The organism is Fusicatenibacter saccharivorans (assembly GCF_027667425.1).
Taxonomy (GTDB): domain Bacteria; phylum Bacillota; class Clostridia; order Lachnospirales; family Lachnospiraceae; genus Fusicatenibacter; species Fusicatenibacter saccharivorans.
On record NZ_JAQEGR010000010.1, the window covers coordinates 1 to 57671 of the forward strand.

The following is a 57671-nucleotide window of genomic DNA, read 5'->3' on the forward strand; positions in this document are numbered from 1 at the left end:
CAGATTTTTGATGATGGATACCATCTGTCTGCAACCCGAAGCTCAATACCATTTTCCCTGCTTTTCGCCTTAAGCTTTATTCTGAATTCGTAAAACTTCTGCGAAGCAACTGCTCTTGAAAGATGTTTGTTCTTCATCATTCCCGATACGTTTAAGTCTTCAATCGTTATATAAGATGGTTTGGTTTTTACGATCTCTGCGATTGTCTTATTGATGTAATCCGTACGGATATTGTCTATTTTATGATGAAGTTTTTGTACCTTAAGTTTTTGTTTTTGTATATTCGCTCTTTGAGTGGACTCTCCTTTCTTTAGATTTTCATACTTTCGGGAGAGACATCTCTGTTCCCGAACGAGTCGTTTTTCTAATTTCTTTAATCTTGCTGATTTGTTGATATTCTTATATGTCTTACCATTTGAAACAATGGCAAAATCCTTTAACCCCAGGTCGATGCCGATTCCTTCGTTAGAAAGATCAGCAGTTTTATTATCAGGAATTTCTATAAGAGCCGAAACATAATATCTGCCCGCTTTCATGGAAACATGGCCGCTTTTTATGATATATCCTTCTTTCGTCGTAGGAATGTATCCTTTTTCTTTGATACGAACCCATCCAAGTGATGGAATGTTAACTCGGTGTCTCTCGCAGCGACAATCTTTCGGATTATTCTTTACGAAATACATCTTCACATCTGATCTGCCTTTCTTTTTGAACTTCGGAAAAGCACTTTCATGATTAAAGAATTTTTTAAATGCAGTCTGTCCATGATTTACTGCCTGGGTCACCGCTTTTGAGTATGCTTCCTTAATCCATAAATATTCTGGATGTTGTGGAAGGTATTCATGATTCAGCCAGACTCTGAATTTACTGCTGCTCATGAATTTTTCGCCATTTTGATAAAGTTCCTTGTTATGGGCCAGATAGAAATTGTAAATAAATCTACAAGTTCCTATTGTTTTATGAATCCTGACTTTCTGCTCTTCTGTCGGATGGATTTCCGTCTTGAAGCTCTTTAGCAATTTCCTCGTCCCTCTCTATTTGTTTTTTATACTTACGAAGTCCATACAGCCTGCAGGAGAACACATGAAGTATGGAAACAATATCCTGTACAAGTTCTTCCTGTGGTGATAATTCTTCGTTGTTTACCACCACGATCGTTGTGTTGCATTTCATACAGAATTTTTCAAACCAATCATAACCGAATCGGATAAATCTGTCTTTGTGGGTTATGATGATCGTTTTTACTTTCTGTTCCATTACTTCATCTAATAATTTATTCCACTTTTTGCGGTTGTAATTAAGACCACTTCCATACTCTTCGATACATTGGTCTACAATGATTCCTCTGGCATTACAAAACTGTCGCAAAAATGCGACCTGGTTTTGCAAATCGTCTTTTTGATTTTTTGTAGATACTCTGGCATAAATAACTGCCTGACGTTTATCATTTTCGATATTTATGCCTTTGAATTGAAGATATTGGTCATACGTATAATAACGCCTGTCAGTTGGAGTTCGATTTGCTTTTAAAATCCCTTCTCTGTCCCAACGCTGTAGCGTTTTAACAGATATCCCTAACAATTCAGCAAAATCCTTCGGCTTGTAGTTTGTGATATTTGATGTGTTCATAATATGATTCTCCTTTTGTATGTTTAAACACATTATATCACATTTGACAATATATTTAGTTACTTATATTTTCCTCCTTTTGCTGTTTTTCGGAGTCCATTTTACCATACCCCGGCATGATTTTCAACGCGCCGAAATAATCCCTTTTACCCCAAAAATCCCCTTTTCCCAACAACTTTTCTGTCGTCAGAAAAAGAGGATCGTTTTTTCACTCACGGATAACCTGAAACGTTTTCCACTTGCCCTGTTTGAATCTCCACCAGAAGATGATGCCGCGCACGGACCAGTCGAGGCACATCGCAAGAGCGATTCCCATAACGCCCATGTTCATCCAGATTGCAAAAATCACAGAGAAAATCAGGCGGACGCCGATGGTCGTGAAGAGGGAAATTCCCATTGTGAATTTTACATCTCCTGTCGCACGAAGGCCGCTTCCAAGCGGTCCGGCGTAGCAGAGTGCAATACCGTTGAAAATATTATGCAGCAGTACCAGCCAGAGTGTCAGCCGCTTCGTCTCCTCGGACACCGCATAGAAGGAAAGGACAAACGGTGTGACTGCAAAGACAAGCGCATTCCATGCCACTCCAATGATCAGTGTGATTTTTATCAGCTTGCGGAAATAATACTCCGCCTGATCAGTATCTCCCGCGCCCATGCACTGTCCGATGACGGTGATGAATACTGGGGAAAGTGCACTGCTTGTGAGTGCCGCCATGGACCATATACTCTGGGCAATGCCGTTTGCGGCAATCTGGTAGGTACCAAACAGTGCTACCACACTGGAAAGTGCTACTTTGACGAGCTGGAAAATACCGCTCTCGATACCGTTCGGAACTGCGATACTGAGGATCGTTTTCTGGAAGCTCAAGTCTACTTTAAAAATCCACTCTTTCAGATACTGCACCGGATTTCGCTTTGAGAAGCAGAGAACCGTGATAACAGCTGCGGAAAAGATACGCGCAATCAGCGACGGAACCGCAACGCCAGGCACACCTGTATGCAAAGCAAAGACGCCGATACAGTTTCCGACTACGTTGATCACATTCGATGCAATCGAAAGGTACATCGTCGTGCTGGTTTTTCCAAAACTGCGGTACAAAGCCGCTCCCGCATTGTAAATCGCCATTGCCGGATAGGAATATGCCGAGATACGCAGATACGTCACGCATGCCGCCATGACATCATCCTCAACCTTGCCGAACATCAAACGCATCAGCTGTTCGTTGGCAACCAGTACCACTACAGAAATAACAACCGACAGCAATACCGATGCCGTCAGAAGCTGGGAAGCTGCCGCTCCCGCCTGCTCCTTGTCCTTCTTTCCGATATACTGGCTGATGACCACCGCACCGCCGGATGCCAGCGCTGTGAACAGATTGATAAAGATCATATTAAACGCATTGACCAGTGACACACCGGAAACCGCCGCCTCTCCGACAAATCCGATAACAAACACGTCCGCAATTCCGACCAGAGCCACCAGAAGCTGCTCTAGGAAAAGCGGAATAATCAGCTTTTTCAAATCCTGATTTGTAAACATAAAACCCCTCCTGCCATTTTTCTTTCTGTCTCTATTTTAGACATCTAACAGCTCATTTGTCTAATGCTTATTCTAAATGGCAGTTCATACGCGGATTGCATATTACACTTCACAGAAATCTCTTTTCACTTTCTCACACAGCTTGCCATACACACGCTCCACAAACCATGGCTCTGTCGATTTTTCTGCGATCTGCTCCACCGGAATCCAGCCGACTGCGCTGTTTTCATCCGGCTTGCAGCGGATTTCCTGTACCGGGTCTGCTTCCATGAGATATGTCACATTCAGATGGAGATGTGTCGTCACGTACTTTCCGCGCTTCACATGGCCGTCCACCGACAGGATTTCGAGCGAGAATGGCTGATCCGATAAGAGCTTCACCTCTTCAATCCCGGATTCCTCCTTCACTTCTCTTACCGCCACGCTGCAAAGATCCGCATCTCCGTCCGCGTGGCCGCCGAGCCATGCCCAGGAATGGTAAATATTGTGATACGCCATCAGCACCTGCTTCCGATCCGGGCTTACGACCCAGGCGGAGGCAGTCAGATGTGCGGTCTCATTTTCCCGCGTCAAAATATCGCATCCGCTCTCCATCCATTTCAGCAGAATCGCCCGATCCCGCTCTTCCTGCTCATTGTACGGACGGTATTCCCGGATCTGCCGCAGCAGGTTTTCTTTGGCTGTTTCATTCTGCATCCGTTTTCCCTCCCACTTTGATTTTAAACGATTGATAAAAAAGACCCCGGCGCCTGTATTTCTACAGACCGCCGGGGTCTCCTTACGTTTGAACACAAATCATGCTATTGCATGAAAATCCTGATTCGGACAGATTCTGCTTAAATTAAGCGTTCTTCTGAGCGATAGCTGCCTGAGCTGCTGCCAGACGGGCGATCGGCACACGGAACGGTGAGCAGGAAACATAGTCCAGACCCAGTTTGTTGCAGAACTCTACGGAGCTCGGATCTCCACCGTGCTCACCGCAGATACCTACGTGCAGAGAAGAGTTAACCGGTCTTCCAAGATCGATAGCCATCTTCATCAGCTTGCCAACGCCGTCCTGATCGAGTTTTGCGAATGGATCGTTCTCGAAGATCTTAGCGTCATAGTAAGCGTTCAGGAATTTACCAGCATCGTCACGGGAGAATCCGTAAGTCATCTGAGTAAGGTCGTTGGTTCCAAAGCAGAAGAAGTCTGCCTCTTTTGCGATCTCATCTGCAGTCAGAGCTGCTCTCGGGATCTCGATCATGGTACCAACTTCGTATTCAAGGTCGCTGCCTGCAGCTGCGATTTCAGCGTCAGCGGTCTCTACTACGAATTTCTTAACGTATTTCAGCTCTTTGATATCGCCAACAAGCGGGATCATGATTTCCGGTTTAACATTCCAATCCGGATGAGCTTTCTTCACGTTGATGGCTGCGCGGATTACTGCGCTTGTCTGCATCTTAGCGATTTCCGGATAAGTTACAGCAAGACGGCATCCACGATGACCCATCATCGGGTTGAACTCATGCAGACCAGCGATGATTGCTTTGATCTGCTCAACAGATTTGCCCTGTGCGTCAGCCAGTTTCTTGATGTCCTCTTCCTCAGTCGGAACGAACTCATGAAGCGGCGGATCCAGGAAACGGATGGTAACCGGGTTGCCTTCCAGAGCTTCATACAGCTTCTCGAAGTCTCCCTGCTGCTCCGGAAGGATCTTAGCAAGTGCTGCTTCTCTCTCTTCTACGGTTTCAGCGCAGATCATCTCACGGAATGCATCGATTCTGTTGCCTTCGAAGAACATATGCTCTGTACGGCAAAGACCAATACCTTCTGCGCCAAGCTCACGAGCTTTTTTAGCGTCTGCCGGAGTATCAGCGTTTGTACGAACTTTCATGGTTCTGTATTTATCTGCCCAGCCCATGATTCTTCCGAACTCGCCAGCGATGGTAGCGTCTACGGTCGGGATCAGTCCGTCATAGATGCATCCTGTAGAACCATCCAGAGAGATGCAGTCTCCCTCGTGGAACTCTTTGCCAGCCAGTGTGAATTTCTTGTTTGCCTCGTCCATTACGATATCACCGCAACCGGATACACAGCAGGTTCCCATACCACGGGCAACTACGGCTGCGTGGGAAGTCATACCACCACGAACAGTCAGGATACCCTGTGCAGATTTCATACCTGTGATATCTTCTGGGGATGTCTCAAGACGAACCAGAACAACTTTTTCTCCTCTTTCAGCCCATGCAACAGCGTCATCAGCTGTGAAGACGATTTTACCGCAAGCAGCTCCCGGAGATGCTCCCAGTGCTTTTGCCATTGGAGTAGCCTCTTTCAGTGCTTTTGCATCGAACTGCGGATGAAGCAGAGAGTCAAGGTTACGAGGATCGATCATTGCAACTGCCTCTTCCTCTGTTCTCATTCCCTCATCTACAAGGTCGCAGGCGATTTTCAGAGCAGCTTTTGCTGTTCTCTTACCGTTACGTGTCTGCAGCATGTACAGTTTACCGTGCTCTACAGTGAACTCCATGTCCTGCATATCTCTGTAGTGTGTTTCCAGAGTTTTGCAAACTTCTTTGAACTGTTTGAAAGCTTCCGGGAATTTCTCTTCCATCTCGGAAATGTGCATAGGTGTACGAACACCGGCAACTACGTCCTCGCCCTGTGCGTTGGTAAGGAACTCACCGAACAGTCCGTTTTCTCCTGTAGCAGGGTCACGGGTGAAGGCAACACCTGTACCACAGTCATCTCCCATGTTTCCGAATGCCATCATCTGTACGTTAACAGCGGTACCCCAGGAATACGGGATGTCGTTGTCACGACGATAAACGTTTGCTCTCGGGTTGTCCCAGGAACGGAATACGGCTTTAACAGCCTCCATCAGCTGTACCTTAGGATCGGTCGGGAAATCCTCACCGATTTTAGCTTTGTACTCAGCTTTGAACTGCTCAGCCAGTTTTTTGAGGTCATCTGCGTCAAGATCTACGTCCTGTTTTACGCCTTTCTCCTCTTTCATCTTGTCGATCAGCTCTTCGAAGTATTTTTTACCAACTTCCATAACTACGTCAGAGAACATCTGAATGAATCTTCTGTAGCAGTCCCAAGCCCAACGTGGGTTGCCGGAAGCCTGTGACAGAGTTTCAACAACCTCTTCGTTCAGACCAAGGTTCAGGATGGTATCCATCATACCTGGCATGGAAGCTCTTGCTCCGGAACGTACAGAAACGAGCAGCGGATTCTTAGCGTCTCCGAATTTCTTTCCTGTGATTCCTTCCATTTTATCGATTGCTTCCATGATCTGACCCATGATCTCGTCGTTGATCTGTCTGCCATCCTCATAGTACTGTGTACAAGCCTCGGTTGTTACCGTGAATCCCTGTGGTACAGGAAGTCCCAGGTTTGTCATCTCAGCCAGGTTTGCGCCTTTTCCACCGAGAAGGTTACGCATGTCTGCATTACCTTCAGTGAACATGTAAACCCATTTTGCCATTGTTACTTTTCCTCCTACTTGTAATTTTGATAGGTTATAGTAAAGTATTTCCAGATTGCCCTGGATGATACGTTCACCCTATACTGATTGCACCGAAAAGAAAGATATTCTCGGGCGCACACATTTATTTTACCATAAGAATATCTTTAGTCAATAAAAATATGGCAAATTTTCGGTATTTTTTTTAATTTACAGTTCACTCGTGTGTTCTGGCGGGCAAATTTCATGCTTGCATGAAAATTTGTTTGCAAGAACACACGAAGGGAGCGCCGAGAAATGAGCAAAAGGAGCTGCGCAGCAGCGGAAAGCGCTGAAAGCGCAGTTTTGCGAATGGCGCGGGTGAACTGTATCGTCTGTGCCCCTGTTATGTCCTATTATATCAGCTTTTGGTTACTTTTTACAGGGTTTTTTGTAATTTTCGCGTAAAAAAAGAAGTATCGCACAATTTTTTTTCATTTTACGATACTTCTTCTTCTATTTTCCCCGGTAAATTTTCGGAATTGTTCGATTTTATGCTTTCAGAATTACGGTTTTGATTACGAAATACAGCAGCACAATCACACCGAGTACGATACGGTACCAGCCGAAGGCTTTGAAATCGTGCTTCTTGATGTACTGCATCAGAAATTTGATGGCAAAAATCGATACCGCAAATGCCACCAGCATGCCGACGATCATGATCGCCACCTCAACACCGGTAAAGGCAAAGCCGTGTTTTACCAGTTTTAAAAGGCTCGCGCCAAACATAACCGGAACGGCAAGGAAAAACGTGTACTCCGATGCCAGCTCTCTCGAGCATCCCAGCAGGATACCGCCGATGATGGTTGCTCCCGAACGGGAAGTTCCCGGTACGATGGAAAGGAGCTGGAAAACACCGATATACAGCGCATTTTTCCAGGTAATCTCTTTGATTTTTGTTGCAGACAGTGTTCTCGTCTTGTTGTAATTCTCAATGATGATGAAGAGGACACCATAGATGATCAGCATCAGTGCTACGATCACGTAATTCATCAGATGGGCCTCGATCCAGTCGTTGAATGCCAGTCCGATCACGGCTGCCGGCAGACACGATACGACAATCTTGAACCACATGATAATTTTGTCCAGATAACAGTAATTGTCTACAAAGTTCTGAATCCCTGCAAAGACCTTGTTGTCGCTTGGATTGGCAAAATAGCTCTTGCTTTTCGCTTTGCTTTTGCCATGAAACGGCCAGAGATCCCAGAAATAGATGACGACAACCGCAAGGATTGCACCGAGCTGGATGACAACTTCAAAAACATTCTTGAAATCAGCTGTCACATTCAGCTTAATAAACTCATCTACCAGAATCATGTGGCCGGTGCTGCTGATCGGAAGCCACTCGGTAATGCCCTCTACGATACCCAGCAGGATAACCTTTAACCACTCAATGATGTTCATACGATATGTACCTTTCTCTTTTTGAATTGGATGCCCTTTTCTGGCATTCTATTAAAAATCTATCATACTTATGCCAAAAACACAAGCGCGTCACGTTTTCTTTTTTGTAAAATCCATAACCCACATTCGGCCAAAAAAGCTCTCTGCCGCTTTGTTTCTGCAGCAGAGAGCTTTTCTTTGCTTTATGCTTCTATCATGCTTATCTCTTGTCGATCGTTGCGATATCAATCAGGGTCAGCTTCTTCACATCTGTATTTTCCAGACTGGTTACGAGTGCGGTTGCGGTATCCAGAGAGGTCAGTACGTTGACACCTGTCTCGATCGCGTTCCGGCGGATGACGAATCCGTCTTTGGAGTGCTCAACACCCTGGGACGGAGTATCGATGACGAGGTCGATCTTGTGGCCGAGGATCAGGTCCATCAGGTTCGGGGACGGCTGCTCGATCTTGTTGGTGCGGATCGCATTGACGCCGTTCTCGTTCAGGGCTTTCGCGGTATTTCTCGTCGCATAGATCTTGTAGCCGAGAGCCTGGAATCTCTGTGCGATCGGAACGATATCCTCTTTATCCTCATCCTTTACGGTGATGATCATGTTTTTGTATTTCGGCAGGTTGATTCCGGCGCCGAGGAATGCTTTGTAAAGAGCCTCATTGAAGGTCTTTGCAATACCAAGGCACTCACCGGTGGATTTCATCTCCGGTCCAAGGGCGATATCTGCGCCGCGGATCTTCTCGAAGGAGAATACCGGCATCTTGATGGCAATGTAATCTGCCTCTCTCTGCAGACCCGGCTCGTAGCCAAGCTCGCGGATCGTGTGGCCAAGGATGACTTTCGTTGCCAGCGGCACGATCGGGATTCCGGTTACCTTGCTGATGTACGGCACGGTACGAGAAGAACGCGGGTTGACCTCGATGACGTAAACATCCTCACCGCATACGATGAACTGGATGTTGATCATACCGATGACATGCAGGGATCTTGCCAGACGTTTCGTATACTCTACGATGGTGTCTTTTGCATGCTGGCTGATGCTCTGTGCCGGATAAACGGAGATACTGTCTCCGGAGTGAACGCCGGCGCGCTCGATGTGCTCCATGATACCAGGAATCAGGATATCGGTGCCGTCGCAGACTGCATCAACCTCGATCTCCTTGCCCTGCAGATATTTATCAACCAGGATCGGATGCTCCTGTGCGATCCGGTTGATGATGCCGATAAATTCATCGACGTCCTCATCGCTGATGGCGATCTGCATACCCTGTCCTCCAAGGACGTAGGACGGGCGGACGAGTACCGGATAGCCGAGCTCGTTGGCTGCTTTTTTCGCCTCTTCTGCAGTGAATACGGTGTGTCCCTTCGGACGCGGGATTTCACACTGCTCCAGGATCTCATCGAACAGCTCACGGTCCTCTGCGGCATCTACGTTCTCTGCAGATGTTCCAAGGATCGGCACACCCATTTTCAGGAGTGCTTCGGTCAGCTTAATCGCAGTCTGGCCGCCGAACTGTACAACGGCTCCGTCCGGATGCTCGATGTTGACGATATTTTCTACATCTTCCGGTGTCAGCGGCTCGAAATACAGTTTATCTGCGATATCGAAGTCGGTGCTGACGGTCTCCGGGTTGTTGTTGATGATGATGGTCTCATAGCCCTCTTTCTTGAATGCCCAGGTACAATGTACGGAGCAGAAGTCAAACTCGATACCCTGTCCGATACGGATCGGGCCGGAACCAAGGACGAGGACTTTCTTTCTGTCGTTTGTCTCGACAGCTTCGTTTTCGCCGCCGTATACGGAATAGTAATACGGTGTGGTTGCTGCGAACTCAGCGGCACAGGTATCTACCATCTTGTAAGCTGCGGTGATATCATACTGTTTTCTTAACGCTTTTACTTCTTCTTCGGTCTTTCCTGCCAGTTTTGCCACCAGGTAATCCGGGAACTCAAGGCGTTTTGCTTCGCGCAGCAGATCCTCATCCAGCTCTTTGGCCTGTAATGCCTGCTCCATCTCAACGAGGATAGCCAGCTTATCGATGAACCATACATCGATTTTGGTGATCTCGTGGATCTCGTCGTAGGAGATGCCCTGACGGATCGCCTCTGCGATTCTCCAGATTCTCATATCGTCTACGATGTGAAGCTCTTCGATCAGCTCGTCTTTGGACAAGTGGCTGAAGTCATAGGACATCAGGGAATCTACGTGCTGTTCCAGGGAACGGATGGCTTTCATCAGCGCGCCCTCGAAGTTGTTGCAGATACTCATAACCTCACCGGTTGCCTTCATCTGTGTGGTCAGGGTACGTTTTGCACTGATAAACTTATCGAACGGCAGACGCGGGATTTTTACAACACAGTAATCCAGCATCGGCTCGAAGCTTGCGTAGGTTTTTCCGGTAATGGCGTTCGGGATCTCATCCAGAGTGTAGCCAAGTGCGATCTTTGCAGCAACCTTTGCAATCGGATAACCGGTCGCTTTGGAAGCCAGTGCGGAAGAACGGCTGACACGCGGATTTACCTCGATAACACAGTACTCGAAGCTGTCCGGATTCAACGCATACTGTACGTTGCATCCGCCGGTGATGCCAAGCTCGGTGATGATGTTGAGTGCAGAAGTACGCAGCATCTGATACTCTTTATCTCCCAGGGTCTGGGATGGTGCTACGACAATACTGTCTCCGGTGTGAACGCCGACCGGGTCGATGTTCTCCATGTTGCAGACGGTGATGCAGTTTCCTACGCTGTCCCGCATTACCTCGTACTCGATCTCTTTCCATCCGGCGATACATCTTTCAACGAGTACTTCGCCGACACGGGAAAGACGGAGTCCGTTCGAGAGGATCTCGATCAGCTCTTCTTCGTTGTAAGCGATACCGCCGCCGCTTCCGCCGAGGGTGTAAGCCGGACGCAGTACAACCGGATAACCGATCTTGTTGGTGAAATCGATACCAGCCTGTACATCATGGACAACCAGGGATGCCGCTACCGGCTCGCCGATTTTTTCCATGGTATCTTTGAATTCCTGACGGTCCTCTGCTTTTTTGATGGTCTGTGCTGTGGTACCGATCAGGCGTACGTTGTTTTCTTTTAAGAAGCCTTTTTCTTCGAGTTCCATCGCAAGGTTCAGTCCTGCCTGGCCTCCCAGAGTCGGAAGAACGCTGTCCGGTTTTTCCTTCTGGATGAGCTGCTCTACCACTTCTACGGTCAGCGGCTCGATGTAAACGCGGTCTGCGATATCTTTATCGGTCATGATGGTTGCCGGGTTGGAGTTCAGAAGAACAACTTCCATTCCCTCTTCTTTCAGGGAACGGCACGCCTGTGTTCCTGCGTAGTCGAACTCTGCTGCCTGTCCGATGACGATCGGACCGGAACCGATAACCAGAACTTTTTTAATATTCGGATTCTTTGGCATTATTTGTTACCTCCCATCATCTCAAGGAATCGATCAAACAGGTATCCGGAATCCTGCGGGCCAGGGCATGCCTCCGGATGGAACTGTACGGTAAAGATGTTTTTGCCGACGTATTTGAGTCCCTCGTTGGTGCCGTCGTTGACGTTCACAAAGGCCGGAACTGCCACATTCGGATCCAGGGTATCGGTATCTACGACGTAGCCGTGGTTCTGGGAAGAAATGTAAACTCTTCCGGTTGCCAGATCCTTGACCGGGTGGTTTCCGCCGCGGTGGCCGTATTTCATCTTGTGGGTATCTGCGCCGGTAGCCAGTGCCATCAGCTGATGTCCAAGACAGATTGCAAAGATCGGTACATTGGAATCGTACAGTTTTTTAATCTCTTTGATAATGGATACGCACTCTTTCGGATCTCCAGGGCCGTTGGACAGCATGATTCCGTCCGGATTTGCGGTGAGGATCTCTTCTGCTGTAGTAAGCGCCGGATAAATGGTCACTTCGCATCCGCGCTCATTTAAGGAACGTGCGATGTTGTTCTTTGCGCCAAGATCCAGAAGTGCAACTTTAAAGCCTTCTCCTTTTAAAACTGATTTTTCAGAGCAGGTTACCTTTTCTACAACTTTTCCGGTATTATACGCTTTTAATTTTGGAATAATTTCATCGAGGTGATAATTTTCGTTGGTCGTGATCATACCGTTCATGGTACCTTTTTCACGAAGAATTTTGGTGAGAGCACGAGTATCGATTCCGGCGATTCCGGGAATATCGAACTTTTTCAGGAAATTCTGAATGGTGTCCTGGCAACGGAAGTTGCTGGGGAGACGGGATAATTCTCTTACAATATAGCCATCCGGCCAGGGTCTTAAGGACTCCTGATCATCATAACAAATTCCATAGTTTCCAATAAGAGGATACGTCATACATACTGCCTGTCCCGCATAGGATGGGTCAGTCAGCACTTCGAGATATCCAGTCATGGATGTATTAAATACGATTTCACTGATCACTTCTTTTTGTGAACCAATGCTGGTTCCGGTAAAGACATGCCCGTCTTCTAAGATTAGAAAAGCTTTCATCATTCCACCGTTTTCCTTTCTTTTTCGTTCGGTTTTGAGTTTGTATGAAATATGCATCTCATACTTTAATCTTTCAGATTCTATCACAACCAGGGAAACATTTCAACTATTTTTGTCGAATTACGGAAATTTCTTTTCTGGAATACTTTTGAAGTGTGTATTGGGCATAAAATGTCCTGTCGGAATTATTTTCTTTTCTGGAAAAATAAAAATACCCTGACGGAAAGTTTTCACACTTCCCATCAGGGCAATCCGAATTGGTCCACCGGACCAATTCTTGATACGCAAAGCGAAAAAATAATGCAGGAGATGGGACTTGAACCCACACGATCTTGCGACCACAGGCACCTGAAGCCTGCGCGTCTGCCAATTCCGCCACTCCTGCATTTCTTAGTTGTCTTAGCGGTTGTCCGCTTGACAAGATAGATAATAACAGCTTTCTAAAGAAAAGTCAACACTTTTTTTGAAAAAATTTTAATTTTTTTGATTTTATGAAAAATATGGATAATAGTGATAATTTTAAACAATTTTACACTGTCTGAGATTCGTCTGTTTTTCTTTCCCCGTCTGCACATCTTCTCCGCACAGAAATAAAAAGACCCTGCCGGGAAGTTTCTGCATCATTCCAGGCAGGGTAAAAAATAATGCAGGAGATGGGACTTGAACCCACACGATCTTGCGACCACAGGCACCTGAAGCCTGCGCGTCTGCCAATTCCGCCACTCCTGCATTTCTTGTCTTGCGGCTCTCATGTGCCGTTCAACAAAACATATATTACCAGATGATTCCGAATCTGTCAACAGCTTTTTTCAAATTTTTTCAAAAAATTTCAAATTTTCTTTTTTGCCCCGAAAAGCCCGCCATCCGCAGGGCTTTTCGGGAGATCCTGCATCACCTGGACTCCCGGCAGGAAATTGCCGTCAGCAGCGCAAGTCCGAAGAAAATACAGAAATCAGAAACATTGAACACAAGTCTGCGGAACTTCTCCGGTCCAAACCGGAAGCTGACATAGTCGGTCACGTAACCTCTCTTATGCCGGTCATACCAGTTCGACATGCCGCCGCCAATCGTAAGCGCAAGCCCAAGCTTCTTCGCCTTACACTTACGTCTGCCCGCCAGCGCTCCGAGACGCGCCCACAGTCCGGACAGCAAAAAGAAGGTGAGAATTTCCACCTTCTTCGTGCTGTCCGCGAAGCCGCCGCCCGCTACGCCGCGGTTATGACATTTCCGCAGGACAATATGTCCTTTGCAGACCGGGATCTGCTCATTTTCCTTTAACTCCTCTTCTGCCTTCTTTTTCAGGCATCCGTCTGCAAGGAAAACCGCTCCCGGCAGCAGGGTCCAGATCATTCCTCTTCCGGTACCTCTGCTTCTTTTTCAGGCTCTTCTTCCGGCGCTGCTGCTTCGGTTTCTTCTGCTTTTTCTTCCGGTTCTACGTGTACAAACTCGGCATCCTCCGGCTCTTCTTCCTTCTCCGGCATAGCAGCACCGCAGCGCATGCAGAAAGCTGCATCTTTCGGAACACTTGCGCCGCAGGCCGGGCATACGATGCGGCCTCTCTTGTTTGCCACGTCTTCCCTGCAGTCTGCAATCTCTTTTTCCAGATCGGTGATATCTTTGCAGATGCCGGCAAGATTCTCGTCGAATGCTTCGCCGTTCAGATAGCGGTTGTAGATGATCTGTCCGATATCCTGGTAATTCTTCTCAATCTGATCCTCAAGCGCATGCTGACGGGTGCGGATCTTCTGAATTTCTACGAATTCATCTGTTTTCTTTCCCACAGTATCCACTGTTTTTTTCAGTGTTTTACTTAAATTTCCAAAAAAATCCTCTGCCATAGTTAAAACCCTCTCTTTCTTATCTCTTATTTCAAGAAAACGCCAGTTTCACGTCTGCTCCGCTGTGTTTTCCAGTTACCTTATTTCTGCTCTAACTTTGGAACTTCCTGACCGCGCAGGAGAATCGTCGGCCCGCCGGTCTTTTCAATATAGTCTTTTGTGATGATAACCTCTCCGATGCTGCTGTCCTTTGGAATCTCATACATGATATCCAGCATGAAATCCTCGATGATCGAACGGAGTGCTCTCGCACCGGTATCTTTTTCCAGCGCTTTTCTTGCAATAGAGCGAAGTGCATCATCATCAAATTCCAGTTTCACCTCGTCGAGTTCGAGCAGTCTCTTATACTGCTTCAGGATCGCATTTTTCGGTTCTTTTAAGATCTCGACCAGCATATCCTCATTGAGACTCTCCAGCGTAAATACGATCGGCAGACGGCCAAGGAACTCCGGCACCATACCGAAAGTCCGAAGGTCTTCTAAGGTCACCTGTGACAGCAGGTTCTTATCCCCATCATACTTGTCCTTCAGATCCGCCTGGAAGCCAATGGAAGCTGTCTTGTTCAGACGCTCCTTGATGATGTCCGTCAGATCCGGGAAGGCACCGCCGCAGATAAAGAGAATGTTTCTGGTATTGACGGTCTCGAGCGGAACCATCGCATTTTTGCTGTTGGCTCCCACCGGAACTTCGATGTCGCTGCCCTCGAGGAGCTTCAGCATTCCCTGCTGTACGGCTTCTCCGCTGACGTCTCTCTGGTTTGTATTTTTCTTTTTCGCAATCTTGTCGATCTCGTCAATGAAGATGATACCGTGCTCCGCGCGCTCCACATCGTTGTCTGCGGCCGCTAAAAGCTTAGATACCACGCTTTCAATATCATCACCGATATAACCCGCTTCGGTAAGGGATGTGGCGTCCGTGATGGCAAGCGGCACATCTAAGAGGCGTGCCAGTGTCTGCACCAGATACGTTTTTCCGGAACCGGTCGGTCCGATCATCAGCATGTTGGATTTTTCGATCTCGATATTTCCGTCCTGCGGTGCAAAGACACGTTTGTAATGGTTGTAAACGGCAACCGACATGACTTTCTTTGCACGGTCCTGGCCGATAACGTATTCGTCAAGCATCGCCTTGATCCGGTGCGGCGGCGGAATGTCCTTGATGGAAAATTCTTTTGTTTTCTTCTTTTCTTCTTTTTTCTTTACCCGCTGCCGGTTCGGGATCTGGTTGGAAAGCCCGGAGAGATCGAGCATGCCGATATTCGGCATGTTGTTCATATTATTCATCATCTCATTGATCTGGCCCGGGTTCTGGTTCATGGTATCAAAGCTCTTCTGCATGCAGTCCGGGCAGATATTGATGTTTCCCGGAAGGGTAATCATCTTTCCGGCTTTGCTCTCCGGTCTGCGGCACATGAAGCAGACTTTTTCATAGGTATCTTCTGTATGATGGTCAGAGCTTTTTGTTTCCGCCTTAGTTTCGTCCGCGGTACCGTCCACTCTGTCTTTCTCTTCTGACATGATTTTTCAAATTCCTTTCTGTAATAGATCGCTTGGTCTAGCTTGATTATAGCCCAAAAGCCATAGGGTCACAAGTAAAAACTTTCTTAAAAATTACCAACTTTTTTAAGAATTTTACAAATTCAAAAAATTATATCAAAAAATGCAAAAAAAGGCGGACAGCCAGGCGTTCATATTCCTGTGCTGTCCGTCTTTTTTCTCTTAGGAAATAGTTATTTCGAGTTTTTATCTGTTGCCAAACGGATTCTGAATACCCTGGTCATTCTGATCGGAGCTTCCGGTTCCATCGTTTGTGGTTCCGTTGCTGCTTCCGCTCGTCTGCGGCATATCTGCTGCAGAGCCAAGGGTCAGCGTCAGTGTTACTTCTTTGTACTCACCGTTGTCCGCACGCTGTACGGTGACATCTACGGTCTCGCCTGCCGCATAATAGGTCAGTGTCTCTTTTAAGCCTTTGGCGTTCGAGATGCTTCTTCCATCAAACGTGGTGATAACATCGCCTTTCTTGAAGCCCGCATCGGCTGCCGGGCTGCCGTCCACAACGCTCATGATGCAGACACCGGTCGGAATACCGTAGTTCTGGGAAACATCTGCGCTGACATCCGCCATGTTGATTCCGATATAAGCGGCCTTATCATCGCTGACTTTGTATCTTGTTGTCAGGTTCATCAGGTTCTGCAGAATCGGCTCCGCTTTCGAAATCGGGATCGCAAAGCCCATGCCCTCGACCTGTGTGGAGCTGTATTTTGCTTCGTTAATGCCGATCAGCTCACCGTTCATGTTCAGAAGGGCGCCGCCGCTGTTTCCAGGGTTGATGGCTGCATCGGTCTGGATCAGTCCCTCAGAAGTAATCGTCTCGCCGGTACTCTCATCCTGACTGGAGATCGTACGGTCTTTTGCACTGATATATCCGCTCGTCAGGGACTGGCCGGTTCCCAGTGCATTTCCGATTGCCACAACCTGATCACCGACCTCAAGGTCATCGGAATTTCCCATCACGGCAATTTTGATCTGGCTCTTTGTCTCGTCCTTGATGTCGGAAAGTTTTACTGCAACAACAGCAAGGTCATTGTCCGCATCGGTACCTTTGATCTGGCCTTCTACCGTCTCATCGTCGATAAAGCTGACGGAAAGAGACGTCGCACCGCTGACAACGTGGTTGTTTGTCGCAATCAGGAGCTCATCGTCGTTCTGTCCGACAATAACTCCGGTTCCGCTTGCAGGAACTTCCTGGCTTGTGGTTCCGAAGAATGTCTCAACTTCTTCCACCGTTGTCGTAGAAATTGCTACCAGAGACGGCATCGCACTCGATGCAACATCTTTCACGGACATCTCGCCGGTTGCTTTTACGGTATCGGAGGTATCACTGCTGTCTGCTGCCGTTGTTGTGGTGGTCGTCGGAATTGTAACTTCCTGCTTCTGCTCTGTTGCTGTACCGATCACTTTCGTACCGACTGCTGCAGTCCCAATGAAAACACCGCCTGCCACGAGTCCGAAGCACGCTGCCATGGCAAGTGTCATGCCCCATTTTTTTGCGGCTGACATTGGTTTTTTCGCTTTCTTTTTGTGATCCTGCGGCTGCGGAACGGCAGAAAACTGTGGTTTTTCCTGCTTCGGAGCACTCTGTGTCTGTGACTGGTACTGATAATGTTCTGTCTTTGCAGAAGATGTCCGCTCTGCCTTTGCCTCCGACGGGTCCGGTTCTCCGGTGTAGGAAGCGCTGTTATTCTCCTCGCCGGTCTTTCCGCTGATTTTCGGATTCACCCAGCTGTAGGTTGTCGTTTTCTTTTCTTCCGCCTTCGGCGCTTCTGCGGTTTCCTGCGGTTTTTCCGTCTCTGCTGCACTCTGCTCTGCTGTCGTTTCTGCTTTTACTTCTTCTGTATGCTCTGCAGCTTTGGTTTTCTCTGCTGCCTCACCATTTATTTCTTCTTTTTTGAATTCTTCACTCATGGCTGATCCCTCTTTCTCTTTTCTATCTCAGGCACCAATACACAGTGCTCTTATTTCTTTCTTCATTTTCTACTGCCTATTGTACGTTAGAATTGTGTTGAAACTGTGATAATTTTGAAAAAAGAGGAATTTTATGCTGCGGTTTTTATTCTACCGTAACCGATTTCGCCAAGTTTCTCGGTTTATCCACATCGAGGCCTCTGCCGATCGATACGTAGTAGCCAAAGAGCTGCAGCGGAATGATCGCCAGGGAGTTTGCAAAAATCGGATTTGTCTCCGGCAGGCAAACTACGTAGTCGGCTACTTTTTCCACTTCTGTATTGCCAACGGTCGTTACCGCCATGACAAACGCGCCTCGTGTCTTCACTTCCTGAATATTGCTGATCGTTTTCTTGTAGAGCTCCGGCTGGGTCAGCACGGCTACGACAAGGCGTCCGTCCTCAATCAGGGAAATGGTTCCGTGTTTCAGCTCACCGGCTGCATACGCCTCGGAGTGGATGTAGGAAATCTCTTTCAGCTTCAGGGAGCCCTCCATCGAGATTGCATAGTCGATGCCGCGTCCGATGAAAAAGACGTGTTCTGCCGCAAGATAACGGTTGGCAAAACGCTGTACGTTCTCCTTGTGGGACAGCAGCAGGGAAATCTGCTCCGGCAGGCGCTCAAGGCTCTGGATCATCGCATCGAAGTCATTCTGTGAAACGGTTCCGCGTACTTTGGCAAACTTCATCGCCAGAAGGTACTGCGCGATAAGCTGTGTGCTGTACGCTTTCGTTGTCGCAACAGCGATCTCCGGACCGGCCCAGGTATACATGACATTGTCTGCCTCTCTTGCAATCGAACTTCCAACTACGTTTACGATGCCAAGGGTACGCACGCCCTTTTCTTTTGCAAGGCGGAGAGCCGCGAGGGTATCGGCCGTCTCACCCGACTGGCTGACGATGACCACGAGCGTATTTTCCTGCAGAATCGGATCACGGTAGCGGAATTCGCTTGCCAGATCTACCTCAACCGGGATTCTTGCCAGCTTTTCGAAGACGTATTTTGCGGTTACACCGGTGTGGTATGCAGAACCGCAGGCAACGATAAAGATTTTGCGGATCGCGCGGATCTCCTCATCGGTCATGCCGAGTTCTTCGATCACAACATCACCGTTCTTAATACGCGGCGTCAGGGTATCTTTTACGGCTTTTGGCTGCTCATGCATCTCTTTCAGCATGAAATGCTCATAGCCGCCTTTTTCTGCCGCATTCATATCCCAGTCGATGTGGGTTGCCTCTTTCTCCAGCTCCTCCTCGTCAATATTGTAGAAGTGAAGGCCATCGCGGGTCAGTTTCACGATCTCCTCATTTTCCAGAAAATAGACATCTCTTGTATATTTCAGGACAGCCGGAACATCGGATGCAATCAGGTTTCCGCTCTTACTTGTACCAACGATCAGCGGGCTGTCTTTACGGACCGCATACACCTCATCCGGATGGTCGCGGAACAGGATACCCAGTGCATACGATCCCTCCATGCGGTGCATAACCTTTGTGATCGTTGCAAGCGGATCGCCGTTATAATAGTAATCCAGCATATGGGCAATTACCTCGGTATCTGTCTCCGAAAGGAACTCATATCCTTTGGACATCAGTTTTTTCTTTAATTTCAGATAATTCTCAATAATTCCATTGTGTACAACGACAATCGAGTGGTCTTTATTGAAATGCGGATGTGCATTCAGATCGGAAGGTGCCCCATGCGTTGCCCATCTCGTATGTCCGATTCCTACGGTACCCGGAAGTGTCGCTCCATTTTGTGTCATTTCCTCAAGCACCTTCAGACGGCCCATTGCTTTCTGCATCTGAATTTTGTTTCCATCGTATACAGCAATTCCGGCCGAATCGTATCCGCGGTACTCCAGCTTTGACAATCCGTCCAGCAGCACCGGGGCAGCCTGGCAGGTTCCAATATATCCAACAATTCCACACATAGATTTTTTCCTCCTAACAGCAAAAGGCGGCACCCTTGTTCTGTTTTCAGGTTATGCCGCCTTCTAATTTCTTGTTCTTTACTTTTTTACCACGCTGCTCCGTTCTCTGTCAACCTTATGGAGCATTTCGTATTTACTTACAAAATCTTTTTATTTTTGTTTTTTACTTTCACTTATCTTCTATTTCGTTTTTTTCTTATCTTTCCGTGATATTCCCACCACGTTTTGTTTGAGGTACACCAGCGGATCACACCGTCCGGAAGGCTTTTGTATCGTTTTCCGAGGAAGTATCCCACATATTTGAATCCGCTTTGAAAAAATAACGTGACGAGCAGCCACGGCTTATGAATTTTGCAGACGTAGGATGCCGATTTTTTCACCATACGGATTCCCTCACCCTCAGACGGATACGCATCAAAGATCTCCGGATGCTGTGCCTGGGATACACCGAGGTCGAAATTGCGGTGAAGCTGTGCCAGACAACCGTAATTGTGGGAATGTACCACCTTCGCATCTGCCGCATAGGCAATCGCATAGCCCGCCTGCACAAGATGCCCGGCATAGATCATATCTTCGTTAAACAAGGTGCTTTCTACAAATCCACCCAGCTCTTCATATGTCCTGCGGTCATACATTGCACAGACATTGGAGCAGAAAAAAGTCTTAACACCAAGTTTTGGCAGATCACCGGCATCCTTGATATCACTCTCCTCCGGATAGTTAAAGCCTCTCGTAAACCGTTCCAGTGTACGGCAGTCATCCCGCGGAAGCTGCCGCGCATAGGCCGCCTTCACATGCGGCAGTGAAAATTTTTCCACCAGATGTTCCACGCACGCATTGTCGTACGGCATGGCATCCTGGGTCATAAAAAGCAGAAGATCCGCATCCGAACTTTCTGCCATCGCCCTTCTCGTTCCGCCGTGGTCAAATTCGCTTGGCCGGATATGCTCTACCATAATTTTATCCGATAACTGCTCCCACGCCGGGTTCCAGAACTTTTTCCCTGTGTTTACAACCCGGATCGACCGGATCGGGTAAGTCTGTTCCAAAAGGCGGGGCAGAAGCTCTGCGAACTCCTGCCCTGGTTTATACGTTGGTATCATAACATCAACGGTATAGAATTTCATGTCTGGTTTTCTCCCTCGTATTTAGTCGCCTGCGATCACCGAATCTGCCTCTGCACCAGGCCCCTGGTTCAGCACATAGCCGATCATATCTTCATCGTAACCGCTCTTTCTTGCAATGTAGTCGCTGTACTCTGTAACAGCCGCAGACGGTTCATACGAAAGACCCGGATACAGATATTCATGCAGCTCTCTTACATTGAACTCCAGCGTAACCGGAATTACAACATCCTCACCAATGGCATTCACTACATTTTCACCATAGCAGAGCTGGAACGGATAGGCATAGGAGGTTCCCATCGTATACGTTACCGCATGCATACCAAGTTCCAGGATTTCATTCTTGGTAAGACTGGTGCTGACATTTCCCATCACCTTGTCCAGAATTTCCGGAATCTTGGTCGGATTCTGTTTCAGCTTCTGTACCATAAGATTGATAACAATTCGCTGACGGCTGGTACGTTTTGCATCATCACCGCCGCCATAACGGATCCGCGCATAGGAGGTAGCAAGCGCACCGCTGACATGACGTACTTCGCTGTAATCATCCCCAAGGTCCTCATCATACGGAATAGCTTCATACTCTACGCCCTGTGCTTCCGATACCTCTCTGTTGTAGTTGTTTGCATGAACACACTCTGCATTTGTCATCTCGATGTCGAGACCGCCCAGGACATCAATCGCATCGGCGAGTGCCTTGAAGTTTACGGTAACGTAATCGGTCAGTGCAAAGTCAAGGTTTGTATTCAGCATGGAGAGCATACTCTCCGGGCCGCCGCGGTTGTATGCGGAATTGGCTTTGTCAAACTCATAATATTCATCGGTATATTTCGCCATATTCATCCAGGTGTCACGCATAATCGACACCATACGGATTTCCTGCTTGTCGTGATCAATACAACAGAGAATAATAGTGTCACTGTTCATGCTTTCTGCCAGCTCGGAGCCTTTCACACCTCTGGCATCCACGCCGACCAGCGCGATGACCTGTGTACCGGACATCTGTGAGAGATCGGTATTTGCCTTTACTTCACTGTTGATCTGAATCTGGGAGCTGTCCAGCGTATCCTGATTCATCTTATCCATCGAACGGTTGATCCATGCGTAGACGAACAGAATTCCGGAAAGAATCAGCAGAACGGTGATTTCAATTCCGAAAATTATTTTTCTGCGGCGCATTTTTTTGTATTTTCTGCTCTTTTTGTAATTCTTCTTCGACATCTCTTTTCCCCTTATCTTTTAGTAAGCGTTTTTATTCACAAATCCTTTGAAAAAGGTCAGGAACAGAATTTTAAAATCAAGTCCCAGCGTCCAGTTTTCAATATAATACAGATCACAGTCAATACGCTTTCGGATGGAAGTGTCTCCCCGGTATCCATTCACCTGTGCCCACCCCGTAAGACCGGGACGCACCTGATGTTTTACCATATAACGCGGGATTTCCTCCCGGAATTTTTCCACAAAGAAAGGTCGCTCCGGCCGCGGTCCGACCAGGCTCATATCTCCTTTTAAGATGTTAAAGAGCTGTGGAAGCTCATCAATGCTGGTATGGCGCATGAATTTTCCAAATCCCGTCACACGCGGGTCATTCTTCACGGTCCATGCCTTCTTTTCTTTCTCCTCCGTCTGAACTTCCATCGAACGGAACTTGTACATTTCAAACGGTTTGTTGTGCAGTCCGACGCGTGTCTGACGGTAGATCAGCGGACCCGGTGAGGTCAGCTTGATCATGATGCAGGAAAACAGCATCACCGGTGAGAACAGAATGATCGCCACGAACGCGCCGAAAATATCCACAATCCGTTTCAGCATCGCGTTGAACGTGTTGGAAAGCGGCACATAGCGGATATTGATGACAGGAAGTCCCTGCAGGTCTTCTGTGTACGGCTTTGTCGGAATGATGTTGTGGTAATCCGGCACAAACTGGGTATGTACGCCGGATTTTTCACACATGGCAACGATCTCCTCCAGGCGGAAGTATTCGTTCAGGCCAAGGGTAATGGCAATTTCATCCAGTTTGTTTTCCGGCAGAATGACTGAAAGATTGTTGATTCTTCCAAGAACCTTGACACCGCGGTACATCGTTCCCGCTTTGACATGGTCATCGAGGATTCCGCGGACGAGATAGCCCCACTCTGGGTTTGCAATGATCCGGTCAATGTATTCCTCGGTCGCACGGCTGTAGCCGACCATCAGAATCTGCTTCTGGTTGCGGCCGTGTTTCCACATATTGCTTAAGATATAGTGGATCAGATTTCTTACGATCGTTTCCAGTGTCACATTCAGCACAAAGAAGATGCAGAGCATACCACGGGAAAAGTGAACCTGGCGCACCATGTAAAGGCTGGCCAGCCAGACCAGAAATCCAACCGTATTCGCTTTTAAGATATTGGCAAATTCCAGACGTCTTCCCTGAAAACGCTTGGATGCATAGAGATTGAATGCATAGTAAAGCAGCAGATAGCCGGGCACGATATAGAGCAGTGCCATCATATACGTCGCCGGCGGCAGAATTCCCCTCTCCGGATGATTATTCATAACGCCCAGCCGCACATAGCAGTACCAGGACAGTACGTAGGAAAGTGCGAGCACCAGGGCATCGATCAGAACGTGCATCCGGTCAAAATATTTCTGATTATCGTTGATCAAATTCGTTCACCTTATCTGTTTTTTTCGGGATTTAAAAATTCCCTACCCCTAACTATACAATAAGTTCCAAAAAAGAGCAATCATATTTTTCTAACATTCTTCTTATTTCCGTAAACTTTTTAACTTTTTCGTAATCTTTTGAAAGAATCCTTATGCCCTCTCCAGAAATCTCCGGAACACATTGATAAAAAGCTCCCATTCGATGACAAAATACGTGCCGAGGCGCTTCCACTCAAAACGGATCTTTTTTGCTCTGTTTTCCGGCTTCCGGCAGATGAAAAAACCATTCTTGATTCCTGCCAGATATTCTTTTCCGTATCCCTTCGATGCAAAAAAGACCAGTTTTGCCGAAAAACCGAGGATAAAGGCCGGCAGGTTAAGCAAAATCTGTAAAACCGGCATATTTTTATAGATCAGATAAATATTGTTCCTGGAAGAATAACGGATTTTAAAGAGGTTATACCGGGAACCGCTCGTTCCGCTTCCGACGTGGTAAACCTTCGCGGACGGCTCATACCAGTTCTCGTAGCCCAAAAGCCGCGCACGATAGCCGATGTCGGTATCTTCCAGATAAGCGAAATGTTCTTCGTCAAAAAGTCCGGTCTTTTCCAGAAATTCCCGGCGGTAGATTGCTGCTCCGGCGCAGGCCGCAAAAATCCGGTCGGACGTTTCAAATTCACTGACCGGTTTTCCTTTTCCTCTTGCGAATGCCCATCCCAGCATATTATAGTAATTTCCCGCATCGTCGATTTTATCACGCTCCTGATAGGAAATCAGCTTTGCGCTGCATGCAAACGCATTCTTTCTTTTACAGATTCCCTCATAAAGGCGCTCGACAAAGTCCTGGAACACTTCGGTGTCGTTGTTTAAAAGGATCACATACGGCTCCTTCGACTGGCGGATGCCTTCGTTGACCGCACGGCTGAAGCCATAGTTATCATCGAGCTGGATGATTTTCGTCTCCGGGTAGTGTTCCCGCAGAAACGCACAGCTCTCATCCTGTGAACCATTGTCCACGAAATATGTGGTAAATTCCGTAAAGGTCTGCTTTGCAAGCGCTGCAAAGCACGTCTCCAGATACCGGTATCCATTATAATTTGGTATTACAACTGCTACTTTGTCCATGGTTTTACTCCCCTGCCGTCGGCACGCAGTCCATAGTTCCACGATGCCAGCGTTAAATTTGGATTGTAGCAGGGATCTCCTGCCTTTAACAGCCCAATCCAGCGGCTGCGCATAAATTCGATTTCCGACTGGAAGCGGCGCACCTTCTTCTCGTCATCCTCTGCTCCCCTGGATTTCGATTCATAATGGTACAGCTCCACGTGCGGATTGTATACGATTTTATAACCTGCTTTTCCAATGCGCAGGCACAGATCAACATCATTGAAAGCGACGGACAGTTCTTCTTCAAAGCCGCCGACCTCCTCAAAAACCTCTTTTTTCATCATCATGCACGCTGCTGTCACCGCACTCACATTCATCTGGAGCGATGCCTTATGCAGGTAGCCGCTTCTTCCGCGCGCCAGACCTAAAAAGGCGTGGCCCGCAATGCCGCCGATACCGATGATGATACCCGCATGCTGCACCGTGTTGTCCGGGTAATACAGCTTCGCGCCGACCGCCCCGATCTGCGGTCTTTGCAGATTGGACACCATCTTTTCCATAAAATCGGGTGTGATAATTTCCATATCGTTATTGAGAAACAGGAGATACTCTCCCTTTGCCTCTTTGACGCCGAAATTATTGATCGCAGAATAGTTAAAGCCCTGTTTTGGATACTTCAGGACACGGATGCCCTGTGCTTCGAGTTCTTTGTAATAGGAAAACGTTGCTTCCTCAGTGCTGTTGTTCTCAATAATCAGAATCTCATAGGATGGATACATGCACTTCTTCTTAATGGATTCCAGACAGGTGCGTAACGTATCGGCCTGATCCTTGTTCGGGATCAGAATCGAAACCAGAGGCGTTCCCCGCAGTTTATAATCTACATCGTAGAAGCCATAATCCGAACGCAGTGTGACGGTTCCCTCTTCGCCGCAGCGCGCAAGGTTTCCCTCAATTGCCTTTTTTCCGGCCTCATACGCGTACAGCTTGCTTGCCGGATTGTCTGCGGTGGAAGCGCTGTGGACCCTCCAGTGATATAAAACTCTCGGAATGTGTACAATTTTTCCCGCCATTTCCGTGCAGCGGAAGATATAATCATAATCCTGCGCCCCATTGTATTCCGGACGAAGGCCGCCGGTTTTCTCCGCAATCTCCCGCCGTACAACGAAGAAATGGCAGATATAATTGTTTGACCGCAGCAGATCCAGATTGAAATCCGGTTTGAAATGCGGCTGGAAATACTCGGACAGATCGGTCCGTACCTTGTCCTCATCGGTATAAAAAGCATCGATGGACGGATCTTTTTCCAGACGGATGGCAATTTCAAAGAGTGCATCCGGCGCAAGCAGATCGTCGTGATCCATAAAACCGACGAAATTTCCCGCTGCTGCGGCAAGCGCTGCATTTGTATTCTCTGCAATGCCGATATTTTCCGGAATCGGAACGTTCTTTACGCGCGGATCTTTTCCGGTATACTCTTTCAGGATGCGCGCCATCGTCTCATCCTCCGGGCTGGCATTTCCGATCACCAGTTCCCAGTTTTCATAACTCTGTTTTTCCAGGGATTCGATCATCTGACGCAGAAAAATTTCCGGCGTACGGTAAGCCGGAACAACAACGCTGATCTTCGGACAATAAGAAAATTTATGATTTTTCTGACACGCCAGGTCCTCCTCTTTTGCGCAGTACTGCTCCCGCCACGGTCCGTACGGAACCTCCTCCGGCTCCATCCTCTCCGAAAGACGGATCAGGAATTCCTTTGGGCCATAATGTTTCAGGTAACGCAGTCCCTTCTGTATGTTGTAAGGTTTCAATTTCCGTATAAAACGGAGCCATTTCATATCTGACACTTTTTTTAACTCCTTGGGGTTTTTGTTTTTCAGGTTTTTTGTTTTTTCCGTATGAACTCGTTCGCATTATACTCTATTTTACTGCATTTTGCAAATCCCGACTGAAAATATTAAGAAATTATGTGTTTCTTCCCTGCTCGCTTTATGTTATAATAATAAAAGTGTGTCTAATACATTTTAGAGAGATCCGCTGCCCGGACAGTCTTATGCAGCTGTACCCGCTGGATCAGAAGGAGTGAGTTATGATTAGAAAGAATTCTGCAGCCCGCACATTTTTATGCCTGTTGCTTGCTTTTGTTTTTGCCGCGTCCTGCCTCCCGCAGACGATTTTTGCCACAACCGATAAAAAAACAGTCACCACCTGGCCCGAAGGACCGGAAAACAATTCCGGCGCTGTCTGTTTACTCGATGCCGATACTGGTGCTGTTTTATACGATAAAAACATGGACGAGCAGCGCTATCCTGCCAGCATCACCAAGATTCTGACGGCTCTGCTGATCATTGAAAACAAGCAGATGACCGACACCGTTACCTTCGGCGAACATGCTGTCAGCGAATCCATTCCGGGAAATGCCCGCATCAACGTTCAGCTTGGCGAAACGATCACAGTGGAGGATGCTCTTCACGCGATTCTTCTTGCCTCGGCAAATGAGGTCTGCACACAGCTTGCCATCGACATTGCCGGAAGCGAGGAAGGTTTCGCCGCCATGATGAACGAACGCGCCGCTGCACTTGGTTGCACGAATACCCATTTTGTCAATGCAAACGGTCTGCCAGATCCGAACCACTACACCAGTGCACACGATATGGCACTCATTATGCAGGAGTGCATCAAAAACGAGACCTTCTGCCGCATCGAGTCCGATCTGACCTACACAATTCAGCCGACCAATATGACCTCGACACCGCGTGATCTTCAGAACCACCACGCATTGCTGTTCCAGGACGGTCAGTGGGGATACAAGGGTGCTTTCGCCGGAAAGACCGGTTATACCGATGAGGCACACAACACACTCGTTACCGCTGCCAAGCGAGGCAATATGACGCTGGTCTGCGTTGTTTTAACCTGTGATAACCTCGATTATATCAACGATACCCGTACCGTACTTGATTTCGGTTATGATAATTTTACACATTATACCCTGAAGAACGCAAAAAAGGAAAGTCTTTCCGGTGTGGTAACGCTTCCAAAGAATGCGAAAATTGAAACTGCAACCTACACCGATCCGGACGGCGCTTCCGTTGAGGAACCGTACACCCGCCAGTATTTTTTCGATGATCACTTCATCGGAACAGCCGAGGTTTCCGCTCCATGTACTGTTTCCGACAGTTCTTCGGTTTCCTCCGATTCATCAGAAGAAACCGACAGCACAGATATTCCAACACCGGAAGAAACCAAGAAAATTTCTTTTCTCTCCACACTGCTCTATATTCTGCTTGGCCTGAACGGTGTCGCTTTTCTGATTCTGATCATTGTCGTGATCAACAACGCGAGAAAGAGACGGAAACGCAGAAACAGACGCCGCAATAACCGAAACAAACGGCACTGATCTTCTAATTTATAAGCAATCAGGACCTCCCGTCCAACGGATGATCCTGATTCAAGAGTTCGACGGAAGTCGAACTTTCCTATAAGAAGTAAAGAATGGCATCGAAAACGCAACCGATTTCGATGCCATTTGGGTATAACGCAGAGCTACCGCCAGAAATATTTGCTAGTGCGACAGCCCTTTTTGTTGCTTATTTATTTTCCAAGATACTGTTCTAAAATCTGTGGTTCGATTCTTTTCCAGTTTCTTTCCTTTACCGTCTCTTCTGCTCCCGTATCCAGTTTTTTCCTCAGTTCCGCATCTGTCAGAATACGCTCAATCGCCGCTTTTGCCTCCGCGAGATTTCCCTGCGGATAGAGAATACAGTTTTCCCCATCTTTCAGGTATTCCAGATTGCCACCGTTCGGCACAGCAACGACGTAGCCGCCGGACGCCATCATCTCAAGCGGCGGATAGGAAAAGCTTTCCAGCAGGCTTGTTTTCAGCAGGATATCACACGCCGCATAGACTTCCGGTGTTTTTTCATATGGAACCCGGTGTAAAAAGCGGTCCACGCGGTACCAGGATTTCGGATTTCCATTGTAGGACATGTACCAGATCTCGAATTTTTCCAGATCCAGCTGTTCCACGATACGGAAGCTCTCGTCCACGTTTTTATGCTCCGCGCTGCAGTCTCCCTCGATCAGAATCCGAATTTTTCCCTGCAGATCCCGCCCCCGTTTCGGATAGAAGGACGGATCGATGCCGTTCGGAAGATAGGCTGCTTCGGTATGGTATTCCTCCCGCAGCCAGTTCTGACACCATTTGGAAATGGTTACGTACTCCATCGGGCTCCTCATCCGGTAAGTCGCCGAAGTTGCGATCCGGTACGGGCTTCCCGGCGGATAAAATCCAACTTCAAAATTCTGCACCAGATATTTTTTCTTTCGGATCTTGCTGGACTGTTCGACGAACTCTGCGGTATTCCACATCGTCGCTACCGCAAGATCCAGCGTTCCCTGCAGTTTCTCTCGCTCGGCCGACAGCACCGGAAAATGGAAATCACCCTCATGATACCACTCCGCCTCCCCTTCCAGAGTAAAGAGGCTGACCTGCGCTCCTGCTTTTACCAGCATTTCCGCATGAAGAAGTGCAACGCGGATGCCTCCGCTGATCTCCATCGCTGGAAGCACAAAGGCACAGCGTAGATTCCAGTGGCGCTCCACCCACTCGCAAATCCCGGTGGCATGAAAGATTGTGACACACTCGCGGCTGCACCGGCCATATGCCCGTCCGGCAATGGCTTTTCGTGCCGGTTCGTCGTCGATCAGCCACTGCAGTTTTTCCAACCACTCCGCTTCGTCTCGGCAGAGTACGCCGTCTTCTCCATCCTGTACCATCTCAGCAAAAGCGCCGAGATTGCTGGCTGCTGTCACAGTCTGCACCAGAGCCGCTTCCACCCATTTATTTTCCGATTTCGCACGGTTAAAAATCGTATCGGTAAGCGGAGCCAAGTTGATATCCACCGACGCAATCCGCTCCGGCAGTTTTTGGTAATCGACAAAGCCCTCCATCTGGATCTGGGAAGCAAACAGTTTCAGCTCCACCGGGAGTTCCAGAATTCCCACGATGAGGAGTTCCAGGTTCGGATTTTTGCCAAGCAACTGTTTCAGCACCGGAACGATCATCTCGATGTCGTCCAGATGCGTCGCACTGCCGCTGAAATAGCCAAGGCGTACTTTTTTCGCCGTTCCATCTGCTTCGTTCTTTTTCTGTTTTTCTTTTAACACCGCCTCGGACAGTAGCAGCATCTCATCTGACGCACAGTTGCGGTTGATCAGCACCTCCGGTACGTACTGCTTCAGTTCTTCTGCCAGCGCCGCTGTCGTCGTAACCGCCGCATCGCAGAGGGAAAGCAGCTCGCCCATGTTTCGGACATTCTGATCGTATGCCTGCCGTTCTTCCGGCTGCATCCGGTCGAGAAACGGAATCTGATCGGTGTATTTCGTATCGATCACAAGATCATCCACATCGTACCACAGAGGCTTGTTCATCTGCTTTGCCATTGTGGCAAATTCCCGCAGGGTGTCCGTCATCGGGCAGCGGAAAATCACGAACGCGCCGTAGCAACGTACCATCCAGGGCTTCAGCTCCTGAAAATAAACCGTATCACACGTATATCCGCCTGCCTCCAGCTGCTCCATCTGATGCACCACGCGGTACCGGTGTGGATGCGGCAGCTGTTCATTGCAGCCACTGATAAAGAGAATATCCCGGTAGACCCGGGATTTTTCTCTCTGAAACTCTTTTTCTTTTTTTGCCCGCGCAAGGTACCCTTTCGTACGCCCAGCCAGACCGCCGATTCCTTCTTCTGCAACAGCTTTTTTTAATTTTGCTGTCAGCACTGAAATTTTTTCCAAACGTTTCACCGCTTTCTTTCTCTGTTCCGCTTACCGCAATCCGTAGTAGTTCTGCAAGTACATCGGATAGATGATTCTCGCCCAAGTAAATGCCGCTAATGCCGCTGCCGCCACACAGACCAGAATACAGAACAATTTTTCATACTTCTGTAGTTTTTTCTCCCGTTTCAGGAACGCCTGCACACCCTTCGTCACGAAATACATCAGCGGAATCAGCATCGGCATGCTGTATCGTCCCTGCGGCTGAAAATCAGAACTGTAGGAGTAATACGCATTCAGATAATTCGGGATCAGCAGGGCAAACACATTAGCCCAGGTAAACCATCCCAGTTTACTCCATTTTCTCTTCGTTTTTCCGGTAAGAGCCGTCTGCGTGCCGTCTGCATTCCAGAAGAAAAAGTCTCTCTGGCAACAGTTCCGCATCAGAATGAGACCGACAAGAAGACAGCAGAGGTACGGAACAATAATCATCGTGGAAAGATAAATCTTATTGTAGCCAAACGCGCCGACAAAGCTGTACAGCACTGTTACCAGCCAGTCATGTTCCAGAAAACTCGGCTTATAGAAGATCATATGCAACATGGAGCCTCCTTTTTTCTGGAAGGTCTTGATGTGCGACGGCTTGTACTGGTATCTTGCATACAGTTCCGCGCTTGCGCTCGATGCCTGGCGTCCCAGAAAATCTCCTCCATAGAGAATAGCATTTCGAATAAACCACCACAGAGCAATGACACAGACGATCACCAAAATAAAAAGACCTTTTTGGATCATTTCTTTCCATCGTTCTTTGACCGGTTTCGACTGGTCCGTCAGCATCGTTCCCACAAAGTAGAAAAACGTCATCAGAATAAATCCATACGCATTGTAATACGACAAGAAACAGATTCCCATTCCAACGGCCGATACCGCACACGTGGTCCAGCTCCATCCCTCTTTGTACGCCTTTACCCAGGAATAAAAGATAATGGCCGTCGAACACATTGCAAGCGCGTCGCAGTTGACATAGGAATATAAAATCACATTGCCCGGCAGGAAAACCACCAGAGTCGTAAACATCCATGCGTAGCGTCTTGGAAACAACAGCTTTGCCGTCTTTAAGACCACCCAGGCAGTAAGCGCTCCCAGCAGAACATTTACAAAACGGGCGGAAATGAGCAGCATCCACTCATCCGTGGAAAACAGGCTCATCCCCTTCATCAAAACTGCAGATGCCATATAGGAGAGAATCGGATTGAATGCATAGGAAATCCCCCAATCCTCATTCCGAATCAGCGGTTCGTCACCCCGCGGAAGCTTCCCATATTCATAAATGAACTGTGGAATCTGATACCGCATTGATTCATCCGACGAGAAATTGTATCGCTGCGTACAGGACCACAAAAAGTAAAACAGGAATACGCCGAATACAAACAGAATCTCGATTCTGCGTTCTCTGCTCACATCCTTACTGCAGTTTTTTCTCATCTTCCTCAATTCCTTTTAGCATACTTGCGTAAACTTTTTCGGCTTCTTTGTACCAGGAGGTTCCCTTTACGAAATCCATTCCCTTTTTGCGGATTGTAGCCAGCTCATCCGGGTGGTTGAAGTAATATTCCATTCTATCTGCGATCTGGATCGGATCATAGTCAACCAGAATGGAGTTTTCCTCATTTACCATCCAACTGCTGTTTGCACCCTTGGAGCAGACAGCGACCGAGTTGCAGGCCATAACCTCGAACGGTACGAGGGAAAGGTTGGTATTCGAAATAACAAGGCACATATCACAGATCGCATAGGAATCTGCCAGCACCTGCGGTGTTACGATACCTAAATTTCTGTGTTTGAACGGAATCTCATAGCCGCTGACATCCCATCCCGCGAAAACAACCTCGATCTCCGGCATTCTGCGGCACAGCTCATTGAGTGCCAGCATACCGAGCTCAAAATCACGTCTCGGGGTAACCGGGCGGGCATAGAAGAAAACTCTCTTCTCGTTGTCCTGCTTTTCCTTCGGCTGATATACCTTGTCATCGTAGGAGAAATGGAAGCTGTCTGCCTGCATGCCGTATTCATTTCTCATGATATCCCGCAGCCAGTCTCCTGCTGTGATTCCTCGGAATCCCATCTTGTACGTGTTCTCTGCAAACTCATACTCCGAACCGTGTGCATAGAAATGCGGCTCGAAATCCTGTACGAAGTAAAACTTCGAAATCGTATTCTGGAATTTTCTTACGTAGTAAGCGGTGGTCCAGGAGGTTGCTACGGTTGCATGTGCAAATTTCATCTGGGATACATCGCAGTAAACTTCTACTTCCGGCACAAGAAGCGGGAAGTACTCTTTTAGGAATTTGCGGATGGACGCATTATCCTGAAAATTCGGGGACATGTAGAGATAAACTCTACTGTGGAAACCGAGGCGCTCCAGGTTGGAAATAAAACGGAAAATGGTGGTATGACCGCCGGAACCAGGTCCCATTTCCGGTACAACCCAATTCAGGATCTTTTTCTTGTCGTTTTTATGTTTCTCATACTCTTTTTGATTGAACGGGATCGGATCGTTGTCTACGACAAATCTGTAAAATCCGATGACGTTGTTCTTCGGCGGTACAGCCGGCTCATTGCCCTGTTTTGCGCGCTCAATCGTTTCTTTTAATCCATGATTCTTCAGATACCGTAACGCACGGTATGCTACATTTGGTTTTTTCACGTTTCTTTTTCCTTTCTTCTATGCATGTCTCTGATCGTACTGCTGCGAAATGTGACGATCCAGGAACTGTTGTTTCCGTTTGGAATACAGATGGTATTTTCCGCCGAGATAGCCGCCCACAAAGCGGTCAAAATTGCGAAACAGGGAATAAAATGCCCAGTGGATTTTCTCTTTTTTACTGAGCGGCTGCTGACGGATATACACGCAGTCCCCTCTCACCTGACGGTACAGCATGCCCGGAAGCTGCGTCCATTTCTGTGCAATCATATACTGATGAACTTCATATAATCCCTTCTGCTCATCATAATACCGTTTGAAATACGTTCTGAGTTTGAAATTGTGGGAATGATATACCGGTGCATACGGGCAGTATACTTTTTTGAATCCGAGTTCAATCATCTTTCTCGCCCAGATCTGATCCTCGGCAAAGTTGACATCCTCATACGGATATTTTTCAAAAATATCTCTTCGGATACAGGAGTTATTGTCGGAGAAAAACGCCAGATAATGACGATATCCTTCTTCTCTTTCGTAGCGTTCCGGATCATCAAGGTGGAAAATCGTATTAGTTTCTCCAAATCCTTTAAAATGGCCGTCCAGATCACGCTTGTCAAGCAGATTGCAGTCCGGATACGGATAATGAATCCCGAATCCTCCCACGATTTCCGGGTCCATCTTCATGGCATCAATGAAATTCTGCAGCCAGGTATCGGTCGCTGGAAGCGCATCCTGCGTAATAAAGATGATATACGTTCCGTTTCCTTTGGAAGCACCATAGTTTCTCGTTTTTCCATGTCCAAATTCGGACGGCTCAATCTGAAACAAACGGCATGGATATTTGCGGATCACATCGAGAGTTCCGTCCTTTGACCCGGAATCCACGCAAATTACTTCATATTCATACTCTGTCTTCTGTTTGAAAACGGCATCCAGCACTTTTTCAAACAGATGCCCACCATTTTTGGTAGGAATGACAATGGATACATCCATAGTTATTTACTCCTTTTTATCACATGCTGCACTTTATCTGCCATACGCACAACCTTACGCTGGCGCATCCGCTCCAGCTCTTCCTCCAGAAACTGCTTCTGTTTTCTCGTTTCCTGGAGTTCTTCTTCCCTGTGTGCAAGTGCCGCTTTTTCTGCTTCGATTTCTGCCTGCAGCTGGCCTTTCCGATAAATCTCCCCGTTCAGTTCATCCCTCAGATCTTTATTCTGACGGATATATTGAATAAACTGGGACGTAACGCCATCGCCTTTGTAGTAAATCCGGTAATCAATCCGGATCTGTTCATAACCGGCATTCCGGAATTTCAGAACCGGCGTTCCAAGGAAATAATAGTCGTCGATAATCTCAAGCTCGGCGTTGTGCGAAAAAGCGATACGTTCCGTCTTCCCATCGCTGCATACGCCCGCGAGAGAACGGATTTTAATGACAGCCCCCTCCTGCATCAGCTGAAGGGAAAGCTCTCCGTCCGCGTCTGCCTTTTCAAGCATCATCACCTTCTGCTCATCCAAGCCGAAGCAGTCCTCATAATAGAGTTCTCTCTCCTCCGGTGCTGTTTCGGTGAGCACAACCGGGTACATCATTTTTTCTTTTTCCCAGATAGAAAGCGGATAATTGTGCCGGTGCAGTTTTCCATAGAACGTGGCGAGCGCATTTGGCTCACCCTTTCCGGCCGCGAATTCCTGGAAGCACTCTTCCATATGGTAGTATACCGGAATCTCTTCCATGGAAATACCGCCAATGGCGTACAGTTCTTCCTGCTCTTCCTTCGTCAGTGCACTCGCCGCCTCCTGTAAAAAGACGCTCCGCGCATAGATAAATGCAATCGGTACGGCAAACGGGAATACCCACTCGTAGTCTGCCACCCAGACCTTTTCTCCATCCAGAAGAAGGTTGCCCGGAATCATGTCAATATTGGAAATCTCCGCTGCGGCAAGTCCTTCTTTCAATGCCGGATGGCCGAACACCTCACAGAACGCATCGGTTTCCACAAAGGATTTCTGCCCTTTTGCCGATGCAATGATCTGATACAGCAGTTCATAATCCTTTTTCAGCGATGCAAAATCTTTTTCTTTTCCATGACGGGAAATGCGCGTTTCCAGACTTTCCCCTTCTACAAAAGGAAATGCAAGCGCGCATTTTTCTTCATCCAGTTCGCATGGGCAGATCTGTACGCCCGCATAGGCGTACAGATGCTCCAGCTTTCTATAGTTTTCATACATATGCCGGATGTGGAGTTCTCCCTCTTTCTGCAGCGGAAGCTTCCACACACGCCGGATCCCATCCTCTTCTGTAATCCGGGTCATAATCTGAAATTCGTTCCGACGTTCTCTCGAAAATTTCGTATACAGAACTTTCCTCATACGTTTACTCCTTTTTCTCCACTTCAATCAGAAAGGAATTGGAAAAAACCGGAAACAGACCGGACTTCAGGATTCCGTCAAATGCTTTGCCTTCGTCAAAAAGTGTGATCCTGTCAGCATCAAAATTCCGCTGATTTTTTCTCAATTCACCCGGCTTCGGCAGATATTCATCCGAATAAATGACCGCCGGAAATTTGTAATCCGGATAGGGATAATAAAACTTAAACTTCGAAAAACCGTTTTCCTGCAGCATCTGCTCCAGCTCCGGTTTGCTGAATGTCTCGACAAAATCGATCCCCGGATATCCTTCAATTCCGGCAAATTCCCGGCCCACATGGTCTTCCCTGCAGCCGGCAAAATACTTCAGTCCCAGACGGTTCTCAATCGCAATCAGGATTTTTCCGCCCGGTTTTAAGAGACGATTGATCTTTTCCAGATATTCCGGATACGGATTATCCTTTCCAATATAGCTTTTTGCATACTCCAGAACACCGATCAGTGTCACGTAATCGAAGCGTTCTTCCATTTTTTCTGCAACAACATTAAAGTTTCCAACCATAATCTCCAGGTTGGACGCATCCTGATTTTTGTAGGCATTGATCGTACTGCGCCGCTTCGACAGATCGTTTGCCACTACCCGCTTTGCATTTCTGCAGAGCACGCCGGAAATGGCTCCGCAGCCGGCTCCGACTTCAAATACGGAAGCATCGTCTTTCCACTCATACCAGTCCAGAATATTTTCCCGTTCCGGAGAGAGATGATAAAAAATCGGCCAGCTTTTTTCTGTGAGGATTACCTTCTGGTAATCCTCTTTCGGCGTCGTCTTGACGATCTCCAGCAGCCGGTCCTCAATGCTGCCGTCGCTGTAAGCATCTTCGCCGTCATAATAATCCAGGTTCAAAAGAACATTTCCTATTGTTTCTTTCATATAACCCCCGTCGTTTATCCTCCGCATCCTACTCGTAGGTCACGGTAGAGTTCATATCAAAAAATCCTACGGTGTCTTTCATGGAGAAGACTTCCAGGAAGCAAGCATCGTACAGTCTGTGGTGGATCACCAGCTCTTCCAGATGGTAGCTGGTACATCCAAACGACATCAGATACTGTCCGCTCTGCAGCGGCATGATCTGGTCAAAGCATACCGTGACGGTCTTTCCTGCTTCCACCACGTCTTTTGTGTAATCCTCCAGCGCCGTATTCGTTCCGGTAATCTCCGTTCCCTTCCGGTCTTTGATCGAAAAGGCAAAAATCGGATGCTCCATCGTTTCATGGAACTTGATTTTCATCTTGATGCGGAATCTCTGGTTTTTATCCACAGAAGATGTAATCATACCTTTGTGGTCGATAATCGCAAAGTCCACGATCTCCGCAGCCTTGTCTCCATATTCTACCAGCTGCGCATTCGCAATCAGGCGTTCTCTCCAGAGGCCTTTTTTCGGCTTTTCTGCCGATACGGCACCGGATGCATCTGCTTCGGTTCTCTCTTCGGTCTGTTCTGCACTCTCTTCGGTCTCTTCCTCTTCTTTTGTCTCGTCATCGTACTGGTTGGCAAGAATCTTCTTGTAGACATCGACTGCCTCCGACGATTTTCCAACCATCACCTGTTTTCCTTTGTTAATCAGAAGACATCTCTCACAGTACTTGATGACGCTGCCCATATCGTGGGAAACGAAAAGGATCGTTTTTCCTGCTTCTTTCAGATCGTTAAATTTCCGGTAACACTTGGACTGGAAGAAAATGTCTCCGACGCTTAAGGCCTCATCGACAATCAGAATATCCGGATCCACATTGATCGCAACCGCGAAGGCAAGGCGGGCAAACATACCGCTGGAATACGTCTTAACCGGCTGATTGATAAAGTCACCGATCTCTGCAAACGCAATGATATCGTCGAGCTTTGCCTTCATCTCCTCCTCGGTATAGCCAAGCATCGTTCCGTTCAGGAAAATGTTCTCAATACCGGTATACTCCATGTTAAAGCCTGCACCCAGTTCCAGAATGGCACTGACTCTTCCCTTTAACTCCACGTTTCCGCTCGTCGGGTTTAAGACACCTGTGACGATTTTCAGCAGTGTGGATTTTCCGGAACCGTTCGTTCCAATGATACCGACACACTCGCCCTTATGCACCTCAAGTGAGATATCCTCCAGCGCAAAATGATCGGTGTGATAGTTTTTATGTGTCAGTGAAAGCGATTCTTTCAGACGGTCCATCGGCTTTTCAAACAGCTTGTAGACCTTGCTGACATGGTTAATTGAAATTACTGTTTCTGTATTTTCTGTGCTCATTCCATCCTCCTATAATACATCTGAGAAATGAACCCGGAGGCGCTTGAACACTTTGGAACTGATTAGTCCTGCCATAAGCACAAAAGCCCAGAAGTAAAGGGTGTGCCATGGATGCTCGAAGAACCAGAGTCCATTCATAAAGCTGTCACGATATCCCTGGACAATATAGTACAGAGGATTCAGCTTCAGAAGGCTGTTCAGCCAGTTCGGAATATTCGGAATTGTTGTGGTATCCCACAGAATCGGGGTTGCCCACATGCCGACATTCAGAATTACATTGATAATCTGGCCGAAATCGCGGAAAAACGGTGTGATGGAACAGGTCAGATAGGAAAGTACAACGACGAGACAGATCACCGCAAAGGTATAGTACCCGATCTGGATAATCTGAACCGGCGGAAGTTTTCCCATCAGTGCAAAAATCAAAATAGCAAACACAATAAAGAACAGATGTACAAACAGGGAAGAAATCACCTTTACAATCGGAAGTACACTGATTTTAAATACGACCTTCTTTACCAGATAACTGTATTCCAGCAGACAATTTGACGCACTTGGCAGCGCATCAGAAAAGAAGAACCACGGAATAATACCGGAAACCAGCCAGCAGATATACGGATATCCAGTGGCAGCTGGCTGCACGCGCAGTCCGAGCTGGAATACGACAAAGTAAACAGCAACCGTCACCATCGGCTGGATAAATGCCCATATAATGCCAAAATACGCTCCGGCGAATTTATTGCGGAAATCATTTTTTGACAGTTTCCAGATCAGTTTCCGGTTCTGATAAAGTTCTTTGAATACGTTCATAAATGTTTTTTACTCCTTATTTCTTTAAATCCTTAATTCCGCCCCATTTATGATCTTTTTCCGAAATAATCAGATCTTCTTTTGTCATTCCTTCCGGCATCGGCCACTCCACGCCGATCTCCGGATCGTCAAAGTACAGACCGCCCTCATCGTTTGGATGATAGAAATCGGTACATTTATAAGCAAACTCTGCATAATCAGAGAGTACGATAAATCCATGTGCAAAGTTCTTCGGAATAAAGAACTGTTTCTTATTTTCTGCCGAAAGCAGGACGCCGAACCATTTTCCGTAGGTTTTGGATCCCTCGCGAAGGTCAACCGCAACATCGAATACTTCTCCGTTTACCACGCGTACCAGTTTGTCCTGCGGGTAATTGATCTGGAAGTGAAGTCCGCGCAGGACACCTTTTTTGGATGCAGACTGGTTATCCTGTACGAACTGGACATCAATGCCGGCTTCTTTAAAATCATTGTAATTGTATGTCTCCATAAAATATCCGCGCTCATCGCCGAATACGGTCGGGGTAATTACTTTTAATCCTTCAATTTCACAAGATTCTACTTTAATTTTTCCCATTTTTCTTTCCTTTCTCTTCTCCACAAAAATGTGAACAGATCTTTTTTTGACCTCTTTTGTGTCTACAATCTTTGCTATTATACCATTCTTTTCTGAGAAACTCAAGAACCCATTTTCACGCCCGCCCCGCCGCTTTTTATGTAAATTCCCGGATTTTCATTTTCCACTCGTATTTTTTAAGAAAATACTATTTTTTTCGTAAAGTTTCTGTTATAATATCGTAAGTTCCCAGTTATATTTTATACCTAACGCTACCTGTTTGTTACCTATTATAAAACACTAAAGAAAACTGGAGGTTATTTACTGTGTCTCGCAAAAAAGTACAGCATGTTGGAAAGATACTTTTTTCCATTCTTTCCGTTCTGTTAGGATTCCTTGGGATCCTTCTTTTTACGTCTTCCCGCTGGATGCTCGCGACCTGGGCGCATCTTGATATGGAAGAACTTGTTTATCACTTAAAGGCACCCCTTGAGGGTACCAGCAAGGATGTGCTCTGGAGTTACGTCTGGTCCTGCGGCATGATCTCTTTTGCCGTTCTTGCTATTCTGATCGCGCTTTTTATTATCCTGCGCCATCGGAAGAAAGTGGAAATCATTCTCGGTTGCATCTGCATTGCCCTGGGAATCGCTCTTTCTTCCTATTCTCTTTATAATGTCTGGACGACGCTGGATATCGATACTTACCTGCACATTCAGAACAGCTACAGCACTTTGATCGAAGATAATTACGTCAATCCGTCCCAGACAACGATTACATTCCCGGAAAAGAAACGGAATCTGATCTATATTTATCTGGAATCAATGGAAAGCACCTATTCTGATAAAAAAGACGGCGGTGCTTACGACCACAATTTTATTCCCACCCTGACTAATCTTGCCCTGGACAATATCAATTTTTCCAACTCCGACAAGCTGGGCGGCGCTTATCCGACAACCGGAACCACCTGGACCATGGGCGGTCTCTTTGCACAGACTTCCGGTCTTCCGCTGAAGCTTTCGATTCAAGGCAATGAGATGGCTTATCAGGACAGCTTTTTTCCGCAGCTTTCAACACTTGGCGACGTTCTCAATGAAGCCGGCTACAAACAGTACTTTATGATGGGTTCCGATGCCGCATTCGGCGGACGGAAGAATTACTTCACTTCGCACGGTGATTATGAAATTGACGATTACTACTGGGCGATCAGCGAGGGACTGATCCCGGAAGGCTACTACCAGTGGTGGGGCTATGAAGATGCCAAACTGTTTGAGTATGCAAAAGATAAACTGACGGAGATTTCCAAGAATGACGAACCGTTCAACTTCAGTATGCTGACTGTTGCCACCCACTTCGAGGACGGCTACAAATGTGACGAGTGTGATGAAAAGCAGTACGGAGATGACCACTACGGTATGGTGATTGACTGCTCCAGTTCCCGTGTCAGTGAGTTTATAGACTGGATCAAGGAACAGCCTTTTTATGAAAACACGACTATAATTCTTTCCGGTGATCATCTGACCATGGACTCTGATTTTTGTGAAAACATCGATGAAGATTATCAACGTTCTACTTATAACGCTATTTTAAATTCACCCATTCTTCCGGTTCATGAAAAAAATCGGATTTTCACCACGATGGATATGTTCCCAACTACTCTCGCAAGCCTTGGAGCTGTCATTGACGGTGACCGTCTTGGACTTGGTACGAATCTTTTTTCAGACAAGCCTACACTTGCCGAAGAACTTGGCTTCGATGAACTGAATCGCCAGCTCTCTATGGGCTCCCGATTCTTCGATGAACTTGATGCTGATCTTACCCCCGTCTGGGTCGGCGATGGCGAATATCAGAAATTTTATATTAAGGAAGAAGATCGATTTGCCAATAACGAATGGGTAACTTACAATCCACATCAGCTCTGGGCTGACGGTAAGCAGTCTTATTTTATTGATAAGGACGGCCACGCGGTTTCCGGCTGGCAAAAGCTTGAGGATGGGAAATGGTATCATTTTTCCGAGTCGGATTACCATCTCATCGAGGGTCCTTGCGATACAAATCCTGAATTGGAAGAGGAAACACCCGACTCCACTTCGGTAAGTGACATTTCCTCCGCTTCTTCTTTTACAGAAAACGATTTGGATTCCACAGTCGAAAGTTCTTCTTCTGGAATAGATGAGGACGATTTCTCTGAAAATGAGGATAATTCCAAAACCATCAGACATCTAGGCTCTTCTGCGGAAGATGATCCTCACAACCTGTCTCCTATCGATTATCAATAAAAATTTGATAACGATTCAGATCTATGCAATATAAAATAAAATCCCGCAGAAAAAGTTTTCATTTCTTTTTCTGCGGGATTTTTATTTTGCAAAATATTTAAAGCAGTATACGCTTAACTATTGTCTTACGTACAAAAATATGTTTTTTCCCATTTTTTTCACCTGTGTAAGGATCCACTGGATCAGTAAGGCAACAAAAATCGCTGCTAATAAATACAGAATTTTTGTCTGTTCTACGTCCTTCGGCATATAATACCACCAAATATCACTTTTACATCTTGACCAGTCAAACTTCAAAAACAGCTTTGTGCCATTCGCAATTGTTCCGAAAGCAACTTTTACAAGTAAAAAACCCAAAAACTGATTTTCCATAATCGAAAATGTGTTGTCTGCAAGAAGATTAATCCACTTTTTTCTTCCAAATACTGGTTCCATTATCGTTGCAATCCGCATCCAAAGTGCAATTCCCAAAAAACCAATAATAATTGGCATGACCGGTCCTTGATTAAAGTCATTGCACCACGCTGGCGTATAAGCCAACCTAGTTTTATAATGAAGAAAAATCATAAGTTTTGCAGCAAACACAATCGCAAAATACACTACAGATGGAATCCTGTCCACATATTTCTCCAGTATCTTTTTATAAAAAATACCCATTGCATAAAACGGAGCAAAATACAGAATTCTGACCACTGTCAGCCACCAGCTGGTGCGATATTCCATAATCGCCAAAAAATTGCCGCCCATTCCAATAAGTACTGCCCCTGCAAAAAATATCCATTCCGGTATCTGCCATCCTTTTCGCTTAAAAAATGCCCGAATCATACAATTTAATATTTCTACCATAAACAAGGGCACAATATACCAGCCGGCCATATTAAGGACAAACTGATGCCCATCGTTTAAAGGTGAAATCAGAATATTGTGCAAATTAAATTTTCCACCGATTTGAAAGCCCCACCGATGTAATAACCTGACAAGCAGCCCATACGCAATCGTATACCCATACATTGGAAGTATCAGGGTACGAAGCTTTTTACAGACATATCTCCCCGGTCGTTTCAGTGCTGCATCTTTAAAAAAATATCCTGAACAAAAAGTAAACAGCGCCAGATGGATTCCCTCATACGGAAACCATTGCGCAAAGTCCAAAGAAATTCCACCACCATCACAATGTCCCGCAACAACCATCAGAATCGCCACAGCATATAATATCTTAAAACGATAATCTATTTTTTTCTTATTCATAATCAAAAGCCGTTCGTTTGTTGTACGCAGACCCCCTATTTCAAAGGACAAGGACTGCTTAGCTGATATCGCTTTCTTTCCATCATCGGAACATTTTACGGCAATGTATACACCAGTACTCCCAGGATAATAATCAGATTCCCAATCAGCTTTCCTTTTGATACCTTTTCTTTCAAAACGCCAAAGGAAAGCAGCAGGACAAAGACGTACGTAAAGGTATCCAACACCGGACCGTATTTCAAATCTACCTGTGTGTAGGCATACGTATTTAAAAGAAGTACACTGCCAAAAATCAGATACGCCACAATCACGCGCCAGTTCAGATACTCGCGAAGTGCAGATGCATGCTCCTCGTTGGCGCTTTGTTTCAGCAGAATCTGTGATACTGCTGAAAACATTGTACAGATCAGCATTAAAATCATATATTTATTCATATCGCTGCACCACCATAACTCCCACCAGCACAATCAGAAGGCCGATGATATTTTTTACCGTCAGATTTTCATGAAAAATGAGCACGGCCCAGATCTGGGACCAGATCAGATAGACGCTGCGGTTTGCATATGCGGTTGACAAAGAGAATTTTTTGATTACCTTCTGCCATGCAATAGCGTAAATGCCACAGTTTGCAACCATCAGAAATAAAAATACATATAATAGAGGATTTTTGATTCCTCCCCGGTTCAGCTGAACCGATGCTGCTTTCGAGAACACACTCGTCAGAGAAAACAGCAGGATATTCAGGTGCAGCTGAATATAATTTTTTGCCTTATTCAAAAACAAGTCCTCCTTCTTACTTTTCTTCCACGCGGAAAATGATATGCCCTTCTACTTCTCTTACCGGGATGCACCCCGCTGTTTCCACATAGGATACTGCCGCTGAACTGCTCGAAAGTACAATATACTCTGCATTCATTTCCCTAAGACTTCTGTAAAATTCTTTCTGATCCAGCGACAGATCCATCTGTGTGATAATCTGAAGGATCTTTGTTTCGTCTTCAATTTCCTGCTCGGTCAGTGCATCGGTTGATACCGTATTGGAGCCCTGATAGGTCAGAACCATATCGCGGTCCAGAACCAGTTCAAACGAAGCATCATACTGCCGCACGATCAGGTTGAAATCCGGTTCAAAGACAACTCTTACGGTTCCCTCTCCCGCTTCTTCGTGCAGCACCGTACAGACGGCCAGAAGATCATCTGGCATCTTGTACTGGTTATCCGGCAGCTTCGGCAGTCCGCCAGCCAGTACGGAATTTCCGCCAAAACAGATGACCGCTGCCAGCGCAGCCGCGGTCAGATACCGTCTCCAGCCTTTTTTCTGCCCGCCCACAACTTTCGTGCAGGCATATCCGATGGTCAGTACCATCGGCAGAATCCAGAAAAACCGGTAATAGACATTGACCATTCCAAGTTTTCCCAGGATATATTTCACCGCAAATGGATTGTATACCGTAAAGGCCAGAAAAACAGCGGTTGTTACGAACACATACCGCTCTTCCTTTTTTCCTTTTAAAGCGAGATACAGCACCGACAGCAGAAACAGCGTCAGTACGGTTGTGTTTCCTCCAAACGTCACAAAGACCTGTCTCACAAAATCGAGGCCGCTCTCATTCAGATTTATTCCGCCCACATTTTCTCCTTTCTACCGCACAACCGGAATCTGCAGGATACCGCGCACACCAAGGAGATAGACCCCAAGCACCAGCACACACGGCAGCACAGCAAGCAGATAGAGCCCGCTCTGTCCCCAGCGTTTTTTCCGCACAAGATTCGGCAGAATCACAGCACTCATGGCCACCGGTACGGTCATCATGGATGACATCGTAAGATCAATCGCAGCGACGCCTGTCATGAAAAACAGCAGCCAGACTCTCTTTCCGTTTTTCTCCTGATACATGCGCAGGCCAAGATAAAACAGAAACGGGAGGATGATATTGCACAATACGGCCTTTCCCTCGTATCCCCTCGTCAGCAGGAACGACGCATTCGAAAAGATCGTATGAAAATTCAGATTCACAACACTAATAAAGCACAGGAGCACCCATACCATCTGTTTTTCTTTTAACAGCGCCTTTCCGATCTGTGCATAGACGAGATAACTTAAAACTACCGTCATCATACAGAGAATCACCTTCGTCACTACGAGCGGATGAAGGCCCGTTAAACGGCACAGTACTGCATTTGCTGCCGGATACATGCTGAACACATAACGGATGTTAAAAAAATCCAGTGCTTTTCCTGTATATGGGTCAAAGCTGCTGATGGAATCTGTCGCAAGGTTCGTTGTCACACTTCCCACATAATACGCTGCATCCGCACTGCCGTTTTCCTGCAGTGCAGCAACAAAATACAGCTGGATTCCAATCAGCACCAGCATCATATAAAAAGCCGCCGTCTTTCCTCTCCAGAAACCGCCGCTTCTTTTTCCCCACTCTCTCCACATTCCCAGATGAAGACAGATGGAAGCAATTACAAGGACAGCCACAACAGCAGCCCATACCCATGCGAGCAGATGCAGCTTTGCACCGAGCACCATCATCGGCACAGAAATCAGTTCAAATAAGAAGTAATATGCAATAAAGCCAAACAGCACAGTTTCACCCAGATGTCCGCTCTCATACCTGTTTTCTCTGATAAAAAAAGAACCCAGGCAGCAGAACACTGCGAGCATTCCCAGAAACAGTGCCGGCATTTTTAATAAGGTAATCATGTTTGGTTCCTTTCTTTTCCTTACATTCCCAATCCCACTCATTCTAACATGATGCCCTGTCTGCGTCAAGTAATCGAAATTCTAATAAACATTGACTTTTCCCTGAAATTTTGTATAATTGTGATGTTGAGCGCTTATTTTCCACCCGGCTGTTTTACTTTTTGTTTTAATGATATATGTTACGAAAGGAGCCATTGATATGCCTTTTTCCCGGCATACCCGCAGATCCGTGTTTTCCATCGGCGCTGCATCCCTTGCCGCTGCTTTTCTTTTTCTCACCCCGGAAAACACACATGCGGCTGATACTACAGCAAAAATTCACATTCTGACACTCGGCAGCGGCTCCAATGCCATCGTTCTGGAAAGTGTAGACGATAATGGCCAGAAAATTTTCGGCATGGTAGACTCCGGCGAGGACTGGGATTACCCTGACGGATCTGATCCGCGTTATCCGCTGCGCAGCGGCATCACAACGTCGACCGGCTACGACGATGAGGTACTCTCCTACCTGGACTCCCTCGGTGTCACCTCCGATAATCTGCAGTTTTATGTTGCAACACATCCGCACAGCGACCATATTGGAACCGGCGATACCATCGTGCGGCTGTATTCCCCCGACCGGGTTTATCTGCTCCCGTATGATGACAGTTATATCTATAATACTGCGCGTCTCTGGGACAATCTTTATGTCTACGACCAGCTTCTTACTGCTGCAGAAGAGACTGAAGGCGTGACCCTGATCCAGCATCTGAATCCCGGTGCCGCCTCCGCAGAAGAAGGATCTCCTGATTTTGCTTTTGGAAATTTCCAGATCCAGATTGTCAACTACGAGGAAGATTATCTCACAAGTCCAAAAGAGGACGCCAACCAGTTCTGTCTTGGTGTAATTGCCTCCGCAAACGACCACCGCGCTTTTCTGACGAGCGATATCGACGACGTCGAGGGCGATGCCAGCCGGATTGTTTCGAACTACGGGCTGTACAGCATTGATCTGATGACTTCCAATCATCACGGATATCCGAATGCTGTCGATGCAGACTATCTTGCTGCCGTCAACCCGGAATATTTTATCCAGACCGGTGACTTCCGTATTATGGATAACGATACCGTCGAGACCCTGACCTCTCTGGGGCTGCGCGTATTTTCCACGACAGAATATTCCGGCGATCTTCCGGCAGTCATTGCTGACTTTTCCGGTTCCGCGGTCACTTCCAACGTGGATGATACCTATGAAATTTACCGCGGCCGTTCTTCCAAGCTCGTTGCTTATCATGACGGCATCCCGTACAGCGGATTTTTCACCCGCGGCGGACAGAAATATTATGCAGACAGCAGCCATCTTCTCGTATGCTCCACTTCCTGGCGCGACACAGAAACGGGCATCGAATATACCTCCGATGAAAACGGCGTGATCACAAACGAACGCCACGTCATCGGCTGGGTAAAACGGGATGGAAAATGGTATTACTACAACGATGATGAAACACCGTATACCGGCTGGCTCACCCTCGACCACAAAACGTATTACCTCGGCGCGGACGGCGTTATGGCAACAGGCTGGCTTCTGCTTGATGGAGATTACTATTATTTTTCCGGCAGCGGTGAGATGCAGACCGGATGGCAGTTTATCAGCAACAACTGGTACTATCTCGCCAAGGATACCGGTATTATGTATTCGTCCGGATGGCACGCTGATCCGGAGACCAAAACGATGTACTATTTTTACACATGGGGAGGTGCCGCACGCAATACGACACTTACCTTAAACGGTTACCGCGTCAAATTTCTTTCCTGGGGCGGTATTTCCGGCAGCACCTGGCTGTACCATGACGGTGCCTGGTATTATGTACAGAAATATTCCTGCGTAACCAATGGCTGGTATCAGATCGATGGCGCCTGGTATTTTATGAATGCGGACGGTTCCCTGAAGCAGAACGAAAGTTTCCTGTATGACAACAATCTCTACTTTGTAAATAAGAGCGGAAAAATGTATCAGAACCAGTGGCTGAAATGGGATGGAAACTATTATTATCTCAGAAGCTGGGGCGGTGCCGCACACGAAGGCTGGCTGCTGCTTCAGAATAAATACTATTATATTAATGAGGACTGTACACGGAAAACGGATGAAGCCTTTACGTATGATAACAATCTTTATTTTGTTGATGAAAACGGCGTCATGCCGGCAAACCAATGGGTGATCCGGGACGGTGTCTGGTACTTTACCTACAGCTGGGGCGGTGCGAGAAAATCGCAGTGGTTCTATTATAAAAACAACTGGTATTACTTCAACGATGATGCTTCCATGCAGACCGGCTGGGCAGAAATTGATGGAAAAACATATTATTTCCAGAGCTGGGGCGGATGCGTCACCGGGACGAAAAAAATTGACGGAACAACGTATGTGTTTGATAAAAACGGTGTTCTGCTTTCCGAAAAAGAAAGCTAGAAAAATCCATATAAAAATGCGGCAGAAACGAAAATCTCATTCGTTTCTGCCGCATTTTTTATAAATTTCTTTTCCTGAACAGTGCACGAACGCACTGCCGGTAAATTCCGGTTCCCAGAAACAGGGTCAGATAGGCGATTTTCCGCCCATTCGTGAAGTGATCGCCTTCCAGTACCAGAAGCGGATGCTTTTTAAGCTCTTTTGCCAGCCTCTTCGCAAGCGCCTTTTTCTCCGCGTCCATGGTTTCCAACAGCATCAGCTTGTCCAGCACGAAAAACCGCGCCCAGCAGCAGCGCACACCTGCTTCTTTTTTCAGCGCCGGGTGGCGTTCTTCCACGACATTCTGATTATGATCCCATACTTCCACCGAACCCAGATCTGACCAGCGAAAACCGCTTGTCGTGAGGCTTTCGCGCCGGTGCACATAATAGTATTTCTGTGCTGTGGAAAAGGCCACCTTCCGGCAGTGCTCCATTAACGGAACGATGACGTATGCATCCTCGGCGATTGTTTTCTCCGGATAGACAACGCCCTCGAAAATCTCTCTCCGATACAGCTTGCCCCACGGCATCACGCCGAACACGCGCGCCTTCATCACCTGGCGCAGTCCCTCCTCGCTGTCGGTCACAGATTCGATTCCCTCCTGTTTCAGATCCGGCACCGGCCTTCCTTCATAGAGATCGTATCCGCGGCAGATACTCATTTCGGCATCATATTTTTCCGCCAGACGATACAGTGTTTCCAGAAGATCCTCCGCTGCGAAATCGTCGCTGTCCACAAACGTGATATAACGCCCCTCTGCAAGCGCAACGCCCGCATTCCGCGCCGAACTGACGCCGCCGTTCTCTTTTTGGTGATAACGGATCCGCGCATCCTGTTCTGCGTATGTCCGGCAGATTTCACTGCTCTTGTCGGTGCTTCCATCATCTACAAGAAGCAGCTCCCAGTCCGTAAAAGACTGGGAGAGAATGGAATCCACACATTTTTTTAAAAATTTTTCTGCCTGATACACCGGGGTAATGATTGAAATTTCCGGCATTGTTTTATCCTCTTTCTTTATTTCTTACAGCAGTAGTGTATCCCCTTATACTGCTCATACGGATGATCGAGATCCAGAAACGCCGCATCGTGGTGCCCTTTCTGCTGTTCTTTCGGCGGCAGTTTCATATAATTGCCGAACGCCATGCGCAGATATGTGTCATATCCGACCGGAATCGGCAGGCACTCATTCTCGAACGGAACCTCAATCGCCGATGCAAAAATCTTTTTCGGATATTTCCGGAGAATCGCCTGCGGTGCGCACATCTCGGTGATGCCGTCCACCCGTGGGCTGTCGATATCAAATTTTGTAATATAGTTCTCTGCCTGCTTCCAGATCCGGTACCGCATCTTCTGCGTCGGAGCCAGCGCCAGCAGAATCGTTCCCAGGTAATGCATAAACGCGCCGTGGCGTTCTTTGGTCGGAATAACCTGCGTGCAGAAGAGCTGGAAAATCTTTCCCTCGATCACCTGCCATTTCCGCGCAAGGTTTCCCGGTGCATAGCCCTCGATCGGGAGAATATCAAGCGCAACGCCGTGGCAGAGATCCATATCGACCTGCTCCTTTTTCACCTGCGTGGTGCGGCTGTCGCGGATGTTCGCAAACGTGTGCGCATTGCAGAAGCCCTCTTTCGGGTACTCGAGCTTGTAGATTTTACTCTCCTCCTGCGTATCCCAGATTTTCAGGAACTTCTCGTAATCTTTCCGCGGCATGAAAAAGTCGAGATCATCGTCCCACGGAATAAAGCCGCCGTGGCGGATTGCACCGATACAGCCGCCGCCGCAGAGATAACAGGTCAGATGATTTCTCTGGCACCAGTGGTAAAACATAACGGCCATTTCCAGATTTTTTTCCTGCAGCCGGCGCAGAATTTCGTCCTCGGTATTAAACATCTTTTTTCTCCTCTTCCTTCGCGTTCAGGCTGATCGTCTGTCCTTCCTCGAGCCCTTCTGTGCTCTCCTTTGTGAAGACAATCTTAAAGGTTGCAAGAATCAGCTTCAGATCCTCTAAAATCGAATAGCTCTCTATGTACATCAGATCCAGCTTCAACTTGTCGTATGCGGTCGTGTTGTACTTTCCGTAAATCTGGGCGTAGCCGGTAAGGCCTGCCTTTACTTTCAGACGGTAAGCAAACTCCGGAATCGATTCCTCATATTCCTTTGCAATCTCCGGCCGCTCCGGGCGCGGTCCGACGACGCTCATATCGCCCTTGAAAATGTTCAGAAGCTGCGGCAGCTCATCAATTCTCGTCGCGCGGATCACCTTTCCGACCGGCGTAATGCGGCTGTCGTTCTTCGTTGCCAGACGGGCTACGCCGTCTTTTTCGGCATCCACGATCATGCTTCGGAATTTGTAGACATAGAATTTTTTTCCGCCGATCGTGAGACGTTTCTGTTTAAAGAACACTGGGCCATGGTCATACAGCTTGATGCAGAGCGCTGCGATCAGCATAATCGGCGACGTGATCACAAGAAGAATCGTCGATACGAGCAGATCCAGCAGGCGCTTGCAGAATCTCTGATCAAACGAAAGACCACTGTTTCGCGCGAGCAGAAGCGGTGTATCGAAAATATGGAGCGCTTCCGCTTTCCGTACCATAATATCCGACAGCTTCGGCGTCAGATAGACACGGATTTCTTTCGCATAGCAATATTTCAGCAGACGGTTGCGCAGCTCCGAATGAAGATCGCCCAGGATCACGCCCTCCTGACCGTATGCGTCAATCTGGCGGCAGAGCTCTTTCTCTCCCACTTCCACGCTCACCTTATGTGCTACAATATACTTGTCCGGCCGCTGGTTCATCTTCAGCTCCAGGCTTTCCATCGGGTATTCACCGTAAATCAGAAGCACCTCTCTTGGCGGAAAGAGACGCGCAAACGTCTTCTCAAAAAGCCAGGATACAATGCCTGCCAGCGCAAAGTCCACGAGTGTCATGCCGACCATCGGCAGAATGTACGGCAGGTGGCGCCACAGCAGGATAATCTGCAGATACATCAGCGCATTGGCACAGAATGCCGTCATCATCTGGGAATAGATGATGCTGCTTCCCTTCATGTAGCCGATCTTCATGCCGCCGTAAATGTACATGAAAACCAGAAGAAAAATGCCGTAGATCACGACGATAATCTGATTTCCCTTATCCCAGAACGGCTCCAGCCACAGGTGGCTCGCATAGTATCTGTCCCAGAACACAGAAAAAACAGCGCATTCCAGAAGCACAATCGCCGCGACCGCCAGGACACGCATCAGATGTTTGTACTGTTCCCTGTTTTTATAGTTCATCAATCTCTTCCTCTCTTTTTGCCCTTACCGTAATACTTCCGCACACCGTTTACGGCATAGCACGCAAAACAGTACAGGGAGCGGAACGTTCCCATTCCCAGCTCGCGGTAAACACGGTAAGTCATTCCTGCAGAATGCAGTTTATTCCCCGATTTTCCTGTGCTGGACAGCCGGTATTTCAGCAAAGGCTCATCCACACCGCAGGCTGTCCCGTATTTTTTCAGGATCCGCAGCCAGTCCAGATAATCCTCGTGGCACTCGTCCTTTTCCATCGGGAATTCCAGCAGAACGCTTCTTTTGGCCAGTACCGACGAGCAGCCGATCACGTTGCCGCGCAGTAGCATTTTGTAGGTGATCCGCTCCGGGACAGAAAAAATCTTCTGCTTTTCCGGTTCCTGATCGTAAATCAGCTCCCGACCCGTACAGCAGAGCACATCACCGGTCTTTGCAAGGGCTTTTTCCTGCTTTTCCAGTTTTTCGGGATCCCAGTAATCATCCGCGTCCAGAAAGGCAATGTAATCGCCCTTTGCGAGCTGTACACCGCGGTTTCTGGATGCGGATGCTCCTTTGTTTGTCTCATTCCGGATATACCGTACCCGGTCATTTTCTCCGTAACGCCCCATCTTTTCCATCGTATCGTCCGTGGAATGGTCGTCGATCACCAGGATTTCCAGCGGGGTTTTTGTTGTCTGGCAAAGGACTGAGTCGATTGCCTGAAACAGTGTTTCTGCACCGTTGTACGAAGGGATTACTACTGAAATCATGTATTTTCCTCTCTTACTTTGTCTGCTGCATCTGTTTTTTAAATTTTCCAGCAGCAAACCTCCTACTTTTATAGCATATCTGCACGGGCTTGTCAATTTTACGCCGGGATCTGCTGGTTTTTCTTTCTTACATGTAATTCTATGTGAGCTTTAAAAACGCCAGTAAATAGAACAGAATTCCTCCGAACAGTGCTCCGTTTCCGCCGTTTTTCTGCCCCGTCTTTTTTCCGATGGCAGTTCCGGCATACATCGCCGCCATTCCGACCGCGAAGGAGGCAAAAAAGATCTGTCCTCCTGTCACCGGAAGATCCGCGGCAAAGACGCCGGAGACAATTCCATCCACCGACATCGAAACCGCCAGCAGGCCAAATTCCAGTGGGTGGAGCTGTTTTTCCAGATGTTCCAGTCTTGCTTCTGGTTTTCCCTGCTTTTTTCTTCTGCGTTTTCTCAGTTCTTCGAAAATTTTCAGCGTTCCCATAAGAAAAAAGCAGCCCGCACCCACTCTGGTTCCCCATTCCGGTCCTGCGGACTGCAGAAATCTTTTTCCAAACTGCGCGGAAGCAACCAGGGCAGCACTGCAAAACAGATTCAGCAGCGCCGTCATGCCGGGTGAAATTCTCGTATTGCTGCTTCCATATCCGATGCTTACTGCAAAGTTATCGGCTGAGAGCGCCGCAGCAAGCAGAAGCAATTCTACCATATGACACGCTCCGTCATTTCTCACTTTACAGTATTCGTCTGTTTTTCAAACCGTGCATCCCGGGAAGGCAGTTCTTTTTCTTATTCCACTGCTTTCCGGAATTCCCGGATTTTTTCTCCGAAGTGCGATACATTGGTGCAGAAAATGCTCGAAGTTCCCGCCACAAAAATGCTGGCTCCAAAGGAACGCAGCGTCGCGCCGTGCTCCTTCGTAATGTTTCCGTCCACTTCTAAAATGATGTCCTCCCGGTGCATCTCCTGCAGAAATTTCTGCAGCTTTTCCGCCTTGCGCAGCGTACTCGGCACAATTTTCTGTCCGGCAAAGCCCGGATTCACCATCAGAAGATTGACGCCGTCGATATAATCAAGCACTTCCTCGATCTGCCCGATCGGTGTCGCCGGGTTGATCGCGAGGAACCGCTTGCAGCCGTACGGCACGAGGTAATCGAGCGCGCGCTGCACCTGGAAAGTGCTCTCATAATGAATCGTCACGATGTCCTCTTTGTAAATGCCGATCCACGGCAGCTTGTACTCCGGGTCTTTAATCATCAGATGAAGATCGAGCGGAATACTCGTCAGTTCCCGCAGTCCGCGGATGTAGTCGACGCCAAGGCCGAAGTTCGGAACGAACTCGCCGTCCATCACATCAATATGGAGATATTCGACTTTTTCTTTTTCAAATACATCGATCGTCGCCTGCAGATCCACAAGGTTTGAGCACATCATGGATGCCGATATCTGACTTTTTCTCATATTTTTCTACTCCCATGAAACCATTACTTTGCAGTATGGCTCTTTATGATTTTTCATCAGTTCCAGTCCGTCCATCAGCTTTTCGGACGGGAAACAGTGCGTGATCAGCGCCTGTGCCGGGATTTTCTTCTTCGAAAGCGCATCGAGTGCCTCCGTCCAGTCGCAGGCTTCATCTTTTTCATAAGAAGAATTCCACGTTCCCATCAGGTTCAGCTGTTTGCGCAGGATGCGCCAGTACACGTTCTTTTCCATCGCAAGATCGCCCGATGGATTTCCCATCAGCACGATGCTTCCGCCCGGTCTTGCAAGAAGAACTGCACCGGAAACGGCCTGCGGCGTTCCGACCGCTTCTACTACAACATCCGCCTGAATCGCTTTACTCTCCTCTTCCGTCACATATGAGATGCCCGGGATCTGTTCTGCGATCGCACGTTTTGCTTCGCCCCGTCCAATCACAAAAACGGTTTCGGCGCCGAGCGCTTTCGCCCACGCTGCCGCTGCAAAACCGATCATGCCCGTTCCGATCACTGCTGCGGTATCGCCCGGCTTCACACCGCTTCGTTTCACCGCATGAAGCGCCACAGAGAGCGGCTCCAGCATTGCTGCCTCGCGGAAGCTGACGTTTTCCGGCAGCTCCATCAGGTTCCAGTCCGGCACGGCCACGTATTCCGCAAAGCCGCCGTCCCGGCGCGAGCCGAGGTAATCGTAGTGTTCGCACATCTCATATTTTTTCTGCCGGCACTGCGGGCAGGTGCGGCATGGGATCAGCGGGAAAATGCCGACCCGTTTTCCAACTCGCTCTTCCGGCACACCCTCGCCGTATGCGGCAACCACGCCTGAAAACTCGTGACCCGGAATCGTTGGAAAATGGTATGTTCCGTTTGTGAAAATCCGCGGAATATCGGAGCTGCAGATTCCTGATGCCTTTACCTGCACCAGAACCCAGCCGGATGGGATTTCCGGTTTTTCGATGTCTTCCCTTCTTAAATCATTGACTCCATGCAGCTCGTATGCTCTCATTTCGTTTCTCCTTCCACAATCGTACAGAAACGCTCCAGGTCGCTCCTTGTTGTAATCTTAAAGTTCCGCTCATCCCCTGGGATCATCGCCACATCCATTCCATGGCGGTAGGCAATTTCACTCGTTCCCCTTGTGAGGGACAGCTCCTCTTTCGATGCTTCCCGGTTGATCTTCGCGTACGGATGCAGCCGGAAGGCTTCCGGCGCCTGACCGGCAAACAGCGTGCTGCGCTCCAGCAGATGGTCAATTTTCGTTCCGTCGCTGCTCTGATAGATCGTGTCCTTCATCGGCAGCACCGGCATACAGCCCTCATGATCGGCAAGCGCCGCAAGGCAGTCGCCAATCAGCTGTCCGCTCACCAGAGGCCGCACGCCGTCGTGGATGATCACACCGTCGTTCTCCGATACGGAATCCTCCATGCAGACGGTAAGGCCATTATGAATGGATTCCTGCCGCGTATCCCCGGCATCCGCAAAGGCGAGAAATTTCGTAATCCCGTCTTCTTCCATCCATCCGCGGATCTTCTCTCTCCAGGCATCTGCCGCCACGATGACGATTTTCTCAACGGCACTGCTTTTCTGAAACTGCTCCAGCGTATACAGCAGAATCGGTTTCTTTTCCACTTCCAGATACTGCTTCGGAAAATCCCCCATCTGCATTCTCGTTCCGATTCCCCCCGATAGTATGATTGCGTAATTCATCTTAAGCCTTTCCTTTGCTCTTTTTACTCTCTTTTTTTCGCTCTTCTTCCAGCTCTTTTAAAAAGTCTCCCAGTTCTCCGGAGGCGTTCTCCAGCAGGTACGACTTCGTTTTCTGTTCTTTCTCCAGATAGTTTTCCCGGATCTGGCCGTTTGTATGTTCAATCTCTGTGCGCAGATCCCGTGCGGAGAGACGATGCGCGCCCGCTCCCATAATGATGATCTGCTCGAGACCGTCCGAGGAAGCCACCGTTACGTTGCCGTTGTGGCCGATCCTGTGAACCGTTTTCTCGATGTACTGGTCAGCCGTCTCCGCCTCTTTCGTATAAACGACATGAATATTATGGTACATGCCGACCTCACCCTGGTTGCCTTTTACTTTGTAGGCATCAAAGACAAGAATCAGCGTCATTTTTTTATATCCCTGATAATTTGACAGGATGTCCATCAGTTTTCCTCTGGCGCTCTCAATATTATACTTCGCCAGCTCATTTAAATCATCCCATGCAAAAATAACGTTATAGCCGTCCACCAGCAGATATTCCTCCTGCGGCTCCTTCGGGCGGTTTGATTTTGCATATTTGGGATCCCCGATGCCGGATGACGAGGTGACCGGACGTGTCCGCCGCTCGAAACCGGCGCGCTTCCGCTCCACTTTGCCGTATGTCCTCGTAAAGATTTCTTCCAGCTCCTCTGCCTCCTGCAGGGAAGCTGCCATCGGCACGCGGTCAGATGCTTTTTTTGCTTTCTGCACAGAGGATGCTCCGCCGCTCCGGTCTGCCGCAGATTCGGCTGAATCGCTTTCTTCTTCCGGATTTTCCAGCGTGTATTCCAGATGCATATGGTCTTCCACTTCATTCCATGGAACGACAAAGCCTGCCCCGTGGGCACAGAACACAGAACCCGTCGGATTTTCCACATCCGCCTCGGAATCGTAGCCGATGGAGGCAATCACTTCCTCCGCGTTGTGACACGGCTCATATCCTTTTAAGGTACAGAACACTCTTCCGCGTCCCCGGCTGTAAGCAGTCACTTCTTTCTGATAATCCTGCATCGTCACAACCGGTGCGGTTCCGGTGATCACTGTCATATCGCCTTCCATTTCCGGCGGTTCAAAGCTGCCGTACATCCGCTGGATATCGTTCAGCGCCCGTCCCGTCGATTCCGACGGAATTTCCAGACGGAACGCATAGACCGGCTCCAGCAGAACGGATTCTGCTTTTTTCAGCCCCTGCCGCACCGCACGATACGTCGCCTGGCGGAAGTCGCCGCCCTCGGTGTGCTTAATGTGCGCACGGCCCTTGACCAGCGTGATTTTCATATCGGTAATCTCCGACCCGGTCAGCACGCCGGGATGCTTCCGCTCCAGCAGATGTGTGAGGATCAGACGCTGCCAGTTGCGGTCCAGGGTGTCCTCGCTGCAGACGGTTCCAATCTGCAGTCCGCTGCCCGGTTCTGCCGGCTCCAGCAGCAAATGAACTTCCGCATAATGGCGCAGCGGCTCGAAATGGCCGACACCCTCCACGGTACTGCGGATCGTCTCTTTGTATACAATATTTCCGGCTCCGAATTCCACCCATTCGCCGAAACGCTCGTGGATCAGACTCTTTAAGATCTCGATCTGCACCTCACCCATGACCTGCGCATGGATTTCCGCGAGGCGCTCATTCCAGACAATGTGGAGCTCCGGGATTTCTTCTTCTAACTGGCGCAGTTTTCCAAGCATCTGATGGACATCGCAGTCCGGCGGAAGCTCGATGCGGTACGTCAGCACCGGCTCCAGCACCGGTTTTTCCGCCTCGGTTTCGTTGCCGATGCCCTGACCGGAGAAAGTGCTGTTCAGTCCCGTTACGGCACAGATCGTCCCCGCCGGTGCTTCCTGTACCATCGTATAGCCCGCACCGGAATAAATACGGATCTGGTCTGCCTTTTCTTCGCCGAGCATCTGCTTCACCTTCAGCACGCCGCCCGTGATTTTCAGATGCGTCAGACGGTTTCCTGCCGTGTCCCTTGAAATCTTAAAAACGCGCGCACCAAAATCCCCGCCGTACTCCGGCGTTTTTGTAAACCGGTCCAGAATTTTCAGAAATTCCGTCACGCCCTCCATCTTGAGTGCAGAGCCAAAGCAGCACGGAAAAACCTTCCGCTCTGCGATCATCGTGCGGATCTGGTCTTCTTCCACGCTTCCCGTTTCCAGATACTGCTCCAGCACGTCCTCATCACACATGGCGAGTTCTTCCAGCAATTCTGCGTTCTGGAGATCCTGCGAGAAATTCAGGCAGTGCTCTGAGAGACGGCTCTGCAGTTCTTCCAGCAGTTTTTCCGCATCCGTGCCCGGCTGATCCATCTTGTTGATAAAGAGAAAGACCGGGATCTCATACCGCGCGAGCAGCCGCCACAGGGTTTCCACATGACCCTGCACGCCGTTCGCACCGCTGATCAGAAGAACCGCATAGTCCATGACCTGTAAAGTGCGCTCCATCTCCGCCGAGAAATCCACATGGCCCGGCGTGTCAAGGAGTGTGACCTCC

At 47.9% G+C, this 57671-nt stretch carries 44 protein-coding genes and 2 tRNA genes (1 of these 46 running past the window's edge); 3 read left to right on the forward strand and 43 right to left on the reverse strand.

The annotated features are described in order from the left end of the window. The 20 genes from PGS38_RS10475 to PGS38_RS10570 form a co-directional block, all read right to left on the reverse strand. Positions 1-1019, reverse strand: a 1019-nt coding sequence (locus PGS38_RS10475; protein WP_270476244.1) for an RNA-guided endonuclease InsQ/TnpB family protein, incomplete at its 3' end; no start/stop codon positions are given. After that, entirely contained in the window at positions 958-1614 is a 657-nt protein-coding gene (locus PGS38_RS10480) for an IS607 family transposase (protein WP_199669522.1), read from the reverse strand. The genes PGS38_RS10480 and PGS38_RS10475, both read right to left, overlap by 62 nt. 223 nt (positions 1615-1837) lie before the next feature. After that, positions 1838-3169: an MATE family efflux transporter gene (locus PGS38_RS10485; RefSeq protein WP_117814222.1), complete on the reverse strand. Its 1332-nt coding sequence runs from the start codon at positions 3167-3169 to the stop codon at positions 1838-1840. A gap of 102 nt (positions 3170-3271) precedes the next feature. Further along, positions 3272-3865, reverse strand: a complete 594-nt coding sequence (locus PGS38_RS10490; RefSeq protein WP_022462955.1) for an NUDIX hydrolase — start codon at positions 3863-3865, stop codon at positions 3272-3274. Positions 3866-4010: 145 nt separating this feature from the next. Continuing rightward, a complete protein-coding gene (gene ppdK, locus PGS38_RS10495; RefSeq protein ID WP_118595188.1) occupies positions 4011-6641 on the reverse strand; it encodes a pyruvate, phosphate dikinase in 2631 nt (876 codons plus the stop codon). 510 nt (positions 6642-7151) lie between these two features. Further along, complete coding sequence (locus PGS38_RS10500) at positions 7152-8063, reverse strand: undecaprenyl-diphosphate phosphatase (protein WP_117760874.1); 912 nt, start codon at positions 8061-8063, stop codon at positions 7152-7154. A 199-nt stretch (positions 8064-8262) separates the two neighbouring features. Continuing rightward, positions 8263-11469, reverse strand: a complete 3207-nt coding sequence (carB, locus tag PGS38_RS10505; RefSeq protein ID WP_022462958.1) for a carbamoyl-phosphate synthase large subunit — start codon at positions 11467-11469, stop codon at positions 8263-8265. Beyond that, positions 11469-12542: a carbamoyl phosphate synthase small subunit gene (locus PGS38_RS10510; RefSeq protein WP_118640264.1), complete on the reverse strand. Its 1074-nt coding sequence runs from the start codon at positions 12540-12542 to the stop codon at positions 11469-11471. Before PGS38_RS10510 ends, carB begins: the two co-directional genes overlap by 1 nt. A gap of 301 nt (positions 12543-12843) precedes the next feature. Next, a tRNA-Leu gene (locus PGS38_RS10515) sits at positions 12844-12927 on the reverse strand. A gap of 260 nt (positions 12928-13187) precedes the next feature. Further along, positions 13188-13271: transfer RNA gene (locus tag PGS38_RS10520), tRNA-Leu, on the reverse strand. A 162-nt stretch (positions 13272-13433) separates the two neighbouring features. Next, on the reverse strand, positions 13434-13892 hold the full coding sequence (locus PGS38_RS10525; protein ID WP_022462960.1) for a signal peptidase II: 459 nt from the start codon (positions 13890-13892) through the stop codon (positions 13434-13436). Then, on the reverse strand, positions 13889-14380 hold the full coding sequence (locus PGS38_RS10530) for a zinc-ribbon domain-containing protein (RefSeq protein ID WP_118640233.1): 492 nt from the start codon (positions 14378-14380) through the stop codon (positions 13889-13891). Before PGS38_RS10530 ends, PGS38_RS10525 begins: the two co-directional genes overlap by 4 nt. Positions 14381-14460: 80 nt before the next feature. Continuing rightward, positions 14461-15897 (reverse strand): ATP-dependent Clp protease ATP-binding subunit ClpX, encoded by a 1437-nt coding sequence (gene clpX, locus PGS38_RS10535; protein ID WP_022462962.1) that lies wholly within the window; start codon positions 15895-15897, stop codon positions 14461-14463. 225 nt (positions 15898-16122) lie between these two features. Then, positions 16123-17844, reverse strand: coding sequence for a S1C family serine protease (locus PGS38_RS10540; RefSeq protein ID WP_118600516.1), 1722 nt, complete (start codon positions 17842-17844; stop codon positions 16123-16125). A 145-nt stretch (positions 17845-17989) separates the two neighbouring features. After that, entirely contained in the window at positions 17990-19816 is a 1827-nt protein-coding gene (gene glmS, locus PGS38_RS10545; RefSeq protein ID WP_270476245.1) for a glutamine--fructose-6-phosphate transaminase (isomerizing), read from the reverse strand. Positions 19817-19989: 173 nt separating this feature from the next. Next, positions 19990-20943 carry a glycosyltransferase family 2 protein gene (locus PGS38_RS10550; protein WP_055219399.1) on the reverse strand — a complete coding sequence of 318 codons (954 nt, stop codon included), beginning with the start codon at positions 20941-20943 and terminating at the stop codon, positions 19990-19992. A 21-nt stretch (positions 20944-20964) separates the two neighbouring features. Then, entirely contained in the window at positions 20965-22161 is a 1197-nt protein-coding gene (locus PGS38_RS10555; RefSeq protein WP_118640231.1) for an LCP family protein, read from the reverse strand. Between the two features lie 18 nt (positions 22162-22179). Then, the gene (locus PGS38_RS10560) at positions 22180-23589 is read right to left on the reverse strand and encodes an undecaprenyl-phosphate glucose phosphotransferase (RefSeq protein WP_117509226.1); all 1410 of its coding nucleotides are present in this window, start codon (positions 23587-23589) and stop codon (positions 22180-22182) included. A gap of 150 nt (positions 23590-23739) precedes the next feature. Further along, complete coding sequence (locus tag PGS38_RS10565; protein ID WP_117509227.1) at positions 23740-24714, reverse strand: glycosyltransferase family 2 protein; 975 nt, start codon at positions 24712-24714, stop codon at positions 23740-23742. Then, the gene (locus PGS38_RS10570) at positions 24702-26537 is read right to left on the reverse strand and encodes a glycosyltransferase family 2 protein (RefSeq protein WP_055219403.1); all 1836 of its coding nucleotides are present in this window, start codon (positions 26535-26537) and stop codon (positions 24702-24704) included. The genes PGS38_RS10565 and PGS38_RS10570 overlap by 13 nt, the downstream gene beginning before the upstream one ends. Positions 26538-26788: 251 nt before the next feature. On the opposite strand from PGS38_RS10570, the gene PGS38_RS10575 reads away from it, so the two are divergent. Beyond that, the gene (locus PGS38_RS10575) at positions 26789-28096 is read left to right on the forward strand and encodes a D-alanyl-D-alanine carboxypeptidase family protein (RefSeq protein ID WP_118640230.1); all 1308 of its coding nucleotides are present in this window, start codon (positions 26789-26791) and stop codon (positions 28094-28096) included. 194 nt (positions 28097-28290) lie between these two features. Here the strand turns inward: PGS38_RS10575 and PGS38_RS10580 are convergent, their stop codons facing one another. Genes PGS38_RS10580 through rfbC form a run of 9 tightly spaced genes read right to left on the reverse strand, consistent with a single transcriptional unit; the run spans position 28291 to position 39225 of the window. Next, positions 28291-30495, reverse strand: coding sequence for a glycosyltransferase (locus PGS38_RS10580; RefSeq protein WP_055265468.1), 2205 nt, complete (start codon positions 30493-30495; stop codon positions 28291-28293). Positions 30496-30525: 30 nt separating this feature from the next. Next, on the reverse strand, positions 30526-31959 hold the full coding sequence (locus tag PGS38_RS10585) for an ArnT family glycosyltransferase (RefSeq protein ID WP_118640229.1): 1434 nt from the start codon (positions 31957-31959) through the stop codon (positions 30526-30528). Next, entirely contained in the window at positions 31940-33181 is a 1242-nt protein-coding gene (locus PGS38_RS10590) for a rhamnosyltransferase WsaF family glycosyltransferase (protein ID WP_227093573.1), read from the reverse strand. Before PGS38_RS10590 ends, PGS38_RS10585 begins: the two co-directional genes overlap by 20 nt. Positions 33182-33199: 18 nt before the next feature. Further along, a complete protein-coding gene (locus PGS38_RS10595) occupies positions 33200-34171 on the reverse strand; it encodes a glycosyltransferase family 2 protein (RefSeq protein ID WP_022462975.1) in 972 nt (323 codons plus the stop codon). A 2-nt stretch (positions 34172-34173) separates the two neighbouring features. Then, positions 34174-35550, reverse strand: a complete 1377-nt coding sequence (locus PGS38_RS10600) for a hypothetical protein (protein ID WP_118600532.1) — start codon at positions 35548-35550, stop codon at positions 34174-34176. A 4-nt stretch (positions 35551-35554) separates the two neighbouring features. Next, positions 35555-36478: a class I SAM-dependent methyltransferase gene (locus PGS38_RS10605; RefSeq protein ID WP_117804382.1), complete on the reverse strand. Its 924-nt coding sequence runs from the start codon at positions 36476-36478 to the stop codon at positions 35555-35557. A 28-nt stretch (positions 36479-36506) separates the two neighbouring features. After that, the gene (locus PGS38_RS10610) at positions 36507-37838 is read right to left on the reverse strand and encodes an ABC transporter ATP-binding protein (RefSeq protein ID WP_117801715.1); all 1332 of its coding nucleotides are present in this window, start codon (positions 37836-37838) and stop codon (positions 36507-36509) included. Between the two features lie 9 nt (positions 37839-37847). Further along, a complete protein-coding gene (locus PGS38_RS10615) occupies positions 37848-38648 on the reverse strand; it encodes an ABC transporter permease (RefSeq protein WP_055219413.1) in 801 nt (266 codons plus the stop codon). A 16-nt stretch (positions 38649-38664) separates the two neighbouring features. Next, on the reverse strand, positions 38665-39225 hold the full coding sequence (gene rfbC / locus PGS38_RS10620) for a dTDP-4-dehydrorhamnose 3,5-epimerase (RefSeq protein ID WP_022462980.1): 561 nt from the start codon (positions 39223-39225) through the stop codon (positions 38665-38667). 305 nt (positions 39226-39530) lie between these two features. Between rfbC and PGS38_RS10625 the strand changes: the two genes are divergently transcribed. After that, on the forward strand, positions 39531-41480 hold the full coding sequence (locus PGS38_RS10625) for a sulfatase-like hydrolase/transferase (RefSeq protein WP_270476248.1): 1950 nt from the start codon (positions 39531-39533) through the stop codon (positions 41478-41480). Between the two features lie 117 nt (positions 41481-41597). Here the strand turns inward: PGS38_RS10625 and PGS38_RS10630 are convergent, their stop codons facing one another. The 5 genes from PGS38_RS10630 to PGS38_RS10650 all read right to left on the reverse strand — a co-directional run bounded on the left by PGS38_RS10630 (position 41598) and on the right by PGS38_RS10650 (position 45438). Further along, a complete protein-coding gene (locus tag PGS38_RS10630) occupies positions 41598-42728 on the reverse strand; it encodes an acyltransferase family protein (protein ID WP_055227568.1) in 1131 nt (376 codons plus the stop codon). Positions 42729-42823: 95 nt separating this feature from the next. Then, on the reverse strand, positions 42824-43162 hold the full coding sequence (locus PGS38_RS10635; protein WP_022462983.1) for an EamA family transporter: 339 nt from the start codon (positions 43160-43162) through the stop codon (positions 42824-42826). Next, on the reverse strand, positions 43155-43505 hold the full coding sequence (locus tag PGS38_RS10640; protein ID WP_118600534.1) for an EamA family transporter: 351 nt from the start codon (positions 43503-43505) through the stop codon (positions 43155-43157). The genes PGS38_RS10635 and PGS38_RS10640 overlap by 8 nt, the downstream gene beginning before the upstream one ends. 16 nt (positions 43506-43521) lie before the next feature. Beyond that, positions 43522-44358 (reverse strand): hypothetical protein, encoded by an 837-nt coding sequence (locus tag PGS38_RS10645; RefSeq protein ID WP_055227571.1) that lies wholly within the window; start codon positions 44356-44358, stop codon positions 43522-43524. A 12-nt stretch (positions 44359-44370) separates the two neighbouring features. After that, complete coding sequence (locus PGS38_RS10650; RefSeq protein WP_118640228.1) at positions 44371-45438, reverse strand: DUF6077 domain-containing protein; 1068 nt, start codon at positions 45436-45438, stop codon at positions 44371-44373. A 199-nt stretch (positions 45439-45637) separates the two neighbouring features. Between PGS38_RS10650 and PGS38_RS10655 the strand changes: the two genes are divergently transcribed. Then, positions 45638-47884, forward strand: coding sequence for a hypothetical protein (locus PGS38_RS10655; protein ID WP_158581769.1), 2247 nt, complete (start codon positions 45638-45640; stop codon positions 47882-47884). A gap of 58 nt (positions 47885-47942) precedes the next feature. Here the strand turns inward: PGS38_RS10655 and PGS38_RS10660 are convergent, their stop codons facing one another. From PGS38_RS10660 to PGS38_RS10700, 9 genes are all read right to left on the reverse strand, one after another. Further along, on the reverse strand, positions 47943-48923 hold the full coding sequence (locus PGS38_RS10660) for a glycosyltransferase family 2 protein (RefSeq protein ID WP_055219419.1): 981 nt from the start codon (positions 48921-48923) through the stop codon (positions 47943-47945). A 17-nt stretch (positions 48924-48940) separates the two neighbouring features. Further along, a complete protein-coding gene (locus PGS38_RS10665) occupies positions 48941-49816 on the reverse strand; it encodes a LicD family protein (protein ID WP_118595173.1) in 876 nt (291 codons plus the stop codon). Continuing rightward, positions 49809-51206: a sugar transferase gene (locus PGS38_RS10670; protein WP_118595172.1), complete on the reverse strand. Its 1398-nt coding sequence runs from the start codon at positions 51204-51206 to the stop codon at positions 49809-49811. The genes PGS38_RS10665 and PGS38_RS10670 overlap by 8 nt, the downstream gene beginning before the upstream one ends. Continuing rightward, a complete protein-coding gene (locus PGS38_RS10675; RefSeq protein ID WP_117804423.1) occupies positions 51206-51970 on the reverse strand; it encodes a glycosyltransferase family 2 protein in 765 nt (254 codons plus the stop codon). The genes PGS38_RS10670 and PGS38_RS10675 overlap by 1 nt, the downstream gene beginning before the upstream one ends. Before the next feature lie 139 nt (positions 51971-52109). Next, positions 52110-52670 (reverse strand): manganese efflux pump, encoded by a 561-nt coding sequence (locus PGS38_RS10680; RefSeq protein WP_055219426.1) that lies wholly within the window; start codon positions 52668-52670, stop codon positions 52110-52112. An 80-nt stretch (positions 52671-52750) separates the two neighbouring features. Then, positions 52751-53422 carry a ribulose-phosphate 3-epimerase gene (locus PGS38_RS10685; protein ID WP_118595171.1) on the reverse strand — a complete coding sequence of 224 codons (672 nt, stop codon included), beginning with the start codon at positions 53420-53422 and terminating at the stop codon, positions 52751-52753. 6 nt (positions 53423-53428) lie between these two features. Further along, positions 53429-54442 carry a galactitol-1-phosphate 5-dehydrogenase gene (locus tag PGS38_RS10690; RefSeq protein ID WP_118595170.1) on the reverse strand — a complete coding sequence of 338 codons (1014 nt, stop codon included), beginning with the start codon at positions 54440-54442 and terminating at the stop codon, positions 53429-53431. Further along, positions 54439-55143 (reverse strand): IspD/TarI family cytidylyltransferase, encoded by a 705-nt coding sequence (locus PGS38_RS10695; protein ID WP_118640226.1) that lies wholly within the window; start codon positions 55141-55143, stop codon positions 54439-54441. Before PGS38_RS10695 ends, PGS38_RS10690 begins: the two co-directional genes overlap by 4 nt. 1 nt (position 55144) lies before the next feature. Beyond that, on the reverse strand, positions 55145-57671 hold the 3' portion of the coding sequence (locus PGS38_RS10700; protein ID WP_118640225.1) for a translation factor GTPase family protein. It continues 212 nt past the right edge of the window; the window shows 2527 of its 2739 coding nt (coding positions 213-2739); the start codon falls outside the window, past its right edge; the stop codon is at positions 55145-55147.

What these genes read in the sequence shown, in the direction of transcription:
- PGS38_RS10485 (WP_117814222.1), bottom strand. Translation starts at nt 3,169, where the DNA reads ATGTTTACAAATCAGGATTTGAAAAAGCTGATTATTCCGCTTTTCCTA.
- PGS38_RS10490 (WP_022462955.1), bottom strand. Translation starts at nt 3,865, where the DNA reads ATGCAGAATGAAACAGCCAAAGAAAACCTGCTGCGGCAGATCCGGGAA.
- ppdK (WP_118595188.1), bottom strand. Translation starts at nt 6,641, where the DNA reads ATGGCAAAATGGGTTTACATGTTCACTGAAGGTAATGCAGACATGCGT.
- PGS38_RS10500 (WP_117760874.1), bottom strand. Translation starts at nt 8,063, where the DNA reads ATGAACATCATTGAGTGGTTAAAGGTTATCCTGCTGGGTATCGTAGAG.
- carB (WP_022462958.1), bottom strand. Translation starts at nt 11,469, where the DNA reads ATGCCAAAGAATCCGAATATTAAAAAAGTTCTGGTTATCGGTTCCGGT.
- PGS38_RS10510 (WP_118640264.1), bottom strand. Translation starts at nt 12,542, where the DNA reads ATGAAAGCTTTTCTAATCTTAGAAGACGGGCATGTCTTTACCGGAACC.
- PGS38_RS10525 (WP_022462960.1), bottom strand. Translation starts at nt 13,892, where the DNA reads ATGATCTGGACCCTGCTGCCGGGAGCGGTTTTCCTTGCAGACGGATGC.
- PGS38_RS10530 (WP_118640233.1), bottom strand. Translation starts at nt 14,380, where the DNA reads ATGGCAGAGGATTTTTTTGGAAATTTAAGTAAAACACTGAAAAAAACA.
- clpX (WP_022462962.1), bottom strand. Translation starts at nt 15,897, where the DNA reads ATGTCAGAAGAGAAAGACAGAGTGGACGGTACCGCGGACGAAACTAAG.
- PGS38_RS10540 (WP_118600516.1), bottom strand. Translation starts at nt 17,844, where the DNA reads ATGAGTGAAGAATTCAAAAAAGAAGAAATAAATGGTGAGGCAGCAGAG.
- glmS (WP_270476245.1), bottom strand. Translation starts at nt 19,816, where the DNA reads ATGTGTGGAATTGTTGGATATATTGGAACCTGCCAGGCTGCCCCGGTG.
- PGS38_RS10550 (WP_055219399.1), bottom strand. Translation starts at nt 20,943, where the DNA reads ATGAAATTCTATACCGTTGATGTTATGATACCAACGTATAAACCAGGG.
- PGS38_RS10555 (WP_118640231.1), bottom strand. Translation starts at nt 22,161, where the DNA reads ATGTCGAAGAAGAATTACAAAAAGAGCAGAAAATACAAAAAAATGCGC.
- PGS38_RS10565 (WP_117509227.1), bottom strand. Translation starts at nt 24,714, where the DNA reads ATGGACAAAGTAGCAGTTGTAATACCAAATTATAATGGATACCGGTAT.
- PGS38_RS10570 (WP_055219403.1), bottom strand. Translation starts at nt 26,537, where the DNA reads ATGAAATGGCTCCGTTTTATACGGAAATTGAAACCTTACAACATACAG.
- PGS38_RS10575 (WP_118640230.1), top strand. Translation starts at nt 26,789, where the DNA reads ATGATTAGAAAGAATTCTGCAGCCCGCACATTTTTATGCCTGTTGCTT.
- PGS38_RS10585 (WP_118640229.1), bottom strand. Translation starts at nt 31,959, where the DNA reads ATGAGAAAAAACTGCAGTAAGGATGTGAGCAGAGAACGCAGAATCGAG.
- PGS38_RS10595 (WP_022462975.1), bottom strand. Translation starts at nt 34,171, where the DNA reads ATGGATGTATCCATTGTCATTCCTACCAAAAATGGTGGGCATCTGTTT.
- PGS38_RS10600 (WP_118600532.1), bottom strand. Translation starts at nt 35,550, where the DNA reads ATGAGGAAAGTTCTGTATACGAAATTTTCGAGAGAACGTCGGAACGAA.
- PGS38_RS10605 (WP_117804382.1), bottom strand. Translation starts at nt 36,478, where the DNA reads ATGAAAGAAACAATAGGAAATGTTCTTTTGAACCTGGATTATTATGAC.
- PGS38_RS10610 (WP_117801715.1), bottom strand. Translation starts at nt 37,838, where the DNA reads ATGAGCACAGAAAATACAGAAACAGTAATTTCAATTAACCATGTCAGC.
- PGS38_RS10615 (WP_055219413.1), bottom strand. Translation starts at nt 38,648, where the DNA reads ATGAACGTATTCAAAGAACTTTATCAGAACCGGAAACTGATCTGGAAA.
- rfbC (WP_022462980.1), bottom strand. Translation starts at nt 39,225, where the DNA reads ATGGGAAAAATTAAAGTAGAATCTTGTGAAATTGAAGGATTAAAAGTA.
- PGS38_RS10630 (WP_055227568.1), bottom strand. Translation starts at nt 42,728, where the DNA reads ATGAATAAGAAAAAAATAGATTATCGTTTTAAGATATTATATGCTGTG.
- PGS38_RS10635 (WP_022462983.1), bottom strand. Translation starts at nt 43,162, where the DNA reads ATGAATAAATATATGATTTTAATGCTGATCTGTACAATGTTTTCAGCA.
- PGS38_RS10650 (WP_118640228.1), bottom strand. Translation starts at nt 45,438, where the DNA reads ATGATTACCTTATTAAAAATGCCGGCACTGTTTCTGGGAATGCTCGCA.
- PGS38_RS10655 (WP_158581769.1), top strand. Translation starts at nt 45,638, where the DNA reads ATGCCTTTTTCCCGGCATACCCGCAGATCCGTGTTTTCCATCGGCGCT.
- PGS38_RS10660 (WP_055219419.1), bottom strand. Translation starts at nt 48,923, where the DNA reads ATGCCGGAAATTTCAATCATTACCCCGGTGTATCAGGCAGAAAAATTT.
- PGS38_RS10665 (WP_118595173.1), bottom strand. Translation starts at nt 49,816, where the DNA reads ATGTTTAATACCGAGGACGAAATTCTGCGCCGGCTGCAGGAAAAAAAT.
- PGS38_RS10670 (WP_118595172.1), bottom strand. Translation starts at nt 51,206, where the DNA reads ATGAACTATAAAAACAGGGAACAGTACAAACATCTGATGCGTGTCCTG.
- PGS38_RS10675 (WP_117804423.1), bottom strand. Translation starts at nt 51,970, where the DNA reads ATGATTTCAGTAGTAATCCCTTCGTACAACGGTGCAGAAACACTGTTT.
- PGS38_RS10680 (WP_055219426.1), bottom strand. Translation starts at nt 52,670, where the DNA reads ATGGTAGAATTGCTTCTGCTTGCTGCGGCGCTCTCAGCCGATAACTTT.
- PGS38_RS10685 (WP_118595171.1), bottom strand. Translation starts at nt 53,422, where the DNA reads ATGAGAAAAAGTCAGATATCGGCATCCATGATGTGCTCAAACCTTGTG.
- PGS38_RS10690 (WP_118595170.1), bottom strand. Translation starts at nt 54,442, where the DNA reads ATGAGAGCATACGAGCTGCATGGAGTCAATGATTTAAGAAGGGAAGAC.
- PGS38_RS10695 (WP_118640226.1), bottom strand. Translation starts at nt 55,143, where the DNA reads ATGAATTACGCAATCATACTATCGGGGGGAATCGGAACGAGAATGCAG.